Annotated in this window: 60 protein-coding genes and 4 pseudogenes (2 of these 64 cut by a window edge); 33 read left to right on the forward strand and 31 right to left on the reverse strand. The window is 63.5% G+C overall.

The window, feature by feature from the left end; all coding sequences use genetic code 11:
* Positions 1–592: the 5' portion of an FUSC family protein gene (locus A5784_RS29870; protein ID WP_156750853.1), read on the reverse strand. The gene continues 1,154 nt to the left of window position 1, outside the view; the window shows 592 of its 1,746 coding nt (coding positions 1–592); it begins with the start codon at positions 590–592; its stop codon lies off the left edge, out of view.
* A gap of 223 nt (positions 593–815) precedes the next feature.
* Between A5784_RS29870 and A5784_RS38585 the strand changes: the two genes are divergently transcribed.
* Positions 816–977 (forward strand): hypothetical protein, encoded by a 162-nt coding sequence (locus A5784_RS38585; RefSeq protein WP_156750854.1) that lies wholly within the window; start codon positions 816–818, stop codon positions 975–977.
* Between the two features lie 324 nt (positions 978–1,301).
* On the opposite strand, the gene A5784_RS29875 is transcribed toward A5784_RS38585, so the two are convergent.
* Positions 1,302–1,637 (reverse strand): antibiotic biosynthesis monooxygenase family protein, encoded by a 336-nt coding sequence (locus A5784_RS29875; protein ID WP_064948601.1) that lies wholly within the window; start codon positions 1,635–1,637, stop codon positions 1,302–1,304.
* A gap of 307 nt (positions 1,638–1,944) precedes the next feature.
* Between A5784_RS29875 and A5784_RS29880 the strand changes: the two genes are divergently transcribed.
* On the forward strand, positions 1,945–2,670 hold the full coding sequence (locus A5784_RS29880; protein WP_286159446.1) for a carboxymuconolactone decarboxylase family protein: 726 nt from the start codon (positions 1,945–1,947) through the stop codon (positions 2,668–2,670).
* Between the two features lie 110 nt (positions 2,671–2,780).
* On the opposite strand, the gene A5784_RS29885 is transcribed toward A5784_RS29880, so the two are convergent.
* Positions 2,781–3,911: a beta-keto acid cleavage family enzyme gene (locus A5784_RS29885; RefSeq protein ID WP_064948475.1), complete on the reverse strand. Its 1,131-nt coding sequence runs from the start codon at positions 3,909–3,911 to the stop codon at positions 2,781–2,783.
* Between the two features lie 499 nt (positions 3,912–4,410).
* On the opposite strand from A5784_RS29885, the gene A5784_RS29890 reads away from it, so the two are divergent.
* The 7 genes from A5784_RS29890 to A5784_RS29920 all read left to right on the forward strand — a co-directional run bounded on the left by A5784_RS29890 (position 4,411) and on the right by A5784_RS29920 (position 9,167).
* Entirely contained in the window at positions 4,411–4,803 is a 393-nt protein-coding gene (locus A5784_RS29890) for a cytochrome P450 family protein (protein WP_064948476.1), read from the forward strand.
* Positions 4,758–4,943: a hypothetical protein gene (locus A5784_RS38895; RefSeq protein ID WP_197514919.1), complete on the forward strand. Its 186-nt coding sequence runs from the start codon at positions 4,758–4,760 to the stop codon at positions 4,941–4,943. The genes A5784_RS29890 and A5784_RS38895 overlap by 46 nt, the downstream gene beginning before the upstream one ends.
* Positions 4,944–5,465: 522 nt before the next feature.
* Positions 5,466–5,777 (forward strand): hypothetical protein, encoded by a 312-nt coding sequence (locus A5784_RS39430; protein ID WP_064948478.1) that lies wholly within the window; start codon positions 5,466–5,468, stop codon positions 5,775–5,777.
* 118 nt (positions 5,778–5,895) lie between these two features.
* Complete coding sequence (locus A5784_RS29905; protein WP_064948479.1) at positions 5,896–6,648, forward strand: SDR family oxidoreductase; 753 nt, start codon at positions 5,896–5,898, stop codon at positions 6,646–6,648.
* Between the two features lie 101 nt (positions 6,649–6,749).
* On the forward strand, positions 6,750–7,616 hold the full coding sequence (locus A5784_RS29910) for an ABC transporter substrate-binding protein (protein WP_064948480.1): 867 nt from the start codon (positions 6,750–6,752) through the stop codon (positions 7,614–7,616).
* A 273-nt stretch (positions 7,617–7,889) separates the two neighbouring features.
* Positions 7,890–8,441 (forward strand): YaeQ family protein, encoded by a 552-nt coding sequence (locus A5784_RS29915; RefSeq protein ID WP_064948481.1) that lies wholly within the window; start codon positions 7,890–7,892, stop codon positions 8,439–8,441.
* Between the two features lie 156 nt (positions 8,442–8,597).
* A complete protein-coding gene (locus A5784_RS29920; protein WP_064948482.1) occupies positions 8,598–9,167 on the forward strand; it encodes a DapH/DapD/GlmU-related protein in 570 nt (189 codons plus the stop codon).
* A gap of 123 nt (positions 9,168–9,290) precedes the next feature.
* On the opposite strand, the gene A5784_RS29925 is transcribed toward A5784_RS29920, so the two are convergent.
* A complete protein-coding gene (locus tag A5784_RS29925; RefSeq protein WP_232006298.1) occupies positions 9,291–9,497 on the reverse strand; it encodes a hypothetical protein in 207 nt (68 codons plus the stop codon).
* Between the two features lie 471 nt (positions 9,498–9,968).
* On the opposite strand from A5784_RS29925, the gene A5784_RS29930 reads away from it, so the two are divergent.
* The 3 genes and pseudogenes from A5784_RS29930 to A5784_RS39735 form a co-directional block, all read left to right on the forward strand.
* The gene (locus tag A5784_RS29930; RefSeq protein ID WP_064948484.1) at positions 9,969–10,640 is read left to right on the forward strand and encodes a VC0807 family protein; all 672 of its coding nucleotides are present in this window, start codon (positions 9,969–9,971) and stop codon (positions 10,638–10,640) included.
* Between the two features lie 764 nt (positions 10,641–11,404).
* Complete coding sequence (locus tag A5784_RS29935) at positions 11,405–12,985, forward strand: TIR domain-containing protein (RefSeq protein ID WP_064948485.1); 1,581 nt, start codon at positions 11,405–11,407, stop codon at positions 12,983–12,985.
* A 199-nt stretch (positions 12,986–13,184) separates the two neighbouring features.
* Positions 13,185–13,310: pseudogene (locus tag A5784_RS39735) on the forward strand (YaeQ family protein); the annotation flags it as partial.
* Between the two features lie 102 nt (positions 13,311–13,412).
* Here A5784_RS39735 and A5784_RS29940 read toward each other — a convergent pair.
* The gene (locus A5784_RS29940) at positions 13,413–13,796 is read right to left on the reverse strand and encodes a MerR family transcriptional regulator (RefSeq protein WP_064948486.1); all 384 of its coding nucleotides are present in this window, start codon (positions 13,794–13,796) and stop codon (positions 13,413–13,415) included.
* A gap of 62 nt (positions 13,797–13,858) precedes the next feature.
* Between A5784_RS29940 and A5784_RS29945 the strand changes: the two genes are divergently transcribed.
* Together A5784_RS29945 and A5784_RS29950 are read left to right on the forward strand one after the other, a co-directional pair.
* Entirely contained in the window at positions 13,859–14,716 is an 858-nt protein-coding gene (locus tag A5784_RS29945; protein WP_082945164.1) for a polysaccharide deacetylase family protein, read from the forward strand.
* A 282-nt stretch (positions 14,717–14,998) separates the two neighbouring features.
* Entirely contained in the window at positions 14,999–15,835 is an 837-nt protein-coding gene (locus A5784_RS29950) for a MerR family transcriptional regulator (protein WP_156750856.1), read from the forward strand.
* Here A5784_RS29950 and A5784_RS29955 read toward each other — a convergent pair.
* From A5784_RS29955 to A5784_RS29990, 8 genes are all read right to left on the reverse strand, one after another.
* Positions 15,825–16,664, reverse strand: a complete 840-nt coding sequence (locus A5784_RS29955) for an SDR family NAD(P)-dependent oxidoreductase (protein ID WP_064948488.1) — start codon at positions 16,662–16,664, stop codon at positions 15,825–15,827. The genes A5784_RS29950 and A5784_RS29955 overlap by 11 nt on opposite strands.
* On the reverse strand, positions 16,661–17,023 hold the full coding sequence (locus tag A5784_RS29960) for a nuclear transport factor 2 family protein (RefSeq protein ID WP_064948489.1): 363 nt from the start codon (positions 17,021–17,023) through the stop codon (positions 16,661–16,663). The genes A5784_RS29955 and A5784_RS29960 overlap by 4 nt, the downstream gene beginning before the upstream one ends.
* A gap of 80 nt (positions 17,024–17,103) precedes the next feature.
* On the reverse strand, positions 17,104–18,006 hold the full coding sequence (locus A5784_RS29965; RefSeq protein WP_064948603.1) for an aminoglycoside phosphotransferase family protein: 903 nt from the start codon (positions 18,004–18,006) through the stop codon (positions 17,104–17,106).
* A gap of 140 nt (positions 18,007–18,146) precedes the next feature.
* The gene (locus tag A5784_RS29970) at positions 18,147–18,548 is read right to left on the reverse strand and encodes a nuclear transport factor 2 family protein (RefSeq protein WP_064948490.1); all 402 of its coding nucleotides are present in this window, start codon (positions 18,546–18,548) and stop codon (positions 18,147–18,149) included.
* Positions 18,549–18,595: 47 nt separating this feature from the next.
* Positions 18,596–19,603 (reverse strand): hypothetical protein, encoded by a 1,008-nt coding sequence (locus A5784_RS29975; RefSeq protein WP_064948491.1) that lies wholly within the window; start codon positions 19,601–19,603, stop codon positions 18,596–18,598.
* 21 nt (positions 19,604–19,624) lie between these two features.
* Positions 19,625–20,959, reverse strand: a complete 1,335-nt coding sequence (locus tag A5784_RS29980) for a Dyp-type peroxidase (RefSeq protein WP_064948492.1) — start codon at positions 20,957–20,959, stop codon at positions 19,625–19,627.
* Positions 20,956–21,360 carry a YybH family protein gene (locus A5784_RS29985; protein WP_064948493.1) on the reverse strand — a complete coding sequence of 135 codons (405 nt, stop codon included), beginning with the start codon at positions 21,358–21,360 and terminating at the stop codon, positions 20,956–20,958. The genes A5784_RS29980 and A5784_RS29985 overlap by 4 nt, the downstream gene beginning before the upstream one ends.
* Complete coding sequence (locus A5784_RS29990; RefSeq protein WP_197514920.1) at positions 21,357–21,914, reverse strand: hypothetical protein; 558 nt, start codon at positions 21,912–21,914, stop codon at positions 21,357–21,359. Before A5784_RS29990 ends, A5784_RS29985 begins: the two co-directional genes overlap by 4 nt.
* A 418-nt stretch (positions 21,915–22,332) precedes the next feature.
* Between A5784_RS29990 and A5784_RS29995 the strand changes: the two genes are divergently transcribed.
* Positions 22,333–23,181 (forward strand): bile acid:sodium symporter family protein, encoded by an 849-nt coding sequence (locus tag A5784_RS29995; protein WP_064948494.1) that lies wholly within the window; start codon positions 22,333–22,335, stop codon positions 23,179–23,181.
* Positions 23,182–23,267: 86 nt separating this feature from the next.
* On the opposite strand, the gene A5784_RS39905 is transcribed toward A5784_RS29995, so the two are convergent.
* Both A5784_RS39905 and A5784_RS30010 read right to left on the reverse strand, forming a co-directional pair.
* The gene (locus tag A5784_RS39905) at positions 23,268–23,558 is read right to left on the reverse strand and encodes a GNAT family N-acetyltransferase (protein ID WP_082945165.1); all 291 of its coding nucleotides are present in this window, start codon (positions 23,556–23,558) and stop codon (positions 23,268–23,270) included.
* A gap of 288 nt (positions 23,559–23,846) precedes the next feature.
* Positions 23,847–24,206 (reverse strand): Rv2640c family ArsR-like transcriptional regulator, encoded by a 360-nt coding sequence (locus A5784_RS30010; protein ID WP_064948497.1) that lies wholly within the window; start codon positions 24,204–24,206, stop codon positions 23,847–23,849.
* Positions 24,207–24,308: 102 nt separating this feature from the next.
* On the opposite strand from A5784_RS30010, the gene A5784_RS30015 reads away from it, so the two are divergent.
* The 4 genes and pseudogenes from A5784_RS30015 to A5784_RS30030 all read left to right on the forward strand — a co-directional run bounded on the left by A5784_RS30015 (position 24,309) and on the right by A5784_RS30030 (position 27,007).
* Positions 24,309–24,794, forward strand: coding sequence for an ArsI/CadI family heavy metal resistance metalloenzyme (locus A5784_RS30015; RefSeq protein ID WP_064948605.1), 486 nt, complete (start codon positions 24,309–24,311; stop codon positions 24,792–24,794).
* 75 nt (positions 24,795–24,869) lie between these two features.
* The gene (locus tag A5784_RS30020) at positions 24,870–25,232 is read left to right on the forward strand and encodes an ArsR/SmtB family transcription factor (protein ID WP_064948498.1); all 363 of its coding nucleotides are present in this window, start codon (positions 24,870–24,872) and stop codon (positions 25,230–25,232) included.
* Positions 25,229–26,299 (forward strand): annotated as a pseudogene (gene arsB, locus A5784_RS30025) (ACR3 family arsenite efflux transporter); the annotation flags it as partial. The gene A5784_RS30020 and the pseudogene arsB, both read left to right, overlap by 4 nt.
* Before the next feature lie 39 nt (positions 26,300–26,338).
* Positions 26,339–27,007, forward strand: a complete 669-nt coding sequence (locus tag A5784_RS30030; RefSeq protein ID WP_064948500.1) for an arsenate reductase ArsC — start codon at positions 26,339–26,341, stop codon at positions 27,005–27,007.
* 517 nt (positions 27,008–27,524) lie between these two features.
* Here A5784_RS30030 and A5784_RS30035 read toward each other — a convergent pair.
* Positions 27,525–29,424 (reverse strand): annotated as a pseudogene (locus tag A5784_RS30035) (ABC transporter ATP-binding protein/permease).
* 116 nt (positions 29,425–29,540) lie between these two features.
* Positions 29,541–30,806, reverse strand: coding sequence for a threonine/serine exporter family protein (locus A5784_RS30040; protein WP_064948501.1), 1,266 nt, complete (start codon positions 30,804–30,806; stop codon positions 29,541–29,543).
* 117 nt (positions 30,807–30,923) lie between these two features.
* Between A5784_RS30040 and A5784_RS30045 the strand changes: the two genes are divergently transcribed.
* On the forward strand, positions 30,924–32,696 hold the full coding sequence (locus tag A5784_RS30045; RefSeq protein WP_064948502.1) for an ABC transporter ATP-binding protein: 1,773 nt from the start codon (positions 30,924–30,926) through the stop codon (positions 32,694–32,696).
* A gap of 203 nt (positions 32,697–32,899) precedes the next feature.
* Positions 32,900–33,649: a hypothetical protein gene (locus tag A5784_RS30050; protein ID WP_064948503.1), complete on the forward strand. Its 750-nt coding sequence runs from the start codon at positions 32,900–32,902 to the stop codon at positions 33,647–33,649.
* 209 nt (positions 33,650–33,858) lie between these two features.
* Here A5784_RS30050 and A5784_RS30055 read toward each other — a convergent pair whose 3' ends face one another.
* Genes A5784_RS30055 through A5784_RS30065 form a run of 3 tightly spaced genes read right to left on the reverse strand, consistent with a single transcriptional unit; the run spans position 33,859 to position 35,585 of the window.
* Positions 33,859–34,353 carry a cupin domain-containing protein gene (locus tag A5784_RS30055; protein WP_064948504.1) on the reverse strand — a complete coding sequence of 165 codons (495 nt, stop codon included), beginning with the start codon at positions 34,351–34,353 and terminating at the stop codon, positions 33,859–33,861.
* 30 nt (positions 34,354–34,383) lie between these two features.
* The gene (locus A5784_RS30060) at positions 34,384–34,986 is read right to left on the reverse strand and encodes a TetR/AcrR family transcriptional regulator (protein ID WP_064948505.1); all 603 of its coding nucleotides are present in this window, start codon (positions 34,984–34,986) and stop codon (positions 34,384–34,386) included.
* On the reverse strand, positions 34,983–35,585 hold the full coding sequence (locus tag A5784_RS30065; RefSeq protein WP_082945166.1) for an NADPH-dependent FMN reductase: 603 nt from the start codon (positions 35,583–35,585) through the stop codon (positions 34,983–34,985). Before A5784_RS30065 ends, A5784_RS30060 begins: the two co-directional genes overlap by 4 nt.
* A 617-nt stretch (positions 35,586–36,202) precedes the next feature.
* Between A5784_RS30065 and A5784_RS30070 the strand changes: the two genes are divergently transcribed.
* Positions 36,203–37,012 carry an LLM class F420-dependent oxidoreductase gene (locus tag A5784_RS30070; protein WP_064948507.1) on the forward strand — a complete coding sequence of 270 codons (810 nt, stop codon included), beginning with the start codon at positions 36,203–36,205 and terminating at the stop codon, positions 37,010–37,012.
* A gap of 541 nt (positions 37,013–37,553) precedes the next feature.
* Here the strand turns inward: A5784_RS30070 and A5784_RS39435 are convergent.
* Positions 37,554–37,718 carry a DUF4304 domain-containing protein gene (locus A5784_RS39435; RefSeq protein ID WP_232006299.1) on the reverse strand — a complete coding sequence of 55 codons (165 nt, stop codon included), beginning with the start codon at positions 37,716–37,718 and terminating at the stop codon, positions 37,554–37,556.
* Between the two features lie 333 nt (positions 37,719–38,051).
* Between A5784_RS39435 and A5784_RS30075 the strand changes: the two genes are divergently transcribed.
* The 6 genes from A5784_RS30075 to A5784_RS30100 all read left to right on the forward strand — a co-directional run bounded on the left by A5784_RS30075 (position 38,052) and on the right by A5784_RS30100 (position 43,613).
* Complete coding sequence (locus A5784_RS30075; RefSeq protein ID WP_082945167.1) at positions 38,052–39,473, forward strand: FNR domain-containing protein; 1,422 nt, start codon at positions 38,052–38,054, stop codon at positions 39,471–39,473.
* Between the two features lie 105 nt (positions 39,474–39,578).
* Complete coding sequence (locus A5784_RS30080; RefSeq protein WP_064948508.1) at positions 39,579–40,052, forward strand: MarR family winged helix-turn-helix transcriptional regulator; 474 nt, start codon at positions 39,579–39,581, stop codon at positions 40,050–40,052.
* Positions 40,052–40,918, forward strand: coding sequence for an isocitrate lyase/PEP mutase family protein (locus A5784_RS30085; RefSeq protein ID WP_064948509.1), 867 nt, complete (start codon positions 40,052–40,054; stop codon positions 40,916–40,918). Before A5784_RS30080 ends, A5784_RS30085 begins: the two co-directional genes overlap by 1 nt.
* The gene (locus A5784_RS30090; protein ID WP_064948510.1) at positions 40,915–42,315 is read left to right on the forward strand and encodes a 3-isopropylmalate dehydratase large subunit; all 1,401 of its coding nucleotides are present in this window, start codon (positions 40,915–40,917) and stop codon (positions 42,313–42,315) included. The genes A5784_RS30085 and A5784_RS30090 overlap by 4 nt, the downstream gene beginning before the upstream one ends.
* Positions 42,316–42,318: 3 nt before the next feature.
* On the forward strand, positions 42,319–42,969 hold the full coding sequence (gene leuD, locus A5784_RS30095) for a 3-isopropylmalate dehydratase small subunit (RefSeq protein ID WP_064948511.1): 651 nt from the start codon (positions 42,319–42,321) through the stop codon (positions 42,967–42,969).
* Positions 42,960–43,613, forward strand: coding sequence for an isochorismatase family protein (locus tag A5784_RS30100; RefSeq protein WP_082945168.1), 654 nt, complete (start codon positions 42,960–42,962; stop codon positions 43,611–43,613). Before leuD ends, A5784_RS30100 begins: the two co-directional genes overlap by 10 nt.
* Before the next feature lie 57 nt (positions 43,614–43,670).
* On the opposite strand, the gene A5784_RS30105 is transcribed toward A5784_RS30100, so the two are convergent.
* From A5784_RS30105 to A5784_RS30120, 4 genes are all read right to left on the reverse strand, one after another.
* Positions 43,671–44,837 carry a 4-hydroxybenzoate 3-monooxygenase gene (locus A5784_RS30105; protein WP_064948512.1) on the reverse strand — a complete coding sequence of 389 codons (1,167 nt, stop codon included), beginning with the start codon at positions 44,835–44,837 and terminating at the stop codon, positions 43,671–43,673.
* A gap of 146 nt (positions 44,838–44,983) precedes the next feature.
* Positions 44,984–45,424: a helix-turn-helix domain-containing protein gene (locus A5784_RS39440; RefSeq protein ID WP_232006300.1), complete on the reverse strand. Its 441-nt coding sequence runs from the start codon at positions 45,422–45,424 to the stop codon at positions 44,984–44,986.
* Positions 45,425–45,796: 372 nt separating this feature from the next.
* Positions 45,797–46,906 (reverse strand): oxygenase MpaB family protein, encoded by a 1,110-nt coding sequence (locus A5784_RS30115; RefSeq protein WP_064948514.1) that lies wholly within the window; start codon positions 46,904–46,906, stop codon positions 45,797–45,799.
* Positions 46,907–47,358: 452 nt separating this feature from the next.
* Positions 47,359–47,922, reverse strand: a complete 564-nt coding sequence (locus A5784_RS30120) for a TetR/AcrR family transcriptional regulator (RefSeq protein ID WP_064948515.1) — start codon at positions 47,920–47,922, stop codon at positions 47,359–47,361.
* A 71-nt stretch (positions 47,923–47,993) separates the two neighbouring features.
* On the opposite strand from A5784_RS30120, the gene A5784_RS30125 reads away from it, so the two are divergent.
* The gene (locus tag A5784_RS30125; RefSeq protein ID WP_064948516.1) at positions 47,994–48,860 is read left to right on the forward strand and encodes an alpha/beta hydrolase; all 867 of its coding nucleotides are present in this window, start codon (positions 47,994–47,996) and stop codon (positions 48,858–48,860) included.
* Here the strand turns inward: A5784_RS30125 and A5784_RS30130 are convergent.
* The 3 genes from A5784_RS30130 to A5784_RS30140 form a co-directional block, all read right to left on the reverse strand.
* Complete coding sequence (locus tag A5784_RS30130) at positions 48,850–49,476, reverse strand: NADPH-dependent F420 reductase (protein ID WP_064948517.1); 627 nt, start codon at positions 49,474–49,476, stop codon at positions 48,850–48,852. The two genes, A5784_RS30125 and A5784_RS30130, sit on opposite strands and share 11 nt — an antisense overlap.
* Entirely contained in the window at positions 49,473–49,964 is a 492-nt protein-coding gene (locus A5784_RS30135) for a nuclear transport factor 2 family protein (RefSeq protein ID WP_082945170.1), read from the reverse strand. The genes A5784_RS30130 and A5784_RS30135 overlap by 4 nt, the downstream gene beginning before the upstream one ends.
* A 105-nt stretch (positions 49,965–50,069) precedes the next feature.
* Entirely contained in the window at positions 50,070–50,804 is a 735-nt protein-coding gene (locus tag A5784_RS30140; protein ID WP_064948607.1) for an SDR family NAD(P)-dependent oxidoreductase, read from the reverse strand.
* A gap of 126 nt (positions 50,805–50,930) precedes the next feature.
* Here A5784_RS30140 and A5784_RS30145 point away from each other — a divergent pair, with 126 nt between their 5' ends.
* Positions 50,931–51,539 carry a TetR/AcrR family transcriptional regulator gene (locus A5784_RS30145; RefSeq protein ID WP_064948608.1) on the forward strand — a complete coding sequence of 203 codons (609 nt, stop codon included), beginning with the start codon at positions 50,931–50,933 and terminating at the stop codon, positions 51,537–51,539.
* Here A5784_RS30145 and A5784_RS30150 read toward each other — a convergent pair.
* Positions 51,517–52,110, reverse strand: coding sequence for a TetR/AcrR family transcriptional regulator (locus A5784_RS30150; protein WP_064948518.1), 594 nt, complete (start codon positions 52,108–52,110; stop codon positions 51,517–51,519). The two genes, A5784_RS30145 and A5784_RS30150, sit on opposite strands and share 23 nt — an antisense overlap.
* On the reverse strand, positions 52,085–52,543 hold the full coding sequence (locus tag A5784_RS30155; RefSeq protein ID WP_156750859.1) for an ester cyclase: 459 nt from the start codon (positions 52,541–52,543) through the stop codon (positions 52,085–52,087). The genes A5784_RS30150 and A5784_RS30155 overlap by 26 nt, the downstream gene beginning before the upstream one ends.
* A gap of 299 nt (positions 52,544–52,842) precedes the next feature.
* Here A5784_RS30155 and A5784_RS39910 point away from each other — a divergent pair.
* Positions 52,843–53,073 (forward strand): annotated as a pseudogene (locus A5784_RS39910) (HNH endonuclease); the annotation flags it as partial.
* 39 nt (positions 53,074–53,112) lie between these two features.
* On the opposite strand, the gene A5784_RS39445 reads toward A5784_RS39910, so the two are convergent.
* Positions 53,113–53,253: a hypothetical protein gene (locus tag A5784_RS39445; RefSeq protein ID WP_232006301.1), complete on the reverse strand. Its 141-nt coding sequence runs from the start codon at positions 53,251–53,253 to the stop codon at positions 53,113–53,115.
* Between the two features lie 201 nt (positions 53,254–53,454).
* Here A5784_RS39445 and A5784_RS39450 point away from each other — a divergent pair, with 201 nt between their 5' ends.
* The gene (locus A5784_RS39450) at positions 53,455–53,862 is read left to right on the forward strand and encodes a hypothetical protein (RefSeq protein ID WP_232006302.1); all 408 of its coding nucleotides are present in this window, start codon (positions 53,455–53,457) and stop codon (positions 53,860–53,862) included.
* Positions 53,863–54,127: 265 nt separating this feature from the next.
* On the forward strand, positions 54,128–55,301 hold the 5' portion of the coding sequence (locus A5784_RS30165; RefSeq protein ID WP_064948520.1) for a hypothetical protein. 1,172 nt of this gene lie beyond the right edge of the window; 1,174 of the gene's 2,346 nt are visible here — the first part of the coding sequence; the start codon lies at positions 54,128–54,130; the stop codon falls past the right edge of the window.

A 55,301-nucleotide genomic window follows, 5' to 3' on the forward strand; every position in this document is an offset into this window, starting at 1 on the left:
CGGTGCCGACCGCAGCGCACAGCTCCGCAGCGCGGGTCAGAACCTCGGCAGCGGCCTCACGCTCGGACTGGTGTCGCCGAAATGGCCAGAGCCCCAAGGTAGTAACGCCGACCGCTAGGGTTCCTGCCAGATACCAGGCACACTGCTGCCACCACGGCAGTGTTGAGCCTCCGAATTGGCCGAATGCCACACCGATGCTGAGCATTACCCCGAACGCCGGTGCGTTCGGGCCCACACCACCGACCAGCCCGGAGACCATGCCGGCGGCGGCAGCTGTTAGAACCAAACTCACCGCCGAGTGCGGCAATAAGGAACCCGCGGCGATGCCGCCCGCGGCGCCCAGGCCCTGAGCCAGCAGAGCGAGCAGTCGGCCGCGGTAGTGCGGTCCTGTGGCGAATGACGCCGCACAGGCGGCACCAAAGTATGCGACACCGATGATCTGAAGCTCACGCAGCAGAACTCCGGTCACCGCGATCATCGCGCTGGCCACCAGGGCATGCAGTGCCGCTGACACTGCCAGCGGGCTCGGGGTCGGCCGCAGCGCAAGGTAGACGCTGCGGGCTAGCGATTGCGAGTGCCAGCGGATGCTCACGGATCTGCAGTATCCCAGTGATCTACATGATTGTGCGCACTCGGCCCATACACGAGTGCCCGCGGCCGCCACCGAGCCGTGACAGGATCTGGCGCACCGTCAGATTCTCGCGCTGGGCCATTTCGATGATCAGATCTGAACGGCTCTGCGAGCCTTGCAGTTTCGGTCGCAAGAATGTCGTCGGGCAGCGGCTTGTCCAGTTCGAACACCGAGGGGTCGGCCGTTGATTGAGATGCTGCTGGCGCACCGGACACTGCCGGCCGCAGCCTTGCAGGCGGCGATGGCCTCAGCAGTGCGGACGGGGCTGGTGGACCCTCAGGTGGTGCTGATTGAGGCCCGCCGCCACGGTGGCGGTGAGGACTCCACCGAGTTCGTAGTTTGTTGACTGGAAGCGAAGGCTAAACCCCGATGAGTACGCGTAGTGACGAAGCTGCCCTCGCATCCACCGGCGCGGCCGCCCGCGGGCTACGGTTGCCTACGCTGCGCAGCGAAGTCGCCCGCCAGGCCGAGATCGCCGGGCGAGACCGCCAGTCATATCTGGTGTTTTTGGCCGAGCTGCTGGCCGCTGAAGTCGCGACCGTGCCGAACGTCGCAGGGCTCACCACATCGCCGACGCGAAATTCCCGAGACTTAAACGACTCTCGGAGTTCAACGTCGATGCCGTCAAAACCATCGAACCAGCCGTTCGGTCGGCAGTGGCACCGATGCGCTACTGCGCGCTGACCTCTATAGCGATCTGATAAACGCCCGGATGCCCGCTCACATCGAGTTCCTCAGCCGCGTGGCGTCCACTCTCGTAGAAGGGCTCACGACCGGTCGCTAGGCGCAGCGCGGCGACACTCTCCCACTCTACGAGGCTGACCAATCCGAACCGCGCGCCCGCCGATACCGCGCGAAGCAGGCGCAACGACCGGAAACCCGGCTGCTGGCGCATGAACTCAGCTCGTTCTTGCCACGCAGCGAGGAAAGACTCCAGCTTCTCGCTCTCGATCTCGAAGACGTTGACAACCGTGATCGCGCTGGTATCCGTTTCGGACTCGGTCATGTCGTCACCCACGCTACGCGACCGCGGGTCCAGCCGCGCGCATTCTGCCAGCGGCCTGGACGGTAATTCGGCGCGACTGGGTCGTCTCATCGTCGTGCCACTGTCTTCACGATCAACATCCGGTCGCGGCCCGCCCCTTGTCCAGGCCGGCAGATCCGCTGCTTGACCTTCGTGCCGCTGGAAGGGTGAGCTACGTGTGTGGGTGCAGTGACGTCGCGATTTCGGTGCTTGGCCGCGATGCGCCGCCAGCTATTCATCCCGGTCACCTATCGATTTGAGGACAGCCATGACTGCTGAAGAGGATTCGATGGATGTTGTTGGACCTTGGGGCCGGGCGCTGGATCAACTACGTGAGTGGGACCCAGAGTGGGTCGCGGCCTGCGCACGGATGAGCACCAACCCGTGGACCAGCGGAGTGTTGGACACCAAGTTCGTCGAGTTGGTCAGCGTCGCGCTGAACGCGTCCTGCACGACGTTGGACGCGGAGGCGACGCGACGTCATATCCGGGCCGCGTTGGCCGCGGGCGCCAGTCGTGCGGAGATCGTCACCGTGTTGAAATGCGCCACGGTGCTGTCGATTCACTCCTGCAGCGTGGCCGCACCGATCTTGCTTGAGGAGGCCCGAGCGGCCGGCCTCGAGCCCGAGATGGCGGCGGAGAGACCGGCGACACCCGCGATTGATGCGATGCGCGCGGCCGGTCAGTGGAACACCGCATGGGATCCGTTCCTGGAACTCGATCCGGGGTGGACCGACGAGGCCATGGCAACTGGGATCGGTATCTACGGTTCGGATGTGCTGTCGGCCAAGGAGATTGAGCTGTTGAGCATCGCGCTGGATGCTTTCTACACGCACATGTATGTTCCCGGGATTCGCCGTCACATCCGCGGCGCTTTACAGGCCGGGGCCACCGTCGCCGAGATCATGGAAGTGCTCAAGCTATGCGTCGCCCAAGGGGTGCAGGCCTGCAACCTGGCAATCCCTATCATCGCGGAGGAACTCGAAACAGCAACCGGCAGCACGCATTCCGACTAACACCACCCTGTCGGCGAGTTTGGCCACGCCTGGATCAACTTTCCGTTCGGCATACTGACGGGCCCGCCTATCTCGGCACGCGGCATCGCAACCCCGGTTGCCGAACCGGTTCAGAGGATGTCGCGAGTGTCCGCAGGCGTCTCGATCTGCGTGTGCGAATGCCCGCCTTTCTCGAAGGAGCGGAAGCCTTCGTAGGTGAGGAATCCGCGCTGCCCCTCCACGCGGTTGGGTGGAAGGCCGAGGTTGAACAGCGTCTCATCTGTTGTGTCGTAGTAGGTTCCGAGTTTGAGGATTTCGCGGGTTTCCTCCGGCGTTGCGATTGGTCGGCCGATTTCCTCGGCGATCCGCACCATTTTGCGGACCATCTCGACGGTGGTGAATCTCTCGCCTTTGACCGGTCCCCAAATGTTGTCTTCGATTCCGGCGCGCACATGCTGGCCGAGCGCGATACACACCGTCGAGATCGGCCACACCATGCGGAAAACCGATTGATAGGTGAACACCGATCCCTGCGGCGCACGCCGGATCAGCTCCATCAGATCGAAGGGATTGGCCCCAGCGGTGCCGCCGCCGACCATGCTGTAGAACCCGTTGACCGGTCCCATGTAAAGACCTTGACGGATGAGACGTTCGACGATTTCCAGCGAGTGAACGTGTCCGAGCGCGAAGTAAGCCTGGATACCGTTTTCCCGTAGCCGTCTGAGATGTTCGATATAGAACTCCGGGGTGGCGTCGGCCACCATTTGGGAGTACCTCCACATCATCGCGGCATCGGCCATGTGGGTGCCCTCCACATCATCGACGGTCAGCATTGAGGTGACGTCGAACAACGATGAACCGATGGCCACGGTGACCTGGTCGGGCTTCGGGTCGATTTCGGCGAGCATGTGCCGGGTGTCGTAGGCCTGCCATCTGGCCACGTCACCGCCTTCGGGGGAAAAAGAGATGGAGCCGCCGACTTGGAGCACCATGTCGGGCACCGCTTCACGCAGTCGTCCGATCTGATCGGCGTACTCCGCGAAGTTCTTCGAAATCTTGCCGGTCTTCGGGTCGCGCACGTGGATGTGCAGAATCCTCGCGCCGGCCTCCCAGCAGTCGATCGCCTTCTGCACCTGCTCATCCCAGGTCACTGGAATGTCCTCGGGAAAGTCCGGGGGCACCCACATCGGCCCGTACGGAGCGGCGGTGATGATCAAGGGTGGCTGATTTTCTGGAAGCAACGAACGATCGGTGAAATACATCCCAACCTCCTCGACAGGGCAACCACCACGGCAGCGATTTCACGTTGCCCGCGACAAAATGCCCGCAGCGTCAATCTACAACGCGCGACAGTGATCGACCTGGCCTTTCCCGGTTGTTCATCTACCCTGCTGTCGCCTCGCTCCCGTCAATGTGACCGCCGCACTGTGCCAGCATCCAGACCAGAACAACCCGAGGCGAAGGAGGGTTTGATTGCCAGGTCTGGCCGAACCCGCACTGAGTACCGCACCGGTCCTTAGAAACGCACTACGACCCGCGCCGGAGTGCTCCAGAGCGTAGCCGGATCAAAACGGCATCCTTTAGGGCAGCGGCTACTGCTGGACACCAGCATTCGCCGTCGGCCAACAGGCTGCAGCCCTTGACGCCGACCCCGAAACCGACTGGCGGGCAGCAACATCCGCCAACGCAGAACAGTTCCTTCAGCGCCGCTCGTGAGCAACAGGCACCGCTCGCCGTCCTACCGGACGCTCCGCGCGCAGAATGCGCGACCTCGGTCCAGTGGTATGGCTGGCGAAGCAACGGGCATATGCGGTGCCGCGTTATGCCGAGTGCAAAACGGTGCTGCGCGACGACAAGACCTTTCTGTCGGGCCACGGTGTGGCACTCAATCCGATCACCAACCGAATGTCGCGAGGCACCACGCTCAACAGCGACGGTGTCGAGCACGAACAACGCCGCAAGCGCGTCGCGCACCGCATGCTGCCGCGCGTTCTGCGGGCCATCAGTGGCACCGTCGACGACACGGCCCGCAGCGTCGTCGACACTACGCTGGCCAAGGGCGATACGACGGTGTCAGCGACCTCGCGGCCGAGCTACCGTTGGCCGTCGTGCCCGATCTCATCGGCTGGCCGCGCGATCAACGTGATCACCTGATTGCCTGGGCTGGAGCAACATTCGATGAACTCGGTCCGCTCAGCTGGCAGGCGATCAAAGCGGTACCCAACACCATGCGCATGTTGCACTTCGCCCGGCGCGTCGTTCGCGAGCGCAACGTCATCGGGGGCTTCTGGTGATTGACTGGGCCCAGCGTGCACCCGGGTTGTTCCTGCTCTGCGCCGTGCTGGCGTTCTCCCGCTCGCTGGCCTTGCTCTGCCTGGGCGCCATCGGCTGGCAGGAGGGCCGGCAAAAATTCAGCTACGCGGCTAGCACGGAGGGTGGCGTACGCTCGACACTCTAGAAACTAAGTCAGTTCCGGAAGTTCCCGGATTGGCGAAGCCCGATGCGGCAGAACTGGCACTCGATGCAGCCGAACGACTGTTCTCCACCGATGGCTTTAGCCGCACGCGCATGGACGGCCTCGCGCAAGAGCTCGGCATGAGCAAGAAGACGATCTACCGGTACTTCCCTGGAAAGCGCAGCCTCCTCGCAGAGGTTCTGGAGCGGCAGTTCGGACGGATCGAGAATGCACTGGCGGAGGCGGCCGAGGCGTCGGTCGGCAAGCCCTTCGAGCACCAGGTGGGAGATTTCCTAATCGCCGCTGGGGGCGAGCTGTCGCGGATCCGCGCCCCCAGCTGCTGTCGGGCCGCGGCGATCCGATGGTCAGGTCGTTTATCGAGCAGCGCGTCGATGAGGTGGTATATCAGCGGATCGGCCACCTCTTCGACGCTGGTTACCGGCAGGGCGCGCTACAAACGCCACCCGAATTGCTCACCGTCATCGTCTGCGCCGCGCTGGAGGCGCTGCTCACCTCTGATCTGCCGCCGCGGCTCGATCGGAGCGCGGCCGATCTGCTGCGCGAAACAGTCGACGTGGTGCTGCGAGGCGCCCTGGCCAGTGGCAACAGCACACATACCGCGGCCCGGTCATCTACGTCGGGCAGTGACACAACTCAAAGGAGGTCCGAATGACGAATAGTCAACAGAGCTGCAGAATCGTTCTGACTACAGACGCGAGCTGGTGGACCGGTGCCGGCCCATCCCAGTCGCTGAGGGCCGGTAGCGCACCCATCGGCGCCGAGGTGAATCGGTGAACCCGAGTGCGCAGGCCGTGGTTGTCGGAGCCACGGGCGAGGTGGGCGCCGCCATCGTTGGGCGGCTACGGAAAGCCGGGGTGCCGGTGGTCGCGGTGGGGCGCGACCGTGAACGCCTCGAGCTATTAAGAGCAACCGACGACGGGATCACTGTCTGCGTTGCCGACATCGGTGATGACTCCGCAGGTGAGGCGATCGCCGCCGCCGTGTCAGGGCCTGTCCGGATGGTGGTCCAGACGGCAGCCGTGCCGCCAGCGGGACCCCTGGCCACGATCAGCCCAGATGCCCTCGGCCGGTCGGTGTCGTTGAAGCTCGGCGGATTGTTGCGTCTGATCCGCGCTGTTGAAGACCGGTTTACCGAGCGTGCCCGGATCGTGGCCATTGGCGGGCTCTTCGGTTCAGAACCCACGCCGGAAACCTGCTCGGCCGGTGTCACCAACGCAGCCCTGGCCAACCTCATTCGCCAGCTCTCCGACATGTACGGACCGAAGGGGGTGACCGTACACATGATCGCCCCGGGTGCCCTGGAAACCGAGCGTCTCCGCCGGCTCGCCGGCACGGCAGCCCAGGCGCGTGGCGTCAGCGTCGAGGTCGTCCTCGGTGAATACCGGGCTCACTCATCACTGGGTCGGCTGACCACCCCCGACCAGATCAGTTGGGCAATAACTCAACTGCTGGCCCCCGAAGCCGACGCGCTACACGGTGCAACGCTCAACTTGGACAGCGGCTCGCGCCGGGGTCTCTTTTAGGCCGTCGCACCGGACCGGCCACGGCCGGGATGGTTCTCGGATTGGACCGGAACCGACGTCACGCGATTCAGGCGTCATGAGATTAGGGAAGGAATTCTGCTGTGCACACCATCGATCTGGCTTATGTCGAGCGCGGCGTCCACGAGGAACTGGTCGCCCAAATCGCCGACCAGGAAGGCTACTACGAAGATGAGGGTGTCCACGTCGCGATCCACAACGGGATTGGCTGGGGCCCGGAACGGCTGCGCCGCGGCGCATCGATCGGTTTGGGCCGGGCTCTGCTGCACCGACTGACGGGGGGCATCGGGTGGAAGGTGCTCAGCGTCAACACCCATCGTCCGCTGTTCTGGTTTGTCGGAAATGCCGATGTGACATCAATGGCTGATCTGCGTGGACGCCGGGTAGCGGTGCACCCCGGCCAAACCGCGCCTGGCTGGTTCACCCGGATCGTTCTTCGCGAATACGGCTTGGACCCCGACAACGACGTGGAATGCGTGCCGCGGCTGCCGGTTAACTACCAGATGGACCTGCGACAGCTTCGAGACGGCTCGATCGACGCCGCATGTGTCGGCACAACGTTCTCCCCCGAACAAGTTGCCGAGGAAGAAGGGTTCCACGTGCTGGCCTGGGTCGGCGACCATATCCAGATTCCTACCGTGGGCATCGCGGTGGACCCCACCCATATCCCGTTGGACAGCCCCGAATTGCAGGCGCTGGTGCGCGCCAATAACCGGGCCCTCCATACGATCGCCGACCAGCCCAGCCTGGCCGTCGACTACCTTGCCTCGTTCCTGGACAGGCTCACCCGTGAGGAAGTGCAACAGTATTTCGAACACTACATCGGCCCATACTTCACCGGAGACGGGCAGGTGGACCTCAATGTCGCGCAACGCGGTATCGACGCGGTCGCGTCCGAACTCGGACTCGCCCCGATAGCCGCTCACGAGATCTATGAGCCGCCCCGGTGAGCCGCGGCACACAACATCGGCACTGGCGTCGCCACCCCGGGACTTCCCGGCGAAAGTCGTGAGCCCCCTGAACGGCGCAGCCCGCAATCACGGCGGCAGCCTGTCCCTGACGCTGCGCGCGCCGACGTCGGCGACCAACCGACCTTAGACATCACGGATGACCACATCGGCGACCGTGCTCCTCCAGACGGTACCGTTCAGGCTCTCCTCGATGCCTGACCACTCAGAGCGGCCCGACCGCTCGGGGGAAACCACCTGGGTAGACACTATGACGTGGCCCTTTCTGCGACAGTATTCAAAGTCGAACTTGGCGTCTCCGATGTCGATCACGGTTACTACGCCGATCACACGCTGACCGTGGCCCGGCATCCCAGTGAGACCGATGAGCGGATGGTGGTGCGGTTGTTGGCGTTTGGCCTGCGCGCACACCGGCTCAGCGACGTCGACGGTGGGTTGGCGTTCGGGGCAGGCCTGTCCACCCCTGGCGTACCGGACTTGCGGCTCGCCGACTACACCGGCCGGATCCTGGAGTGGATCAACGTCGGCCAGCCCGACGAACGCGTCTTGGGCAAGGCGGTCAGCCAGGCGGACCAGGTGCTGCTGTTCCCGTTTTCCGCCGGCGTGGCCACCTGGTGGCGCACCGTCGGCCCCAAAGTGGCGGGGCTGCCGAACCTGTCGGTGGTGCAGATACCGCACGCACCGGTGCAGCAACTGGCCCAGACTGTCGATCGACGGGTCTCGGCGCAGGTGATGGTGATCGAAGGTCAGGTGACGATGACCGTAGGCGGAGTCGACGCCACCTTCACGCCCGAGCCGTTGCAGTGAACGTCTGAGCCCGAGGTGTCCATGGCCGCCGGTCCTCCCGTCGTTTTCGGTTGCCGCGTAGCGCTTTCCGTCCGCTACCACCGAACGTGGTTGCCAAGTTTCGCAGTAAGGTGCGTCGCCATACGAGATGTCCGCGGCCGGTGACAGGATCGAGATATGACGAAGAACGCGGCGCGGCTGATTCCCAGAGGTACCGACGAATCGCGCCATGTGGTTGAGCGGGTCCAGGTTGTCATGGACCTGACGTCGCAGCTGAACGTCCTACGGCACTCGGACCTGGATAGTCGCAACTCGTTGCTGAAAGAAATCCTGGGTCAGTCGCTGCCTGAGACCACCACAATCTACCCGCCGTTTTATTGCGACTACGGGCTAAACCTGCGTCTGGGCGACCGCGTTTTCGTCAACCAGAATTGCTCGTTTTATGACCTTGGGGGCATCACAAACGGCGACCGCACAATGATCGGGCCAGGCGTCACGCTGTGTACCGCCGGCCATCCCGTAGAACCGGCGGCGCGGTTCGACGGCATCACTGTCTCCCCGATCAACGTTGGTACGAATGTGTGGATCGGGGCCACCGCGACTATCGCTCCTGGTGTCACCATCGGTTCAGGATCGGTCGTTGCCGCGGGCGCGGTCGTCGCAACGGATGTTCCGCCGAACTCACTCGTTAGCAGCGCTGGTCAAATACACCGACGAGATCTTGGCGATGCCACCCAAAACGTGTGAGGGCCAGACCCTCAGCATGGGGCGAAGGGGCTTTCCAGCAATTTTTGTCTAAGCGACCGTGGCGAACTCAGGGAGCCACACCGGTGACTGACGTTCCCGACAGCGAATCGGATTCGATACCCGCTACCAGGTGGTGCCATCAAGACCGGGAATCACGCACCGCCCGTCCGCGGCCACGCGCCCGATCACCATGCTGTCGTAGCCAGTGCAGGACGAGTTGAGCGGCTCGCAGGTATTGATGGACGTGATCACCTTGCCGGCGCCGCACGGGGTCCCCGGAGCTGGAGGGTCGGCTGCGGCGAGGGCACTGCTGAAGCTGAACGCAAGCATCGCTGCAGACGTTACGACGAGGGAGCGGGTCAAGTAAGACATCATCGGTACCTCTTCTGTTGATGGCCCCGACGTGCCTTGATGCTACGCCCGAGGCGGACGACTGCAGCTGTGCTGAACCGGAGGTGGAGTTGACCAATCCGACGGGACCGAAACTTCCCCCGGCGAACTTGCTCCGGTGAAGGCCTTTAGCGTTGCTCGTAGTGGATGGGTAAGAGAGCCCACCATGTCCAACGAATCCAGACGCACCTGAGCGCGGAGGATGGTCTCACACCAATGTGATTGGATCCCAAGAACCTCGGCAAAATCAGTTCCGTCTCCGATCTGAACTGCTTGGCTGTCCCCCAATCGGTGGACAGAGATGTCCTCCAGCGCATCCGCTGGTCGCCGGATACACACGGCCCTGACCGTGCGGGACGCTGTACTCATCACAGGCTACGACGCATCGACCCGGCTCGAAAGGACATCACAGTGACCGCCAGCCCCATCGACGTCATCGAGTCCTCGAAGTCAACCGACCGCACGAACGTCGGTCTATCCGCGGCCAAAGGGCGCGCCATCGTCCGCACGGTTCTCGAGGTGGCGGCACCATTGATTGCGTTCTACGGTCTTCGCGCCACCGGACATTCGGAGTACTTCGCGCTGCTGGCCGCCACGATCGTCGCCGGTATCCCGGTGGTGTACAGCCTCGCCAGATCACGCCGACTCGATCCCTACTGCGGCTACCTCATGTTGATGTTCGGGCTGACTCTGACGGTCGCGCTGGTCACTACCAATCCCCAGCTAATCCTCGCCGGACAGACCCTAGTCGGGGCCGCCGCGGCCGTGATCTTCCTGGCCAGCTGCGCGCTCGGCAAGCCAATGACACAGTTCATCGCCGCGAGGTTCATGCCGATGACCGCGACCTCCGGAGACCGTATGCCGGCGGCGCTGCAGTCGCTGCACATCCGGCTGACCGTGATTGTCGGTGTCGGGCTACTGATCCAGGTGGCCGTCCTCCTGGTCATCATCTTCACGCTGCCCTTCGACGTCGCCAACGGCTTGGTGAACCTCATTGGTTACCTCGCCGTCCTCGTCATCGGCGCGCCCGTGGCCCTCATGATCCGCCGGTACAAGAAGGAACAAATCCAACCGCCCGCATGAACACTGGTGCCATACCTGTTGAGAGCCCATCCAATTCGCTTCAGGATCTGGTGCACGCTGACGAGTCGGCGACGTCCCATCAGGTTTCCGGCGTCGGCCACCGCGGCAGCGGGCTCGGAGACCGACGGGAACCCGCGCTGGTGATCTCACCGGCGCAGTGTCAGCCCATTCCACAGCCTGCAGAAGTGGCCGATCGGGAGCCGGCGGCACGGCTTCTGGATCCGAGTAGCTCACCACGCGTCGCCACTTTTGACGCCAGCGGTCACCAATGATGTGGGTGAGGTTGCCTTCGGCGGGGTCGAAGTCGAGGAAAGGCAGTGCCAGGACAAGATCGTGCTCCAACGAACTGACTACAGCTGAGATCGCGGCCACGAGGTGATGGAAGGCGTTCATCGCCATGACGACCTTCCCCGGCCGGAACGACGACCACGAGCCGAACTCGTTCATCTCGCTCTCTGAAACGTCATCAACCACTTCGGGGTTGGTGGCCCGCCCGCGGACCAGCCTTGCCCCTTGATCGCACGAGAGCACGAGTAGTTTGGTACTCGAATCCGCTAAGCCCAGCCTGTGTCTGACGGGTACACGCACGAGGCAATGGGCGGAAGTGCCGATCTAGCCCAGCGTGTCACTGAGGATGCGGCAATATGAAAACCACTTATTGATGCTGAGATCTATTGCCTCTAACGGCCTTCAGCGAGCGTTCACCCCATACACCCACGGTGAGGGCATTACGCGAGGATGTCAGCGATCGAGGGCGGACTTGCATGAGCGGGATCGTTATCAGCTACCGGCGGGAGGACACGGAGGGATCGGCGGGCCGACTGTACGACCGCCTGGTCGAGCGGTATGGCCGAGAGTTGGTCTTCATGGACTTCTATTCCATCGGGTCCGGGGAAGATTGGGGGGCCGAGATCGACCGCGTCATAGCCCGCAGTTCAGTCCTGCTTGCACTCATCGGCCCGCGATGGGCATCAGCGACCGACCAGAATGGACGCCGTTGGCTCGAAGTCGAGGGCGACTACGTTAGACGCGAGATCCGAACCGCCCTGCAACAGGGCATCCACGTCGTGCCCGTTCTTGTGCAGAGCGCGCGCATGATTGAATCCTCGGCTTTGCCGGCGGATCTCGCGGGTTTGGGTGCCATGCAGGCCATTGTCCTTGACTCATGGCACTACGACCGCGACGTGGAGCGCCTGTCGCGGTTGCTCGACGCGGCTATGGATGTCGGGGGCGAGATACCCGGCCTGGATCCTCGGAGGACGGCGGTCGCCGCTTTCGTCGGGTGTGCAGAGAGGGGCCCCATCGGCCAACCGTGGCGGGTCACGCAGTGGGCCGAGTACCTGCACGAGTTCGGACGCAATGGCAGATCGTTCCTCCCCCGCTCGGTATACGCGTGGTTCTGTAACGGAGGAGGGGCCTGCTACATCGTGCGGGTGGGCGACGACACCGCACCTCCGGCTCCCGAGGTGCTCCGAAAGCGGATCAGCGGCGCCCTGTTGGACCTTCTGTCGTTCGGGGAGGTCACCATCCTGGCCGCCCCGGACGTGTTGTGGCTCTACGAGGCCAATCTGTGCGACCTCGAATTCGTAAGAGACTGCCAGATCGCAATGATTGCCCACTGCGGACGCATGCTCAATCGGGTGTCCCTGCTCGACGGCCCGCGGGGGCTTTCTCCGCAACAGTTCGCCGAATTTCGCGAGAGATTACTCCCGGACGACGCGAAGTTCGCGACTCTCTATTACCCATGGATCGTAGATAGTTTTGGGCAGTACAACCCTCCCAGCGGTGTCGTCGCGGGTATGTGGGCCGGTAGCGATGCCGCCGCGGGTGTGTGGGCGCCACCGGCAAACAGGCCACTCCAGGGCGTTAACAATTTGGAGGTTGTGGTCGGCCGCCACGACTGGGATCTGCTGCAGGCCAAGGGCATCAATGTCCTGCTGCAGGTTCCGGGGCGGGGCATCGTGGCCTCGGGGGCGCGGACGCTCGGCGACAAACACGATTCCCACTCTCGCGACTTGGCGACCGTTCGTCTCGCTGGGGCTCTTGGGGAGCTCGTCCGTCGGGCCACCTCGTGGGCCGCCTTCGAGCGGAGCAATAAGGCCACGTGGCGGCGGCTGACCGAGACGCTCGAGGCCATTTTGCAGACGCTATGGCAGCAGGGTGCCTTCGCAGGTGAACGTCCATCCGACGCGTTCTTCGTCAAGTGCGACGACGAAGTAAATGTGGCCGAGGTGATCGATTCGGGCGTCATCCAGGCGGAATTCGGATTCGCGCCGAAGATCCCCGGCTACTTTGTAAAGATGCAAATCGAGCAGCCCTCCGGGGACGTGACGCACTTCGCCTAAATAAAGCAGGGGTCGTTACCGCTCCCCTTCGGCAAACTCGCACTAGTTGAACAGGCAAGACGCGACCTCGAAGAACGCTTGAGGAATCACGGCGTGGCAAGGGCACGTGCACAACGCGAATCGGTAACTTCAGTTGCCGCCGCCTGCGCACCCACGCTGGCTCAGGTTCGGCAGCCCCGCCACTTTGGGGGCGACGGTACCGGTGCAGCAACTGGCCCAGACTGTCGATCGACGGGTCTCGGCGCAGGTGATCGTGATCGAAGGTCAGGTGATGATTACCGTAGGCGGAGTCGACGCCACCTTCACGCCCGAGCCGTTGCAGTGAACGTCTGAGCCCGAGGTGTCCGCCACACCTGGGTCATCAGCAACGAAGGCCGTCAGCTCCGCGCATGGTCAGGGTTGAGGTTCTTTTCGACGTGTCTGTATCTCATCGATTCGGCATCGACTCATCGGCGGCGTCCGACGCTGCGGCGATCACCTCGTCGAGCACGTCGCGCGAATTCGCCAATTCCCGCATGGCACGGTCCAATCGGTCCCGCTCGGCCCGCAATTCGGCCAGCAGTCTCGGAGTGGCCTCTCGGGCGGGTCCGCCGTCCGTGTCGCGCATGCACGGCAGCAGACCGGCGATGGTGTTGCTGCGCAGTCCCGCAGCGAACAGCTCCTGGATGTGTATCACCCGGTCCACTGCCGTCTCGGCGTACTCGCGCTGCCCGCTGGGCGTCCTCGCGGCTGCCAGCAGCCCTTGCTGCTCGTAATAGCGCAACGACCGCTCGCTTACCCCAGTACGTCGAGACAGCTCGCCAATCCGCATGGTGCCATTTATACCGTCGAGGATTGACTCTGACATCGGTGTCAGCTCCTACCGTGCCGGACATGACGACACTCCCCTTCACGTACAGCCCCATCACCGAACGCCCACCATTGGCCTGGCCGAACGGCGGCCGTGTGGCGGTGTACATCGGCCTCAACATCGAGTACTTCCATCCCGACTTCCCATCAACCAGCATCTGGCCGGGCACCGCCGACCTGAAGCCGGATGCGCTCAATCACGGCTGGCGCGACTACGGCACCCGGGTAGGCATCTGGCGCATCATCGATGCCCTGGACCGGTACGGCGTGCGTGCCTCCGCCCTGCTCAATTCCGATGTCGCCGAGCATTTTCCGCAGATCGTGGCGGCCGGTAAGGAGCGCGACTGGGCCTGGCTTGCGCACGGACGGACCAATTCGGTACTACATACCGGATACACGCTGGACGAGGAACGCCGCCTCCTCGAGGAGATCACCCACACGATCGCCGCGGCTACTGGACGGGCACCGCACGGCTGGATGGGGCCGGGGCTGACCGAGACGCATCACACCCCGGCACTGTTGGCAGACCTCGGCTATCACTACATGTTGGACTGGACCAACGACGATCAGCCTTATCCGCTGACCGTGCCGGGCATGCTCAGCGTCCCTTACTCCGTCGAGCTCAACGACCTGCTGATCTTCGGAAAAGGTTTCACCGGAGCCGAATTCGTGCAGATGGTGATCGACCAGTACGAGCAACTGCATCGGGACGCCGCAACAGGTGGACGGGTCCTAGCACTGGCGCTGCATCCGTTCGTCATCGGGCAGGCATTCCGGCACCGGTACTTCGAGCAGGTCTTGGAATTCCTGGCCACCGCGCCGGATGCGTGGCTGACCACCAGCGATGACATCGCGGCGCACTATATGTCGAGCGGCGCTTAACGTTTGAGACCGCCCCGCGGAACCCAATCAAGTTGACATATTCAACTTCTCGGCGACGCCTCAGTACTGGCGGATATCGAGCCGCGGATCTCACTGAGGGAAAGACGGGCCGAATCCTGGATGCGCCAAGACCCCGGCTGACGCCATGCGTGCAGTCGTCCCCTCTCCCCTCGCTACATCACGGGCGCATGCACTCAGCTCCTTTGCCGAAACCTGATTGAATGAACATTCGAGATCATGTCTTCTCCCCTCGCGGGGGGTCAAACGCGGAAGGCAGCGCTTGTGCGATCGGGCCTGACCATCGGCGAGTTCGCCACGCTGACGCGGCTGAGCGTGCGGACTCTGCGGCGCTACCACTCGACCGGGCTCCTTGAGCCGGACACAGTGGACTCCTCGACCGGCTACCGGTATTACACAGCGGAGCAGATTCCCACCGCGCAGGTCATCCACCAGCTGCGTCAGCTCGACGTGCCGCTGGCGGAGGTCCAGTCGATTCTCGCCACCAAAGACCCACAGGAGCGTGCGGAGGTGGCCGCACGGCATCTTCGCCGACTTGAGGGCGAGCTGGAACGGACGCGCGCTTCCCTGGTCTCGCTGCGCCGCCTGCTGCGCCCAGATCGGGCTGCGCTCGACGTCGAGTTGCGATCGGTGCCGGCCCGCGCTGTCGTCGGAATCAAAGGACGAATCAGACTTGATGAGTCACTGCAGTGGTACGACGCTGCGATGGCGTTACTGGACGCCGAATTTCCAGAGGGGGAACGCACCGGGCCACCGGGCGGCCAATATTCCAACGACTTGTTCACCCACGGCGCCGGGTCCCTGGCCGTCTATCGCCCAGTGCGTGATCCCCGGCCGGCCGGCCGGATCGAGGTCATCGAGTTGCCCGCCGTCGAACTCGCGGTCACGGTCCACCCCGGGCCGCATGACGACATCGATGTCACCTACGGCTGCCTCGGCTCGTGGGTCGTCGACCATGCGTTGGCCGTTGACGGACCCATCTACGAGATCTACACCGTTGGGCCGCGTGACACCGATGACCCGGCGAGCTGGCGCACCGACATCGGTTGGCCGGTATTCCATCTCGCCGGGGCCGCCGGTAGCGCTTCCGCTAGTTGTTGAAATCCGCTCCGCGCGAAAGCGTCTCGTTCACGCGGACATCGGCAAGAGCCTGCTGCAAGGTTGCGACAACGGTGTCGTAACCGTCGCTACCGAGCACGAGTCTTCGAGGCGGCGGATTCTGAGCCATGGCGGCGATCACAGCGCGGGCACCGCGTCGCGGATCGCCGGGCTGAGCACCATCCTGGTCGATCATCGCCCAGCGAACCTGCTCGAGCATGTCGTGATACTCCGGGACTGACTCCTCGACGGGCTGGTCCGCGAAGCCTGCGTAGGCCCGGGTTCGGAAGGCCCCAGGTTCGACCGCCATGACGTGAATGCCCTGTGCCACAACCTCATTCCGCAGCGCTTCGGTGACAGCCTCGACGGCGAACTTGGCCGCGCTGTAGTAACCGAAGCCGGTCACCGCGCTCAGCCCGGCCACCGAGGACATGTTGATGACCCAGCCGCCGCCGCGGGCGCGCATCCCCGGAAGCACCGCACGTGTCACCTGAACCACGGCGAAGAAGTTCAGTTCGAACATTGCTCGGACCGCAGCCTCGTTCATGCCCTCGATCGATCCGTACCGCCCCCGGCCGGCGTTGTTGACCAGCACGTCGATGCCACCCAGGAACTCCTCGGATGTGCCTACCGCGTCCCGGACCTGTACCGGATCGGTGACATCCAGTTTCACGACGTGCACACGTTCGCCGTACTCGGCTGCCCATGCGCCAAGTTCCTCGGGGCGGCGGGCGGTGAGCACGACCCGGTCCCCTGCTTCGAGCGCCGCATCGGCGTAGGCCATGCCGAATCCGCCCGGGGTGCCGCCGGTGATGAACCATCGCCTGGTCATGGCTCGATCACCAGCCGGCTGATCAGGTCGCCGTCAAGGCCGAACCGGTAGTAAAGATCGGTGACTCCGCCGGGGAAATTGCCCTCGAGGTGCTGCACGACCTCGACCCTGTCGGCACCGATGGTTGTGGCGCCCACGAATTTCGTCGTGTAGGTGTACTCGCTGGCAGAACCGGTCAGCCAGGCACGGATCTCATCGTGCCCGACGTAGTTGCGGTGCTCGTCGGTCACGACGGCATCGGTGGTGAATGTTGAGAGCACCTCGCCGGTGTCGCGGGCATCGTGGGCAATCAGGTACCTCTTGATTGTGGTGGGCAGGGATTCCCACTCCGTCGGTGTGTGGTGTTCGTGAAGTGTCATGACCCCAAGGTGGCGGCTCCCGTAGGGAGAGAGTCAAGGACCGGCCACCGAAGTCGGCATTGGCTGCTGCCGCCATCGACTTAGACACCGTCGATGTCAGTTTGGATGCGTTCAAGGGTGCGGCGGCAATTGGTGCTCATGATGGGGTTGCTGTCGATGTAGTACCAGACAGCGCCCATGGCCTGTAGGAACGCCCACCCGCGTCCCCGTTGCCACTCCGCGTCGTCGCACCCGAGGTCATTTCTCAGCAGTTGACGACGGGGCGCGTCGAGCAAGTGCCACGCGCTCACCAGGTCCAATGCGGGATCTGCGGCCTTGAAGCCGCTGACGTCGAGAACCCCCGAGAGGCAACCCCCGGTGGTGAGGATGTTGGGCGGGATCAGGTCGCCATGGCTCATGACGTCTGGTGTATCTCCACGAGGGAGAGCTCGGACCTCGTCCCAAATCCGGCGCATGCGAGGTACGTCAAGCAACCCCTCGCTGTTGGCCAAACACAGTTCGATCCACTCGTCGTAGGACCCCAGGTACCCGCCGCGCCCCTTGCCGTCATAGGCGCGGCCGCGGGTGTCGATGGCGCGCACGGCCTGGATGAATGCCACCAAATCGGTTGCGAAGAAATCGGATTGAGAACAACTGTCGGCGGTAGCCGGATCCCCTGGCAGCCAGGTGTAGACCGACCACGGCAACGGATAGCCCGCTCCGGGTTGTCCGATCCCGAGCGGCGTGGGGGTGACAACGGGAGTGCGCCCACTTAGTTCTTCGGCGGCCGCCGCCTCCAGCTCAAGGTCTTGGCGCACCGACTCGATGTCGTCGCTGGGTTCGAGGGGAAATCGCGCTACGACGTGCGCTCCAACCCGGAATATGGCGTTGACAGTGCCAGCTCCCGGCACCGACTGGATGGGCAGACCCGCCCACTGAGGGAACTGCTCGGCGATGAGTCTGGCGACCGACAGCGGCGAGACCGACAGCTGACCGGGATGCATCTCCACCGCGGCAGCGTGTCACCACTCCCCGGTCGGATACAACCAGATATCGGATGAGGGCAGCGGTGCTGTCGGACCGTGTTGTTACTTGGTCCGTTTCTAGATGTGTTCGTCCTGAGCTGCCGCTCCGGTGGTGCGTTCTAGCCGATGGCGAAGTCGCCTTTCCTCCAGGACCACGCGGTGAGCTTCCACGCCTCGTCGATTTTGCGCAGGGAGAACGTCCACCACGCGGTTTGGTTGACGTGCTTGCCGGGGAGGTTGTACTCAAATGTGACGGGTAGCGCGAAGTCACCGGCGACGTCGACGTGCCGCGGTTCGCCGGTGCCGATGTGCAGATCCGTCACGCTCAGATGCCCGGCCTCGATGAGGGCGTCGGCGTACCAGTCCTGCGCGGCGGTCGGGCCCTGCCATACATGCGGCGCCAACCCGTCGAGGATCTGCATCGGGTCGGCACACGCAGCCGCCATCGCCTGCACGTCGCCGTTATTGAAGCCGTTCACGTAGGCGTGCACTGTGGTCATCGGGTCGTCGGGGTCGGACATGGGAGAGGTGCTCCCTTCGCGCGGCTTGCGGGAAGTGCGTAGGACTGTCAGGCCATGGTGACCAGGTTGCGCCAGAAGTTCTGAAGGCTGTCGGTCCCGCCGAACAGGGTGGTGAAGTTGGTGGAATCGCAAAGCACGATGTCGCCAGACCGCTGCCCCGTCGGCGGCATCCAGATCAGCGTGTTGAACTCCGTGTTGCCTTCATCGATGAACGGGTGTGGTCGGGTGATATCTACCGGCTGCCGGCCGAGCACCCGCAGATCGTCGCTCTCCGGTTCGGTGAGCTTGTAGTGCGGAAGATGCGGATGGAAGTTGAACGTGGTGACGTCGGCGAGCAGATCCGCGCCATCCAAATCCCGAGCCTGGTTAAGCGGCGCGATCTGTGTGGTTCCCTCGACCACGGCCGGCCGCAGTCCCCAGGTGTTGTGTACCGGGACGTTCAATCCAGTCATCAGCGAGCGGGTGTACTGCCCGAATCGCTGCTGACGGGGCACCAGTTGGTCACCGTGGTGCAGGTACTCGACTTGGCGCTGGTTGAAGTCGTCGGTGAAGCCGACGTCGTGGTGCGGGGCGAGCATGAGGCAGGTGCCCTCCCGCTGTAACCAACGCCCGATCGCCTCTAGTTCCTCGGGCGCGGCCTCCTGTTCGGAGAGCAGGTGATCGAGGCCGAACACGAGCAGGGTGTCGGTGTCGTCGAGGATGCGCTCGTCGATCGGGAGCTTGTAGCCGGCCTGGTCAATGCGCTGGAACACCGCCACCGGGTGCCCGGTGATCTGTCCGGCGAGTTCCTGGAAGGCCAGGGTGGAGCGGTGGAACAGCTCCAGGGTGCCGGCGATGCCCTGAAGGAATTGCGCGGCGTCGTATTCCGGGGTCTCATAGGCTGGCCACAGCACGTTGCGGACCTCGGTCATGGTCGAGAACCGGTTGTACATTTCCGCCGGATCGCGTTGGGCTTCCCAGGGATAGCTCCAGGTCCAGTAGATGCTGACGCGCCTCCCGCCGGTGTGCGGGCGGGTGATGTGGTTCTGGTTGTAGGTGCGTGCCGGTGTGCTCATGATGAGCCCCCTTCGCAGTGGTTAGGTATTCAGCGTGGCCAGATAACGCAACCCGTTCATGCCGGGCAGGAAGAAATAGGCGCCACCGCGCAGCCGGGTGAAGGCGGGAATTCCCTTGTGCACCTTGCGGATCGGCCGCTTGGGCACGGTGAAGTCCAGCGTGCCGTCCTGGGTGCCGCAGATCGGGTCGTGCTCGTTGCCCAACTCGTGGAAGGCTTTGTCGTTGATCCACACGTTCTGCGCGAACTCGAACTGACGCACCAGGTCGGCGCAGATGATGAACGCCGCGATACCCCGGTCCACCCCGTCGTCGGGTGCGCCGTCAGGCAGTGCCGGACCGTAGGTGGCGCCGCGGCGGATCATCCGTCGCCGGTTCATATTGTGGGCGGTGTCGCGCGGATTGAGCCGGCGGGCATGGGCGCCCAGCGGGCAGGCGTAACCGAACGGATCCGCCTCCTTGTAGTTGAAGTCGTTGTTGCGCATGGGGTCTGCGCCCAACTCGGGATTATCGTGGTTCGGGGCGAGTACGAGTGGGGCACCGCTGCGCCAGCGGCCCATGAACTTCGCCGCCAACAGATCCTGGCCCTCGGGGGTGTCGGCGTTCTGGCTCAGATACTCGCGGAACACCGCGACGTGCTCCTCAAGCCGCCGGTAGGCCATATAACTGCCGTTGCGGGACAACACGTCCGGCTGTGGCAGGTTGCTGACCGGTCCGTTCTCGTCCGGGTAGCCCAGGATGAACTCGCCGGGTTCGAGCGGGTCTCCGGATCCGGGGGTCGGTTCTTCGCCGGAGCCCTTTATCACCGGTTGGGAGAGCCGGTCCCGGAATCCGAAATGGTCATGCGCGTAGTTGAACGGCGGTGTCGCGTTGAGATCGAGGTGCGACAGACTGCGCACACCGTCGGTCCGCGCGAGCAGATCGTCATGCGCTGCGACGGACGTGCGGCACTGCTCATCGGTGCGGGAGAACAGGATCGCGATCGCGTGCAGATCCTCGCCCGCGAGCCCGCCGACCCAGTGCCGCGGTGCAGCGTCGCCGGTGTCACCGAGAATGTCGGCCCGCGCCGCCATGCCCTGACGGAAGGCGTCGGGGAAACTGGCCAGCGCGTCCCCGGGCACGCCCAGGGCGCGCAGCCCGGTCCAGGTGAACGCCAGGGTCACCCAGCGGTCGGACTCGTCCATCGTCGACACCGCGTCTGCCGCCGACTGGACCTTGTCCAGCAGCTCTGTGAGCCACGCCCGCCCGCCCGCGGGGGTGTCGAACGTGAGGAACTCGTAGCGGCCGGTGATCGCCGGCGTGCGGGTCAGCAGGATGTGCTGTATATCGTCGAACTGCAGAGTCGACGCGCACGTCATATCGCGCGCTGACCCTTGGCCCACGCCCAGGCTGCGACCCGCCACCCGTCGTCGAGCTTGCGCAGGGCCACGGTGAATTTCGCTCCGGTCTGGACGATCTGGGTGCCGTTCAGGTCGAACGTCATGAAGGCCGGCGCGACGACATAGGCGGCGTCGCCGGTGGTGTCGTTGTGCTCGGGTTCACCGATGCTGACCTGGTATCCGGAGGCGCCCAGGTGTGCGCCTTCGGTCAGCACGTCGCGGTACCAGTCCGCGGCTGCGGTGGGCCCTAGCCATAGGTGCGGGGCCATGCCGTCGAGGATCGACCCATCGGGGGCGAATGCGGCTGACATCGCGGCCGGGTCACCGGCGTTGAACGCGGCCAGGTAGGTCTGGACAGCTTCCACTGGTGTCGCGTTCATTGCATCTGGTCCAGCATGTCGGAGAACGAGGCCTTCAGCCGCAGCGCCTTCTTGATCTCGTCGGCTGTCACGTACGGGTACTCGCCGTACTCGACAAAGCTCGGCACATGATGCTCGCGGACATATTGGACGAACGAGGCTGGATTCTCTTTCCAGTCCGCCGGGAAATCCACCAGATTGGTGAACACCGTGTCGATGCCGGTCTTGCTGAACAAGGCCACTGCATCTTCGGTGTACTTGTCGAAGTCGGTGTCGAAGATGCCTTGGTACTGGAAGTACAGATCTTCACCGACCGGGATGAGTTGCCATTTCAGGTAGTGCAGTTTCAAGACTTCCAGCACCGTGGGATCGGCCGTTACCGCTGCCTCCAGTGTTCGGCCGTGCTCGCGGATGGCCTCTTCACGGCCGGGTATGACCTTGGCGAAGATCGTGAACCCGTAACACGCGGGGGTTCGGGGGAAGATGGGGCCGTATCGGCCGCGCTGCTCCTCGAAGTAGCCCTCCTTGGGGATGGCCATCATCGCGGGTTTGGTCCAATCCTGATTGCTGGGCATCACTAGCTCCTCGTGGCTACTCGACCCCGATGAGCCGTGACAGTAGCACCGCCGCGGCGGCTGCATGGGGCAACAGCGCGTAAATTGTCCAACCCGTCACCGAGCCGACCATCGACCCGTCCAGCGATGCCAGGCTGGGCCGTCCGGTCTCCCCTCGTCGCCGGTGCCGCGGCAGCAGTATCGATCGGGATGTTCTTGCGACGTCAAGCATTTCGCACCGTCACGACGATCGCTTCTCGCACCCGCGACTGCGTAAAGACACGAGCAGATACCACCGGTCTGCGTACAGTACGACTACGGCGGCAGACCCGAGTCCCTCGCAGCTGCAGCCCGAACATCAAGGCGTCCCGGGACGGTTGGCAGCAACACCTACCCGACGGCCCGGCACCGAATCCGCAAGAGAAGCGAGGTCAGCGCCATGATGGAAGTGCTGCAGCACGCCGTCCCGATCGCCACCCTGATCTTTGTAGTGTCGAGCATGGTCGCGATGGGGCTGGGGCTCAAGATCAGTGAGGTCACCGCCCCGCTGCGCAATCTGCGTTTGGTCGCCATGTCGATGCTGGCCAATTTCGTGCTGATGCCCGCAGCGGCAGTGCTATTGGCGAAGGCGCTTCGCCTGGATGAACCCTTCGGTGTCGGCTTGTTGCTGCTGGGTGTCGCGGCTGGTGCGCCGTTCCTCCCGAAGTTGGCTCAGATCGCCAAGGGAGACCTGGCGTTCGCGGTGGCGTTGATGGTCGTGCTCATGGTCATCACGGTCGCTTACCTGCCGCTCGTGCTGCCCCTGCTCTTGCCGGGGGTTTCGGTCAACCCGGGTCAGATCGCCCGTTCCCTGGTGGTGCTGATGCTGGTCCCGCTGGCCATCGCACTGGCGGTCAACGCCAAGCTGCCCTCTGTCGCCAAGGCCGTGAAGCCTTGGTGCGACCGGCTGTCCAGCCTCGGACTGGTCGCTGTGGTGGTGCTGCTGGTGGTGGTCAACTTCCGCAACGTGTTGTCAGTATTCGGAACTCGCGCGATCCTGGCTGGACTGCTGTTCATCGCCATCGGCTACGGGCTGGGTTGGGCCCTCGGCGGCCCCGCTTCAGGCACTCGGCCCGTGCTCGGTCTCGGCACCGCTCAGCGCAACATCGCCGCCGCGCTCGTGGTGGGCGGCCAGAGCTTCACCGATCCCAGCGTGGTGGTCATGGTCGTCGTCGTGGCCATCGTCAGCCTGCTCGTTCTGTTGCCGCTGTCGAGGCGGCTGGCTCGCAACGCCGCCGGAGCGCAGTGACCGAACCCCAGGCCATTCCCATATCTCGTTGAGATCCCTTGAGTACCAGCATGATTCAGTATGCGATTTAGACATACCCCAACTCATCAAGCACAAGCAGATCCAATCGCGTGGAACCCAGCTTTGGTCGCAACCCAACACGACGCCACGTTCGCCACCGAATGCGCCAACCCAATCCGGCGGAAGCCGATGTCGTTAAACGCCAACTGCCACAACGTAATTACGGCCTGCGAGCAGAAACCGCGTCCCCGCCACGCGGGAACCATCCAGTACGCCACCCCCGCCGACCCGTCGTGGAGATCCACGCCCTTGAGCGACACACGGCCCATCAAGGAGTCACTGGCGCGCCTCATCCGCGGAATCGCAACGCCGCACATGCCAGCGTTGGATCTCGGGATCCACGAAAGCCTCCACGACAGCCTCGGCGTCAGACAGTTGCCATGGCCGCAGCACGGCTGTCGTTGCTATGGGCACCGACGGTTGAGGCGACTGGCGCAGTGGCCCGGCCGCGATCGCCGGCGGAATCAAACTCGGTACACCCAGCATCATTGCGCGCAGAGCCGCCCGAGACCACCAACACGCAGCACATTGACCTCGCCGCCGCAATGCTGTCTCGAATCTCTCCGGACCCGCGGCGCCCACGGATCGGGCACCCGGCCGGTTGGCTATCGACAGCAGTTCGGGTCAAGGACCACGCACAAGGCTTGCAAGGCTTCAGGTTTCACCCGGTGAAAGACGTTCATACCGCGCCGGTCGGAGATCACCAACCCGGCCTTGCGCAGCTGGCCCAAGTGATGACTGACCGTCGATTCGGCCAGATCCAGCACCGCGGCCAGATCCCCGCTGGTCTCCTCCCCAGCGCGCGAACTGAACAGCAACGACATGATCTTCACCCGCATCGGATCGGCCAGCGCCTTCAGCCGCATCGCCACCTCCAAGGCATCGGCATCGCTGAGCGGCCCGGCAGCCACTGGGGCGCAGCACACCGGGGCGGACATGTCGATCACGGGCAATGCCTTGGGCATGGCACCATCCTGCCACAATCCTTGACATATATCGAAAAGGTGGCAGGCTGAGCCTCGACGCATCAGTTCGACATATGTCCAAATCGTATCTGGAGGATGATCATGTCCCGTGTTCAATTAGCGCTCAACGTCGACGATCTCGACGAGGCGATCACGTTCTACACCAAATTGTTTGGCGTTTCCCCGGCCAAGGTGAAGCCCGGCTACGCCAACTTCGCAGTGGTCGAGCCGCCGCTGAAGCTGGTGCTGCTGGAAAACCCTGGTAAAGGCGGCACGATCAACCACCTTGGGGTCGAGGTCGAATCCAGCGACAAGGTGCACGCCGAGATCGCTCGACTGACCGGTGAGGGCTTGTTCACCGATGAGGAGATCAGCACCACCTGCTGCTTCGCCACCCAGGACAAGGTCTGGGTCACCGGCCCGGCCGGGGAGAAATGGGAGGTCTACACCGTGCTGGCCGACTCCGAGACCTTCGGCACCAGCCCCCAGCTCCTCGCCGACGGCGAGAACGCTGAGGGTGGGGTGTGCTGCGGCGGCACCGCCGCCGACACTGAACCTCAGGAGGCGAAGTCGGCGTCCTGCTGCTGACATCAGATCGGCAGCTGTAGCGCTTTCACCACGGGTTCACTTGACCACAGATTCGATATCCATCAATATCGATGCATGTCGAAATCATCGGATCGGGTCGACGACGCGTGTTGCCCACCCGGAGCGCTGCTGCGTGAACCGCTGTCGGCTGCCGAGGCCGCGGATATGGCGGTCAAGCTCAAAGCGTTGGCTGATCCGGTGCGCCTGCAGCTGTTTTCGGCGATCGCCAGCCACGCCGGCGGCGAAGCCTGCGTCTGCGATATCTCCGCCGGGGTCGAGGTCTCCCAACCAACCGTGAGCCATCACCTGAAGGTGTTGCGCGACGCCGGTCTACTGACCTCGCAGCGCCGGGCGTCGTGGGTGTATTACGCGGTGGTGCCCGATGCCCTGGCCAGCCTGGCCATCCTGCTCGGCACCACGGCAGGAGTTCCGTCATGACCGACACCACCACCGCGCCACCGGTCGTCGGCAAGCTGTCCACCCTCGACCGGTTCCTGCCGGTCTGGATCGGCGCGGCGATGGTCGCCGGACTGCTGCTGGGCCGCTGGATCCCCGGGTTGAACACCGCGCTGGAACGTGTTCAGATCGACGGGATTTCGCTGCCCATCGCGCTGGGCTTGTTGATCATGATGTATCCGGTGTTGGCGAAGGTCCGCTACGACCGCCTCGACACCGTCACCGGTGACCGCAAGCTGATGGTCGCCTCGCTGCTGCTCAACTGGGTGCTCGGCCCCGCGTTGATGTTCACTCTGGCGTGGCTACTGCTGCCGGATCTGCCGGAGTATCGGACCGGGCTGATCATCGTCGGCCTGGCCCGCTGCATCGCCATGGTCATCATCTGGAACGACCTGGCCTGTGGTGACCGCGAAGCCGCAGCCGTCCTCGTCGCACTGAACTCGATCTTCCAGGTCATCATGTTCGCCGTGCTGGGATGGTTCTACCTCTCGGTCCTTCCCGGCTGGTTACACCTGCCACAGACCACCATCACCACCTCGCCGTGGCAGATCGCCAAATCCGTGCTTATCTTCCTGGGCATCCCTCTGGCCGCCGGCTACCTGTCCCGCCGCATCGGCGAAAAGACGAAGGGTCGTACCTGGTACGAGTCGCGGTTCCTGCCCATGGTCGGGCCGTGGGCGCTCTACGGGCTGTTGTTCACCATCGTGATTCTCTTTGCCCTGCAAGGCGATCAGATCACCAACCGCCCGCTGGATGTGGCCCGCATCGCACTACCGTTGCTCGCGTATTTCGCCATCATGTGGGGCGGTGGCTACCTGCTCGGCACCGTGTTGGATCTGGGTTATGAGCGGACCACCACGCTGGCGTTCACCGCCGCGGGCAACAACTTCGAGCTGGCCATCGCCGTGGCGATCGCGACCTACGGCGCCACCAGCGGCCAAGCCTTGGCCGGGGTGGTCGGACCGCTGATCGAAGTCCCCGTGCTGGTGGCCCTGGTCTACGTCTCCCTCGCGCTACGGAAACGGTTCCACCATCACACCTCCCAACACCTCCCGACCGGCTCGACGACACGAACGGAATGATCGACGATGACTGAAAGCCCCGTGACCCACCAGCTGCGCGACGACCTGTCCATCGACCAGAAACTCGCCCTGAGAACCGCGGCGACCCGGCTGGAAACCGAGTTCGCCGACACCTTCGGCACTGAAACCGTTGAACGGTTCCTGCACACCTCCTACGACCAATTCGCCGGGCGCGCCAGCATTCCCAACTTCCTACCCTTGCTGGCTGAGCGGTTTGCCCGCCAACGGCTGCACGCCCTCGCGAAGGTCGAAGGCAAGATCAGTGACGGCAAACCCACGGTGCTGTTCCTCTGCACCCACAATGCCGGCCGCTCGCAGATGGCACTCGGATACTTCACCCACTACGCCGGCGCCAACGCCGTCGCCTGGTCCGGCGGGTCCGAACCCGGCAACGAAATCAACCCAGCTGCCATCGAAGCTATGCGTGAGGTCGGGATCGACATCACCGCCGAATACCCGAAACCCTGGACCGATGAGATCGTGCAAGCCGCTGACGTCGTCATCACCATGGGATGCGGGGATGCCTGCCCGATCTTCCCCGGAAAACGCTATGAGAACTGGGAACTGCCGGATCCGGCCGGCCAAGGCCTCGATGCCGTGCGCCCGATCCGCGACCAGATCGACCAACGCATCCATCACCTGCTGACCGAGCTCAACGTCCCCGTCGACCGATAACCTACGAAAACCCCGGGGACACAACCATCACGGCTGACACGTCCGTGCTGTTCGTCTGCGTCAGCAACGCCGGGAAATCGGTCATGGCCGCCTGACTCATGCGCCAGGCCGCCGCCACCGTCCACGATAAAGCGACCGTTGCACGCGTTTATTTGTTGCGTAGCGCGCGGCACCGAGGGGGCCGGTATCGCCCATGGGTGCACTACGCACATGTGACAAGGAGTCGGCATGGGCACTATCGACGAACTCGGCGCGGGCTGTATCGGATTCTCGGCGCACGCCCAGGGACTGCCCACCGACAGATTCGCTCGCAGCGATGCGCCTGGAGGTAGGGCGAACACCGCCGGCACCTTCAGCCGTGATTTCCGGTCCGAACAGAACCTGGCGAACGTCCGAGGTTTGGCAGCCATTGCCGCCGGACGACGAATTCGCGGCAACCGCCAAGTTCGCACAAGAAGGCGGCATCGATCTGTGGCGTGAGACGTCCACCGAGTGACCAACGGATACTCAACTCGGCCTACGCTTGTGCTCCGATCGCGCTCAGCTGCCACGCGCCGCCACCCAGGAGCTCCAGCCGCCGTTGGTGTTGTGTTTCCAGCGCGCGATGATGGCTGACGCTGACCACGACGGCGTCGGGCAATTCGGTTCGCAGTTGCTCATACAGCCCGAACGCCAGGCCCTCGTCGAGAGCGGACGTGGCTTCGTCGAAGAACACGGCGACCGGGCGCGCCAACAGCACCCTGGCGAACGCGATGCGCTGTTGCTCGCCTGGCGACAGGAGCTTCACCCAGTCGCGCTCCTCATCGAGCCGATCACGCAAGTGCGCCAACGAAACCCGGGCGAGAGCGTCCCTCAGCGACTCGTCCGGGACGTCGCCGGATTCGGCCGGATACGATACTGCCGTCCGCAGATCGCCGAGTGGTAGATACGGCATCTGTGAAAGAAACATCGTGGCCCCGTTGTCCGCCGGTCGAACCCACTCACCGGTGGCCGCAGGCCAAAGTCCGGCGAGACTGCGCAGCAGCGTCGTCTTCCCGCTGCCCGACGGACCGGTGACGACCAGTGATTCACCTGGTTCCAAACGCAGATCGAGGGCATCGATCAACAGGCGCCCTCCCGGCGTACACACCGTGACCCCAGCCAGGGCAACTGCGCCGCCAGTGCTTGGCAGTGCCGCCAGGACCGGCAGTTGGCGGGCCCGCTCGTTGGCTTCAACCAACCCATGGAGCCGGATGATCGCGGCTTCGTAGCTTGCGAACTGGCTGTAGGCGTTGCGGAAGAACGACAAACCCGACTCGATCTTGCCGAAGGCGCCGGCGGACTGGGTGACGTCGCCGAGCTTGATCGTTCCGGCGAACAATCGCGGTGCCTGCAACACGTAGGGCAACGGCAGGATGGTCTCGGTTACCGAGTAATTCCATCCGATCAGCCCGAGCGTCCTGCGGACGTAGTGACGATAGTTCGAGATGACGACGGAGAATCTGCTCTCCAGGAGTTTGCCCTCCGCGCGTTCGCCACGATAGAAGCCGACCGACTCGGCGGCGTCGCGCAAGCGGACCAACGAATAGCGGAACGCTGCATTCGTCTGCTCGTTGCGGAAGCTCAGCCGGATGAGCGGATGTCCGATCCGGAACGCGATTACCGATGCGATGAGCACGTACGCGATGGACGACCCAGAACAACGCTTTCGGAAGCGCGACGCCGAAAACATTGAGAGGGCCTGAAAGTCGCCAAAGGATCAGCGCGAACGACGCCACCGACACCACCGAGTTGATCGAGCCGAACAGCAGCATGCTCTGCGAGTAGTACGTCGGAACATTCGGACTCGTACCCACCCCGGTGGTGAACACATCGATGTCCTGCTGGATGCGCTGATCCGGGTTGTCGACGGTGGGCTCCACGAACCGGCCTCGGTAATACGCCTGACCCGCCAGCCAGTCGCCGGTGACCCGACGGGTGAGCCACACCCGCCAGCGGATGATGAAACGCTGCGTCAGGTAGGTGTCGAACACGATCCGCACGATGTGGATCGTCGCCAAGATGCAGAAGGTGACGATGGCCATCCAGAAGCCGTGGATGCCGGAGTCGCGTTCCGCCGCGTTGTGCGCACCCGTCGCGTGGAACGCGACCTGCAGCGCCGAGAACAGGTCGTTGTTGTAGTAACTGAGCAGCACGGCGAGACGCACTTCCAGGATCACTGACAGCAGCAGCACCGCGAGCATGCCCCAGGCGGGCCAACTCCCCCGACCGGTGAAATACGAACCGGTGACGCGCCAGAACCGCTTCGCCCAGGTGAGGTATCGGATCAGCAGAACACCAAGGGCGAGAACGCATATCGCGCTGATCAGCCAGGCGTGGACGATCCACACCGCCGATTCAGCAGGCTGGTTGCCCCAGTTGATCGACGGGGTGAACATGGGCCCGGGAACCGGTGGTCAGTGGCCGGGGCACGTGAAAGTGGTCAGTGAGCCGGCCGACGCCGTCCTGCGAGAAATGCCCATGACAGGGAAGCTAGGGCACGGCCGATGGCCGGTCAAGTGCTGTGTGCCCTCCGCCGGATCGCGGAAAAGCCCATCAAGAAAAGGTATTTCGGACCGCACAGACCGAGTGCCATGGCGGCAACGGTCAGCACAACGGTGTTGAGGTCAGCGGCCGTCGCAACGAGAAGCGCGGCCGACGGCTCATTGCTGAACTGAACGAATCCGCTCAGCGCCCGGAAGGCGAAGACACCTGGCACCAGCGCGACGACGGAAGCGAAGCCGATGGCCGCAAACGGAATACGCAGCCGCGTCGCAGCCGGCGACAACAACGCCCCTACCAGCAGACACGACACGAATGCGGCCACCGCCAGGTTTGCGCCCCGATTTACCGCCCACCAGTGCAGCGCGTGAGCGGCCATCCCGACCAGCACCGGCCACGCGGTCATCCGCCACGGCATCGACCAATAGACGGCATATGACGCGGCGGCCACGCCGGCGGCAACAAGGTCGAGATACCAATTCGCAGAGTTCGACGGTGCGGTGACCGCGATGGTCTGACCGAAGGCCGCCAGCCCGAGCAGAAGGCCGCCTGCGATGCCGGTGAGCAGCAGGGCCGAGAATCCGAGCCGGGCGGTGCCCAGTGTCATGCGTAGATTCAGCAGGTCCAGGGTGCCGTTGAGAATATGCGGTCCGGGCACCAAAACCATTGCCGGACACAGGACGACGAGCCCAGCTCCAGCTCCCATCCCCAGGTTCGCAGCGACACCCCCGACTGCCCCCGCGATTGCAGCGGCGACGAATGCCTGTACCAGCGGCCCGACCCCACGCGCGCCGAGCCAGCGTCGCGCGAAGCCACCCGCAGCTGCAGTACAGGCGATCAACAGGACCGCGAGTGCGCTGGTCACGCCAAAGATCACGCTCAACGCACACGCGCCGGTGGCACAGGCGGCGGCGAAGATGACGGTCGCGGAAGCGGGAAGAGCGCTCGCCGTCTTAATTGCGGACTTGACCTCCGCCACCTCGAGCGGACCGTCCTCCCCCTGGTCGACCACCGTCATGAGCGAGGCCACTCGGCACATGTTCACGGCATCGGGCTTCACGGAGACCGCACGCATCACATCGCGCGAGTCCGCGGCGGTCAGCGTCAACGCTGACCACGTCAGGTCGATGGCCGCCTCGACACCAAGCCCCCGATTGAGTCGCTGCACCGCGGTCGCAACCATCTCGGTGGACTGGCCGTTCTCGAATAGCAATGCCGCCGAGGCCAATACGACGTCATAGCGGTCGTGCCGGTCGGTCACGGGATCGGATTCGGTCACCGGACGATTCTCACCCCGATGCGCGCGCCGACCTTAACGTTTGTCGAACATCAATATGGCCAGGGCCCGGCGCTGCTACCGTTCCGCCATCGCACCGCAAACAGGAGACGACCTGCCGTGCCCCCTCTACTTCGCGAACTCTTACTGGCCCACCGTCGGCTGATCGCCGTCATCCTGGGAGCCACCCTGGTCTCGATGCTCATGAGTCTGGCCCTGCCATGGCCTCTGAAGGTAGTGCTGGACAACGTCGTGGCCGGCGACCCGCCGCCGGCGTGGATCGCGTGGCTGGTGCCCATGATGGGCGGCCACGAGAAGGCACACATCGCCGCTGCGGCGGGCGTGGCCACGGTGGTGATCGCCCTCGTCAGCGGGGCCTCCTTCTATGTCGCAAGCTATACAACCGAACGACTGGGCCAGTGCATTGGAAACGATCTCCGCGTTCGGCTGTACCACCACCTGCAGGAATTATCCCTGGCGTACTACGACGCCAATCGGGTCGGCACCATCCTGAGCACCCTGACCACCGACGTTCAGACGATCCAGAATTTCGCATCGACTTCTACGCTCAACATACTGACGGACACGCTCACCCTCGTCGCGATGGCCGTCGTGATGGTGATTCTGCGCTGGGATTTCGCGCTCATTGCACTCGCCATCACCCCGGTGCTGGTCATCTTTCTGGTCCGCGTCAACAGGGCCATCAAGGTGGCGGTCTCTGAGGTACGGACGCGGCAGTCTGATCTCCTGGCCACACTGCAAGAGGGACTCCAGTCCATCGAGGTGGTGCAGGCGTACTCCCGCGAGGACTACACCGATCGGAAGGTCCAGACCGTCAGCCAGGAGACCGTCTCCGCGTGGCTCAAAACCCGGCGGGTGTCAGCGCTGCTCACTCCGGTCGTCGGCGTGGTCATTGCCGCATGCACCGGGCTGGTGCTTTGGCGCGGCGCTCTTCTCGTGTTACACGGAGGTATGACGGCGGGGGCACTCACCGTCTTTCTCGCCTACCTCGCACGGTTCTTTCAACCGGTACGGACGCTGTCGCAGATGACGAACACCATTGCCCAGGTATCGGTGGGCTTCCAGCGTGTCACCGCGGTCTGCGATGCCGACGTGACCATCCCGGAGCGGCCCTCGCCCATCGATCCGCCACCGTTCAAGGGTGCGATCACCTTCGAGCATGTCTCGTTCAGCTACGACACCAAGGCTCCTGTACTGCAAGATATTTCGTTCTCGGTCGAAGCCGGGCAGATGGTCGGCATCGTCGGCCCGACCGGTGGCGGGAAGTCCACTCTGGTAAGCCTTATCCCCCGGTTCCGCAACATTTCCGGCGGCCGGATCACCATCGACGGTGTCGACATTTCTGACTACACCCTGCACGGGTTGCGCACCCAGATAGCGTTCGTCCTGCAGAACACCGTGCTATTGCGTGGCAGCATCCGCGACAACATCGCATTTGGCTGCCCGGACGCCAGCGAGCAGCAGATCGTCGAGGCCGCGAAGCTGGCCAATGCCGACGAGTTCATCGATCGCATGCCTGACGGCTATGGCACCTTGGTCGGCGACCGTGGCTCGACGCTCTCCGGTGGCCAACGCCAACGCATCGGGATCGCCCGCGCACTGGTTCGCAACAATCCGATCCTCATTCTCGACGAGCCAACGGCGGCATTGGATGCAGAGTCAGAGCATCTCGTCGTCGAGGCCCTGGAACGACTCATGGCCGGTCGCACGGTCATCACCATCGCGCACCGCCTCAGCACGTTGCGCGACGCGGACAAGATCGTCGTCATCAAGAACGGCGTCGTGGCCGAGGACGGACCGCCCGAAGAGCTCTTGCGCCGCAACGGCGTCTACGCCGAGCTGCACCGGCTGCAGTTCGAACAATCGAACTGAAGCTGTCAGTTCACTGAGAGTCGTCTTCGCACAGCGGGATTGGGCTGCGACCAAACTCCAGATGAACGGCAGGTAGCAAACAGGGATGGCTGCCCAGTTCTTGACAAACCAGCCATGCGACGCCCGCCGTTGTTTAGCATCGGCATTATCCACCGGTCTGGTTGGAAATCTCTTCGACAATCACATACTTAAGGAGCTTCGCGATGCTGGTCATGCGGGATCATGATGTTGAGGATTACAAGGCGTTGCGCGATATGGACGCCACCGACGTCGGAGAGTTACACGCCGACGATCGCGCCTGCCTAGAAGAGCTGGGCCAGTACCTGGTGACCACCGATGCCTGGCAGCGGTTCGGAATCTGGTTGCTGCACAAACACTTTCTTCCTGAACCGGGCGAGGTGTTCGTCGAGCAGACCGTGCGTTCACCGCGTGGGACCAAGACCTCGCCCATCGACCGGTCGGCGTTCGGGCAGCTGAGTGCGACAGCCGTCCGTTTCTACGATCAGGCCGACGGCCTAGGCATGGTCGGCATGGAGTTCGCGGAGCCTGACGATTTCGGCGACACCGAACCCCTGAGCGACGACGACGCCATCGTCCTGGCCGGCATCGCCGAGCGACTGCAGGCCTACGACAAGACCGAGCGCTTCGGCGTGCGGTTGATCCGAAACCCGTTGGGGCTCACGGACGAGGAAATGCTGCACGAAACCACCGACTCCGGAGACCGGACGATGAACTGCACGGTCGGCGACCGCGCCGAGGTGCTGGTCCAGCAGAACGTCACCCAAACTGCGTGGAAATGGCGGGTGGTGCACGGCGGACCCGAAACCATCGTGATGCAGGACTGCACCGCCGGCTGCGTCAGAGTCGGTGAAGGTCACGACACCGCGCACACCGCGTCGGGGACCGACGACTTCGACAACCCGACCACCGGTGAGCCTGACACCGCGTTCTGAGGCCATCACAGAGGCCCCTCACCCAGAGCTCTGGGTGAGGGGCTCCCTCGCGACAAGTCGTTGCGGGCGTGGGACTTCGACGCCAATGCCCACGTCGACGCCGCCGCGGTGCACACCTTGGCCAAGTGCGAATGGGTCGTTTCATACCAGCGGCCGCCGAAGTGTGCACCCCCGCCACACCGCTGGTCGTGAGCGCCAATCGTCGTTGGCTACAGCGTGATGCCGTAGCGCTGGTTCTCCGCAGGCGAGGCCAGCCAGTATCCGTAACGTTCGGCGGTCTGTTGCATGCGGGCAGCGCCGTCAGCGAACGACCACTCCACTGGCGCATCGTCGGGGGTGGCGGCGTCGCGCAGGAACCGGGCCAGCCGAGGTGTGCCCCCGATCAACTGAACGGCGTCTGTGGTTCCGGGGTTGTGCAGGGCGTGCGGCACGTTGTTGGGGATGTGGACGTAATCGCCAGGCTGGGCGGTGACCCACTGATGGTTGTCATCGGCGTCGATTCGCAGGACCTGCAGGCTGCCGCTTTCCAGCAAGAACGATTCGGTCTCGTCGTGGGCGTGCAGCGGAATGTAGCCGCCGGCGGGGATGCGGCCACGCATGGTGGCGAAGTCCTGGTCGTCGTCGTCGAGTGGGGTGAGGAACTCGATGGCAAATCCGAGCAGGTCGACTGTTCGTCCGGTGGTGGGGTTCTTCTCAACGAGCATGGTGCGCCTTTTCGATTGGAGGGGTCTGGGTCAGCGGGCAGCAGGCAGGGCCGCGGTGAGGGCTGCGATGGTGCAGGCGATCGCAACGGAGATGACGGGATCGCGGGGTTCGGCGCGGCCGGCCAGCACCGCCCGGTCGACCGCCGTGGTGATCCCGGCGACGGCGAACCCGGCCGCCACGTCGGCGGTGAGGACGTCCACGAGGGCACCGGTGTCGAGGAGTAGTTGACGAAGATCGGCGATCAGGACGTTGTCGGAAGCCGCTTCCCGGCTGGCCGGTGCCCATCCGTAAAACAGAGCATCGTGCAGAGCCAGCTCGTCGAGGTAGCCGTTGACCACGGCGATCGTCCACGACGCCAGCGCGGCTTCTAAGTCGGTGGCATGGGCGCATGCTGACCGCGCCTTATCCCGGATCGAAGTGGCGAAGCGCTGTTCGACGGCAGCAACGAGGTCGTCCTTGGAGGCGAAGTGGTGATAGACCGCTCCCTTGGATACCCCCGCGCGGTCGGCGACATCGTCGATGCTGGTGCCGGCGACGCCGTGTTCGACGAACAATTTCGATGCCGCATCGAGCAGGCCCGCTCGGCGCTCGGCCGGGGGCAGCCTGCGTCTGACCGGTCCGGCCGGCGTCATGGCACCGGCACCGGGAGATGACGACGGGTCCACAGCTCGAACCGCTCGAGGTAGACGCCCAGCAGCTCCTGCACCGACTCCGATGCGAGCATCCCGTCGTCGTCGAACATCTCATAGCTGCCGCCGAGGTAGGCCTCGGGTTGTTGCATCGTCGGCACGTCGAGAAACACCAACGATTGGCGTAGGTGGTGATTTGCGCCGAAGGCCCCCAGCCGTCCCGGTGAGAGACTGATGATGCCCGCCGGGCGGCCGGCGAAGACGTTGGCGCCATGGGGCGCCGACCCGACGTCGATCGCATTCTTCAACGGCGCAGGGACCGACCTGTTGTACTCCGGGGTGACGAACAACAGCGCGTCAACCGCACGCACCTGGTCCCGAAAACGACTCCACGCCAACGGTGCTGGACCGTCATCGAGGTCCTCGTCATACAGCGGCAGATCTCCGATCTCCACAACCTCGAAGCGCAGGGAGGCCGGTGCCAGCCGCATCACGTTGTGCACCAGCTTGCGGCACATCGACTCCCGGCGCAGGCTGCCCACCACTACCCCCACCCGCATCGGGGGTGGCGCTGCGTTCGCCGACTGATGCTCTGAGCCCATGCCGCCACGCTAACATACCGACGGTCGGTCGGTAACCGCCATTTAACGGGGTTAGCCCGCGAATGATCCGCCCCACCGACGGATTCGTGGTCAAAGCAAGCTGTTTGAGGCGAGTAATGACTCCTGAGTTCGTGCTCAAACGACTCCGGAATCCCCAGTCAAGGTCAACTGATGCACTGCCGCACACGGACATACGCGCAGCGTTGTCGCGAGTGGCAACTCTGAGGACAACGGCGGTCACCGACCCGGCCGTGACAGCGATGCGGCGGATCAGCTTCACGAATCCAGCGTGGCATATCGAAGCGTCCGCGAACCATCGCATGACATGCGATCTTTAACTGCTCGCAACCTCTGATACTGCAGCCGTAGATCGGGTTCGGTGGTTTTCGCGGCGCTCGTAGTGGGATTGCCGTGCTCGTTGTTGGTGTCGTCGGCGCGACCGTGACCAGGCCAGCAGGGATGTGACGGTGTTCCCGGTGACCTGGCGCGTCGGAGAATCGGCGAAACTCGTTGATCAGCCGCAACCCGCACCAACTTGTCGCCGTGGCGTTTCGGAATAAATTCGCACCCAGTCAACTTGGCTCGAGAGTCGCCCTTTCCCCGACTCAGGAGCATCCATGACCCGTCCCGTCCGCGTCGCCGTGCAGGTCCAGCCCGGCGGTACACCCGACTACCGCACGTGGCGCGACGCCGTCCTGGCCGCCGACGACCTCGGTGCCGACGTGATCTTTGGTTACGACCACTTCCACCGCCCGGCGATGGACGCCATCGTCGATGGCAAGCCCGTCCTGTTCGACGAGCAGCCCGACGTTGCCAACTTCGAGGGCTGGACCGCGCTCGCATCGTGGGGTGAGATCACCTCCCACGCCGAGATCGGGCTCCTCGTCACCGGCGTCGGTTACCGCAACCCGGACCTGCTCGCCGACATGGCGCGCACCGTCGACCACATCAGCGGCGGCCGGCTCATCCTCGGCCTCGGCGCCGGATGGTACGAAAAGGACTACACCACTTACGGTTACGAGTTCGGCACCTTCAGCTCCCGCTTCGATCTGTTCGACGAGAGCCTGCTCCGCATCGAGAAGCGGCTGGCTGCACTGATACCGCCGCCCGTGCGCAAGCTGCCGATCCTGATCGGCGGCACGGGGCCCAAGCGCTCGCTGCCCGCGGTTGCCCGGCACGCCGACATCTGGCACGCGTTCCAAGACCTCGACGGGTTCCGCAAGTCCAGCGACCGCGTCGACGAGCTGGCGGCGACGTTCGGCCGCAACGGCGCCGACATCCTACGCTCGACGCTGTGGCAGAACGCCGACAGTGCCGATGCCTTCCGCGAAGCCGGCGTCACGTTGTTCCAGACCGAACTCACCGCTGACAACGGTTACGACCTCACATCTCTCAAGCAGGTGCTCACCTGGCGGGATAACGGGTGATCACAATCAAGCCGGTGCAGCGACAGACTGCCACCGGCTCGGCCGCTCGTCCTGAAGCTCACACAGGACCCGTCACTCAGTGCTCGAATATGCGGGGTCAACACGGAATGCGTTGTTTTACAACGCATTCCGTGTTCAACCACGCAAACCCTTCAGCGAGATTTTCACTGTCGCCCACTGCTCTTGGAGACACCACTGGAAGTAGCCGGTGCAAGCACTCCCCGCTCCCGCAGCACCCGCGCCCAGCGCCGCCCAACGGCCGTGCTGATGTCACGGCTGAAGATCGACCAACGGTCTTGATGCCCGAAGCAATCGTGCAACCTTGTGACGTATTCGCGGCAACGAACTGCCGCATGTCGGTGCAATGGTCGAACCGCACCTCGTACGGAAGCTCGGGTACCAAATGTTCCCAACGATGTTGCAGTAGTGATCCTTTGAGGGGATGCCTCACTCGCTCGTATCCGGGGCACGCGCTGTCCACCTCAGCCGATCCGATGCCCACGTTGACGAAGAATCCATGCCACGACATGGTGCCGTTGTTCTAGTCGGCCTGAAAGTTGATCATGTCGTAGAGCGGTCCGCGTTCCCGCTGGAAGCTCGAGCCGGATACGTCGAAGCCGCGCGCTTGCAGGAATGGGCCGACATCGGCAGAAACCATCGTTTCGTAGGCCCGTTGCAATGAACCGTCAGTTGTCCCCTCGCCCATGATCCAAGGCTAGGTCGCCGACACAGCCCTTTCGCGCACCAATTTTGGGATAACGACGGAGCACGCGCCCCAAGCCACCACGGGACCGTTTTCGTGTGTCGCCTAACGCTTTCCGCTCGCTGCCGCGGAGCAACGCCGCACCGCCGAGTTGGCTGCGCTGTCGGCGGCTGAGTCGCGAGAGGGTCCGCGTGTGGCAGGCCCGCGCTCCTACACCGTTTGCACCATAGGCGCCCATCAAGACGCATCTTTCGCCCGACGCCCGGGTGTTCATGGGAGCCATACCTTTCGAGGTGAGCCGGTCACCGGCCCGGCAAGGCACCTGAAAGGCACCTAGTGACCACTGCACTGTTGACCAGGCCCGACGCCCGCCTTACCGATGTCCCCGCGGCCGCTGTGCCGCAGCCCAGCCTCCCCCACACAGCCACTGCCGTGGCCGAGGGTTGCGCGCCCCGCTTGCCGTTGATGCGGCGATTGCTCAAGCACCCGCGCGTGATGCATTACAACCGACTCATCGTTTTTGTGATGATCGTCAACCTCGGATGGGCGCTGTACGGGGCCACCGGCGGGAACTGGTGGACATCGCAGCACACCGACTTGTCGGCCATCGCCTTCATGGCGCAAACCAATCTGGCAGCCGCTGTGCTGTTTCGACAGCAGTACATCCTCAATGCGGCGGCGTGGCTGGCCACCCGGGCACCGACGTCGTGGCCACTGCAGGTGCGCTGGGCGCTGGGCAAGTATTACCACCTGGGCGGTCTGCACGTGGGCACCGCGGTGGCCGGGACGTTGTGGTACCTGGCACTGGCGACCTCGATGATCCGCGACGCCGTCGCCGGTGTGGATCATGCGTCGGGCGTCAACACGATCTTCGTCGCCACCCTGGCCACCACGTTCTCGGTCATGGTGGTGATGGCGCTTCCCCGGCTACGCGCCGCCCAGCACGACCGCTTCGAAATCACCCACCGCTTCTGCGGCTGGACGGCGCTGATCCTGATGTGGATCAACACCCTGTTCGTCATCAATGGTGACCGCGGCGACCGGTCGTTCGGCGCGGCCATGCTGACCGCCCCGGCGTTCTGGTTGGTCGTGGCCAGCGCGGGGCTGGCCATCTGGCCGTGGCTGCTGCTGCGTCGCGTTCCGGTCAGCTGCGCGCGCCCGTCGTCACACGCGATGATCGTGAGCCTCGATCACCGCGGGATTCCCCCCGTCGGCACCACCCGGGCGATCAGCCGCCACCCCCTGGTGGGCTGGCACCACTTCGCCAATGTGCCTGCCGCCCCGGGCACGGCCGGCTACCGGATGCTGATTTCCCGTGCCGGCGACTGGACTTCGGAGTTCGTCGACAAGCCGCCCACCCATGTGTGGGTGCGCGGCATCCCAGCCGTCGGCGTGGCCAATGTGCGCCGGTTGTTCAGCAAGGTGGTCATCGTGGCCACCGGCAGCGGCATCGGTCCCCTGCTCGGCCACCTGTTGGACACCTCGGTTCCCGCGCAGCTGGTCTGGGTGACCAAGAACCCGCGCCTGACCTACGGCGAGGGGTTCGTCGAAGAAATCGAAGCCGCCCAGCCCGATGCAATCATTTGGGACACCGATGCCCTCGGCAAGCCCGATGTGCTGCAACTGGCCTATCAGGCCTACGTCGAGTCCGGTGCCGAGGCCGTCATCTGCGTCGCCAACCGCACCGTCACCGAAGAGGTTGTGCACGGGTTCGAGCAACGCGGAATACCGGCGTTCGGTCCGATCTGGGACTCCTAGGCGATATACCCCCTACCGCGTTCGCCAGTCTGGTAGCGACGGCACCTCAAACCAGCGCACCGAGCCACAATTGACAGGTAATACTGCGCAGTTTAATCTGCCTATATGCCGCAGCGTTCCCAGTCGCAATCACGAACCGCCGTCCGGTCCGCCTACAACCTCCGGCTACTGGTCAGCCGTCTCCGCCGCCGGCTCAAGGAGGTCTACGACAACCAGGACCTGACTCCATCCCAGATATCGGTGATTAGCCGCCTCTCACACGGCGGTCCGGCATCAACCAGCGACCTGGCCGTTGCCGAGGGTGTGCGTCGGCAATCTATGGCCGCCGTAGTGAACGCCCTTGAGGAGCGCGGAGTGGTGCATCGCCAATCCGATCCGCAGGACGCAAGGCGACAGTTAATTGTCTTGTCACCCAGCGCCGTCGAGGCACTGGAGGGCACTCGCCAGCTGCGCGATCAATGGCTTGCCGATGTTCTGCAGCAGACCTACAGCGACGATGAACTCGCGGTCATCGACCATGCCCTGGTTCTGCTCGATCGAATGTTCACCACACCAACCGAATCGGAGAGGGCACGTTGATGGGTTCTGCCACGGCACTGAACGAGATGATCCACGCCTCCGAAATTGTCGTGATGCCAGGAGTTTTCGACCCATTCAGCGCCAAGCTGGCCGAACAGGCGGGTTTCGCCGCCGTGCAATGCAGCGGGGCAGCCATTTCCGGGGTGCACTTCGGCCGGCCGGACTACTCGCTGATCTCGTTGGACGACATGCTCGCCTGTACGGCGCGCATCGTGCGTGCTGTGCGTATCCCGGTGATGGCTGACGGAGACAACGGATTCGGCAATGCCGTCAACACCCACTACACGGTGCAGGCCTTCGAAGATGCCGGAGCCGCGGGCGTGAATCTAGAGGATCAGGTCACTCCAAAACGTTGCGGACACCTCGACGGTAAGCACATCCTCGATCTGCACGAAGCCACCATCAAGATCCGGGCTGCCGCCGAGGCCCGCAGTGACCCCGATTTTGTCATCAACGCGCGCACGGACGCGCTCGCCGTGGAAGGCATCGAAGGCGTAATCCAGCGGGGCAACGCGTATCTCGACGCAGGGGCCACCATGATCTTCGTCGAAGGTGTGACCTCGCGCGAGGAAATCCGTCAGGCCGTCGCCAACATCGACGGGCCGGTCGCAGTGAATGTCATCGAGGGTGGAAAGTCGCCCCACCACCTGACGTTCCATGAGTTGCAGGACCTGGGAGTGGCACGGGTGAGCCTGCCAGGGGCACTGCTGATGGCGGCACTGGGCGGCATACGGCATGCACTTGAGCGCATCCAGGCCGACGGCAGCACCGCCAATCTCGATGACCTGTTCGTGCCCTTCCGCGAAGCACACGATCTCATCGGCATGCGCGACATCGAAGAGCTCGAAAAGCGGTATCTCGCATGATGACCCAACCTCGCACCATCATCGACAAGATCTGGGACCAGCACGTCGTCGAGGAGCTCGAAGATGGCGCCTCACTGCTGTACATCGACCGCATTCTGCTGCACGATCGCAGCGGCGGCCTGGCACTGCGATCGCTTCGAGATGAAGGGCGCGAAATATTCGACCGAAGCCTTGTTTTCGGAACCATGGATCACGTGATCGACACCCTGCCAGGGCGAAACTCCTCCACTCCGGTACCCGGCGGGGCCATGTTCATCGAGGCATTCCGAGCCGAAGCGCATCGGCAGGACATCACCCTGTTCGATATCGACGATATACGCCAGGGTATCTCGCATGTCGTCTTTCCCGAACAAGGGATCGCGCTGCCGGGCACCACCATGATCTGCGCCGACTCGCACACCCCCACGCTCGGGGCCGTCGGCGCACTGGCGTGGGGAGTCGGCGTCACCGAATGTGAACACGCCCTGGCCACACAGACCCTGGCGATGCACCGCCCAGCGACCCTGCAAGTCCAATTCCACGGGGCTGCAGGCAGGCACGTATACGCCAAAGACCTTGTCCTGGCGTTGATTGCCACCATCGGGGCTGCAGGGGCCACCGGGTATGCCGTTGAGTTCGCCGGCGAGGGCGTCGAGCAACTCGACGTCGAAGCACGGCTGACCTTGTGCAACATGGCAACAGAGGCCGGGGCACGCACCGGACTCGTCGCACCCGACGCCACGCTGCTGTCCTATCTGGTCGGCCGCCCCTTCTGCCCCACCGGCGATAGCTGGGAACTGGCCACGCGGACCTGGCTGGACCTGCGCACCGATCCGGGCGCCGTCTTCGATCGCGTCGTACAACTCGACGCCGGGTCGTTGTCGCCGCAGGTGACCTGGGGAACCAGTCCACAGCACGCCTGCGGAATCGACTCTCCCGTACCGGATCCGGTAGACACCTGCGATCCGGCCGCCGCGCAGCGGGCGCTGGACTATATGGGGCTGCATCCCGGCGTATCACTGACCGGCTTGGCGGTCGACGCTGCTTTCATCGGCTCGTGCACCAATGCACGACTGAGCGACCTGCGCATCGCCGCCGGAGTGCTGCGCGGCCACACAGTCGCCGACGGCGTGACCGCGATCTGCACCCCGGGATCGACCGCTGTGCGCCGAGCAGCCGAGGCCGAAGGCCTCCATCGGGTGTTCATCGATGCCGGGTTCCAGTGGCGCGAATCAGGCTGCGGATTGTGCTTTTACGCCGGCGGAGACCGCTTCGCCCCCGGCAGCCGCGTCATCAGCTCCACCAACCGCAACTTCGAGAACCGGCAAGGCCCCGGGGTGCGAACGCATCTGGCCAGCCCGGCCACCGTAGCCGCCTCCGCCATCGCCGGATGCATCACCGATCCAAGGCAGGCATGACCGGTGGAACCCTTCACCCGTGTTACTGGTATCGCCGCACCGCTGCTGCGCGCCAACGTCGACACCGACGCCATCAGCCCATCTCATTTCAAACCCGCCGAGCTGTCCAAACACGGATTCCGCGACGCACTGTTCCTGGACTGGCGGCACAGCACCGACAGAACCGCCGAGCCCGGCTTCGTCCTCAACCAAGACCCATACCGCCAGGCCACGATTTTGGTGGCTGGCCCGAACTTCGGCTGCGGCAGCTCGCGGGAAACCGCTGTTTGGGCGTTACGGGATGCCGGCTTTCGCGCTGTCATCGCCCCGAGCTTCGCAATGATCTTCGAAACGAACTGCATCCGCAATGGCCTTCTACCCCTAGCCCTTCCACAGGACCTCCACCGACAACTGACCGAGGAGACCTTTGTGCCCCACAGCCAACCTCGCATCGAAATCGACCTGGTCAACTGCCAAGTCGGCGCCGTGGCAGGCCCACGCCACAACTTCACCGTCGATCCCCGCGCCCGCGACCAACTGCTCAGCGGCCTCGATGCCATCGGGCAGACCCTGCAGTACCGCACTGACATCGAACGATTCCGCCACAAAGACCGGCAACATCGTCCCTGGATCTACCCAACACCGTCTCCTGAAGCACCCATCACATGGCCCTGATCTCCCTTGACCCCAACGCCGCACTGGTCCTTGTCGATCTGCAGAAGGCGATCGCCCAAGCAGCACCCGCGCAGCCTGTCATCGCGCACGCAGCACAGCTGGCCAAGGCCTTTCGCAACCACGGGCTCACCGTTGTGCTCGTGCAGCTGGCATCGCGTCACGGCTCGACCGCGCCCGGGCGTACCGACATGCCCCCACCCCAAGCCCAAACCTGCACATCACCATCGGACTGGCATCACATCGTCGACGAGCTGGCCGGTCATCCCGACGACATCATCGTCACCAAACGGAACTGGGGAGCCTTCTATGGCACCGACCTCGACCTACACCTGCGCCGCCGCCACATCAGCCAGATCGTTCTCGGCGGCGTAGCCACCAGCATCGGAGTCGAATCCACGGCACGCTCAGCCCACGAACACGGCTACCACCTCGCACTGGTCACCGATGCCATGGCCGACCTAGACCCCGCCTCGCACCAGCACAGCATCGAAAAGATCTTCCCTCGCCTCGGCCAAACCACCACGAGCGCAGAAATCCTCACACTCCTGGCCGAGCGAGAGACATCCCATCCCCTTCCCGCGCAGCCGTTCGTCCCGCCGGCCCAGCCAGGTGAACCCGGGCGTCGAAAATGCCCACACCCCTAGGTTAGCGATGTCAACGACGTCGGGATTCCGCTGGCACACAGCGTACGAGTGCTGGCTCTAGTCACCAGGAGAATCCACCGGCGACATCATGCGTTCTAACTCGGCGCGCGCCAGCCGCTTACGGAATTCACCCGCATAGGAGGGGTCCCCGGCATCGTGCATGACATTCGTAATCCACACTGCGTGCACCTGCGTATCCCAGATGTAACGCAGGCAGGTCTGCGAGTAATTCTCGAGCGGGACCGAATCAGCCTGTTGCACATAGTGTGTGACCGCGCGTGCGAACACTTCGGCGTCGTAGAGCGCCAGGCTCATCCCCCTGGCGCTCATCGGCGAAACCAAATGGGCCGCATCGCCCAGGAGATACAGCGCCCTGTACTGCATCGGGCTGTGTACGACGTTGCGCAGCGGCACGATTTGCTTGCCCGTGATTGGCCCGGTTGCCCCTTGCGGCCCGCCGAATCGGGCGCCGACTTCGCTCCAAATCCGCTCGTCCGGCCACTGCTCGAGGCCATCGGTCAGGGGGCATTGGAGATAGAAGCGGCTCAGATTCGGCCCGCGGGTAATTTGTGCGGCAAAACCTCTGGAGTGCACAGCCATCACCGCGGGTGGATCCGCTCGAACCGCGGAAAGAAAAGCGAGCCATGCGTATCCGTGCTCGTACGAGTAACTCGTGAGAATACCGGCGGGGATAGATTGACGACTGATTCCACGGTAGCCATCGCAGCCAGCTACGAAATCACAGTTGATCACCTCGTCGGTGCCCGCTGCATCCAGATAACGGACGGTCGGCCGCGGCGACTCCAGTCCGTGCAGGGCGACGTCGACTTCGAAACGCAGATCGCCGCCGTCGCGCAGGAACACCTCAATCAGATTGCCGACCAAAATCTGCTGGGGACAAAAGATTCCGGGCTCGTCGTCAAGGACATCCAGGGCTCTCCATATCCGTTCCTGTCCGTCGACACGCAGCGGCATACCCTCTGAATCGAAGTCATCATGGGCAGCCTGAGCTTCGATGACTTCAGCCAAGCCCCATTCCCGGAACATGCGGACGCCACGACCGTCCAGTGACCCGGCCCGCTGACGCTGCTCGACGTGCTCGCGGCTGCGCTTTTCCAACACGACGCAATCAATACCGTTGCGAAGAAGGAAGTTACCGAGGGTAAGTCCAGCCACGCCGGCGCCGATGATGACTACGACAGTGTCTTGTTCGCTGCGGCTCACGTGTGTTCAACGCTCCTGATGTGTCATCGGGCACCCCGGGCGGGCGCACTGCTCGTCATCACTTTGGCGTCTTTTTTGATTGCTTCCCACCGATAACTGGACCAGCGATGCTGAAAAGTCGCCAACCGCGGATTCGTATCGCGCGGTCAGATGCCGCGGGGATCCAGCGTGGCTTGGTATCGGCCGGGAGTTTGACCGACGATGGCAGTGAACGCGTCGATAAAGCTTGTCGGGTTCGACCATCCGCACTCGATCGCGGTGTCGGTTACGGACCGGCCGCTGGTGAGATGGGCCAGAGCGTGGTGTATGCGCAGAATGGTTCGCCAGCGTATGAAGCTCGTACCGAGCTCATCGTGAAACAGGCGGCTCAGAGTGCGTGCACTGGCGCCGGTGGTGCGCCCTAGTTCGGCCAAGGTTGCCGACCGCCCCGGGTCGAGGCGCAACAGTTCTGTGACGGCTCGCAACCGGTCATCGCGCGGTTCGGGCAGATGCAGCGACTGGTCCGGGGCCTCGATCAGCTCATCGATCACAACGGCGCGGAGCCGGTCGACCGCTTGAGCGCTGCGCGACTTTTGCTGATCAGTCATCGCTAGAAGTGCCTCGCGCAGAAGAGGACTCACCATGAAGACGCCGGGATATCCGATCAGAGCCGCGCATGATTCGGCGGGGATCACGACCAGACGCACATCGGTCAAACCGTAGAAACGGTGGGAGTGCTCAAACCCCGGCGGAGTCCACGTCACCCTGGTAGCTGGGGCCACCCACGTGCCCTGCGCTGTGGCCGTAGCCACGACACCAGATGCGGCATACACCAGCTGGCCGTCAGTGTGGGAGTGGGCCTGCATCTGGAAGCCGTGCGCAAGCCAGCCAGCCCCATGGAACGCCTCCATAGGGGCCGCCAGCATTGCTTGGCCACTGTTTTCCATCACCGGCGACCCTATCTGCACCCAGCCGGCTAATTAACCGGAAGCCGGCACCTCATTCGCCTCATCTATTGACGCACTCTCGCGCGGGGCGCGGCGGGCGCGGCTGTCCTGGAGTGCTTGCTGTGCGGATTCGAGGGTGATTTTACGTGGATCGATACCCTCCCGCTCGAAGCCTCTCACCGCGATTGGTAGGTACAAGTACTTCAGCGGGAGGAGACGCTCGGCGACGGCGTAGAACCGCCGATACATACGCATAAAGCGGCGAGAAATATCCTCATCCTCGGGGGTCCACTCAAGATTGAACAGCTCCTGCACGTGGGGCGGATAGCTATTGACGACGACTTGCCGCCGCCCTGCCCACCATGGCCACACAAATTTCTTCATGGCTGGGGGCCACCACCACGGCGCCAGGCGGCGCTCCATAAATTGTTCCAGCATGACCTGCGTGACCTGAGATTTCACCAACCGATTACGTTCGATGTCGTCGAGGTACCGCTCGAAATCGTCGTATGTGTCGGGCTGAGAACTATCATCCACCCCCAACAGGCTGTACCACTCCTTGGATTCCTCAAATATCTGCTCTTTTATCGCCCGCGGCATGGATCCGTCGAAATACAGCTGCTCAATGATTACTATCAATAGATAATGGAAGAAGGTGACATGCGCAAAGTAGAAGGTTTCGGAATTCAAGGCGTGATACGTACCGTCATGCAGAGTGCCCTTGACGGGCTTGTGCATATTCCGAGTCTTCAGTCCGTATTTCTTCGCTTCTTCCGGAGCGTCGTACACCGTGCCATAGATGTACTCCCGAGATCTCCGGGTTCGTTCCTTATATATTTTGGCGCGGGCGCTGAACGAACTGTCACCAGTGAAAAGAACAGAACCCGAGGTTGCTTGCGCCATCTGGGGCCACGCCCCCGCAATTGGGCCCATGACTGGGCCGCCGAAAAATACCACATCGAGACGCCCCCAATACTTCCATATCAGAGAACCAGGAGGAATCGGATGCTGACAAAGATCTTTCCGAGACAAACTGTCGTCGCCGGTACGTTCTGTCACCTTGACTTCGTCCGGAATCACCAGCTCCGGATCGAACGTTGTCTGCATGATTTTCTTGAGCGCCTTTAGCCCCCGGGCCGCCATGTCAAACTCCTTGCGTTGCCGAACCCCATTACTTGGTGAACCTCAGTCTTCGGCCGTTCATACTCCCCGTCGCCGGTAGCTGATCGACTGTGCTCTCAGCATAGGCACCGCAATGTCGGACTGCGTCCTATTGCACATCAGAATTGATGCTCCCCGCGCCGGCCAGGGTGTCCACGCGGTGATCCAGTCACGCGGTTTGTCGATGGCGGAAATTTTGCCAGTAGCGGTTATGTTTTCATGAGATGAATCACGTCCAGCTTGCTTCCGGCCTCAATGAAAGTGCCGATCATCGCAATATGTCGGCCGGGCGACCCGATAACGGATGCATTCTCGTTCACTGCGGCGGTCGATAGCGTCTGGGCAGCCTTTGCTGAAAATGCTGCGTCTGAACGGGTTCGGGGGGGTCGAGTAGCGGCAGACGCGACCACTCTTTCGCGAAGCCCCGGCGTGCATCAGCGCTTGCTCATGCGCAAGATCAAGGCGACCGCGTCCTCCGAATGGGCTGTTGGATTCAGAACTTCTCGCAAGAGCAGGCCACGAAGCGCGGCAACGACGACGGTGGCCATGCCCAGCGCTTCCTTGGTGTCGTGCCCTTCGCGTTCCGCGAGCGAGGCGAGCACCGTGGTCAGGTCGTCCAGCGAATCGATGAACTCACGAAAGTGCCCTGGGTTGTAGGCGGCAAGTCCTACGACGTGAAAGAAGCCGCGGATACGTGCAACCTGCTCCGGGCGGGTGTAGGTCCGCCAGATCGCCGTGACGAGGTCATCGAAGGTGCCCTGCTCGGCGGTCTTGAGAAGCACCTCGTTGTCACGAGATCGCTGCGCGGTGAGCATCGCCGCCAAAACGCCCGAGAGCGACCCGAAGTGGTACCGCAGGAGGGCGTGGCTGGTGCCGGCACGGGCAGCGACCTCGCGCAACGACACGTCCGGCGAAGGCGGGCCGCCCTCGAAGGCGTCGAGAAGCCGGGCCAGCAGACGCTCGCGTGCATCACTGTGTTCAGCATTTGACAAGACCACTCCTGCAGTTTATCCATTGGATAAGACTATTCCAATGGATAAACCGATGACCGAGTTGTGGAGGACCTTCGATGAGCTCCATGTGGCAAGGCTGTCTGGCCGACACCGACTATTTCGAGATGCGTTCCAGCGGTGGGCATGACTACGGCATCTGGGTTACCACGCCACCCGGCTACAACCCCGCCACGACGAAAGCGCCTGTCGTGTATGTCCTCGACGGGAACTGGGCCGTCGGCCAGACAGCTCCCCTCATCGTCACGCAGATGGACCCCATGCAACGGATCCAGCCCTACATCCAAGTCAGCGTCGGCTACGCGGGCGAGGAAGCACAGGACTGGGATCGGCTGCGCAACAGGGATTTTGTCCCACCCGGTGAGCCGATCGCCAAGGAGCTCATCGATGCCGTGGAGATGGGGCTGCGAGCGGGCGCTCGGACACGCGAGGAAGCCGACGCCTACCTCGCCGCATTGCGCGATACCCACGCCGATGTCTTCCTGAGCTTCCTCACCGCGGAACTGCACCCGCGGATCAAACTCGACTTCGGCGCCGCCACAAGTGGTCACGGCCTTTTCGGCTACTCATATGGCGGGCTTTTCAGTCTCTACGCCTGGCTCAGCGGCAGCCCGCTCTTCGAGAGCATCGGGGCGGGCAGCCCCGGCGTCGTCGCCGACGACAGTCGGATCTTCGCCCAGCTCGGCGACTTGGGCGACAGCCCGCGTGCCGCCAAGCTTCACCTGACCTTCAACGATCGAGAGATTCTCGGAGACCTGGCCGTCTACCAGAGCCTTGCGAAGAACACCGCGACCGTCCTTCACCGCCTCATTGCACGCAACGAAGCAGTCACCAGCGAGATTCTTCACGAAACACATGTCACTGGTCTGCAGGCTTCATTCCTCAGCTACCTGCGGACCTGCCGTCGCGTACGCCTCAGCCGGTGAATTCGACGGCGCCCAAAGCTACGTCAAAGTTGCGCACCCCGTGGCGGGCGAGCCCCATGATTATCAGCCCGGTTCCCTCCAGCCAGTGCGCCATGTGTAAGCCGCCGACATCCAACGGTCGCAGCCGGAGGCTCTCGATGAATCTCGACACATGCGACTTGGCCTGCGCATCGTCGCCGGCAATGAACACATCTGGCCTCTGACCCTTCTCCAGGACGTGCCCGAAGACGGTGTTGAATGCCTTGACGACGCTGACGTCAGCCGGAGCAGCCTTTGCGACTTCCTGGGCGATCGAGGTGTCATCGGGGATGGCGAGCCCGTCTGCCGCGGCATTGAAAGGGTTGCTGATATCGACGATCACTTTGTCGGCCAACGCATTTCCGTACTGGGTAACGACCGGAACCACGTCGGCGTACCCCACGGCCACGATGACGATCTTTCCGGCTGGGACGGCGCCGACTTTTCCGGTCGTGGCATGGCTGCCAAGAGCTGCGACGAGATCGGATGCTTTGTCTTGATCGCGGCCGATTACCTCGACGAAGTTACCGCCCGCTACCGCCAACGCGCCGATGGTGCGGGCCATGTTGCCGGTGCCGATTATGCTGATCGTGTTCATGAGTTGTCCTGTTCTGTAGTGCATTTCGTCCAGTGACCGGGACCCTCAGACCTCGACGAGGTCACTGGTGGTGGTGTGGTCAATTCCCAGAGCTGCGTGCCTAGGAGAGCCGCAAGGCGCCTCTGCATCTGGACGCCGGCTGGTAGTGGTCGCCACCAAATGGTCAGCTCGGCGATTTTTCCGTCCGCATCGACCAGGATGTGGTCCATCCCGTTGACGACGGTGTCTTCGATTCGCAGCCGGAAGAGCACCGCATGGTGCCTCTGGCCGCTGAGCACTTCCCCATAGGTGAGGTCGTTCGCCACCGTGCCGACTGCCCGGATAGCTTCGAGAACTGCCGCGCGGCCGGTGGTTGGCTCATCACCGAGCGGGCTGTACATGATTACGTCATCGGCGAAGATTCCGGCAAGAGCGTTCTCGTCGGCGCCGCCGTGCATGCAGTCGACGAAGGTCCTCACGGTGTCACGGTGTGCGGCGAACGCGCTCATGGTTGCTCCTCGCGACATTGGTTGGCTGGGTGGAAGATTGACTTAGTGACCACGGCGGCGGGAGCAGGCGCAAGATGTTTCCCCGTCGCTGCCGTCGTCGCTCACTCAAATCGCGGTGGTGCCGCCGTCGACGACCAATTCCATACCGTTGACGTAGCTTGAGTCGTCGGAGGCTAGGAACAACGCGGCCGACGCGATCTCGCCGGGCCGGCCCGACCGTCGCCGTGGGATCACCGACTCGAACTGCGCCATCATCGCCTCGTCCATCACCTGCTCGAGCGCCGGCGTGGCGACCTGGCCGGGGGTAAGCACGTTCACCCTGATATTGCGGTCCCTCAACTCGGACACCCATACCCGTGCATAGGCGGGAAGTACCGCCTTGCTTCCCGCATACACGCTCCAATTCGGGTAACCGCGCAGCGATGCATTCGATCCGGTCATGAAGATCGAGCCACCGTCGTTGAACAACGGCAGCGCCTTCTGGACCGTGAACAACGTCCCGCGGGCGTTCAGCCAGAAGGCGTCGTGGAAATCCTCCTCGGTGATTTCACCGAGCTTGTTCTGCTTGCCCACTCCGGCGCTTGCCCACAACACGTCGATCGAGCCCTTTTCCTGCTTGACCGTGTCGAACAATCGATCCAGATCATCGAGGTCGGCCGAGTCACCCTGCACGCCAGTCACATTCCGCCCAATCTGTTCGACGGCCTGATCCAACCCATCCTTGCGTCGGCCCGTGATGAAGACGTGAGCTCCTTCGTCAACGAACAACATGGCTCCGGCCAGCGCCATCCCGCTTGTCGCACCGGTGATTACCGCGACCTTGCCCTCAAGCTTCCCCATGATCACTCCGTCCGGTTCGTTAGTGCCAATGTTATGTACACCGATCTGAGTACTTACGCTAGCGGCCGGTTAGCCGGGTTGCGAGCTATGTACACCGATCAGTACCAACTGAGCTACGCTGGATATATGGCGGACTTGGAGAAGGGCCCGCGCGGTCTGCGCCGCGGCAGGGGGGCACGTGAGCGCATCCTCGGCGCGGCGCGACAACTGTTCCGCGATCAAGGCATCAACAACACCGGCCTGGACCAACTCTGCACAGTGGCGCAGGTGTCCAAACGGACGTTCTACCAACACTTCACCGGCAAAGACGAGCTGATCGCCGAACACCTCCGCCGATTCGATCCCGACGTCCTGCCCGATGTGTTTGACCGTGCCGAGCTCACACCCCGCGAGCGACTCTTGGCTTGCTTCGACATTCGCGCGCCGCTGTGCCCGTTCATCGCCGCGTCCGTCGAGATACCGGATCCGGATCACCTGGCACGCCAGCAGGCCCGCGACTACAAGTTGGCCTTTGCCGCTCGGCTCACCGAAACTGCGCGAGAGGCCGGCGCCGCCGACCCCGAACAGCTCGGCGAACAACTGGCGCTGCTCTTGGATGGCGCTTCGGCGCGCAGTCGAGTACTTGACACCGATGCCTTCGCAACTGCCGCCGCCATCGCAGTCGTCCTCGTCGACAACGCGATTCCCGCAGCAGCGGTGCCCGAGGCGGAACCTACTGCGTCGGGTTGCCGGTGACGACCAGCGATGTAACCAGGTCTCCCGCGATCTGGCGCAGCTCCTCCGCCGTATAGCCGGCACGTTCCATCACCGCAAGGCCCCTTGTGGTTGTCACGACGAGCCTGGCTGCTGCTCGCGGGTCGACGCGCAGCGAACCCAAGCCGCTGTCGAGTCTTTCCAAAGCGGCGCAAACGATCTGGCCGAGATCGTCCAGCATCGTTCGGACGGCACCGGCGACCCGCGACGAGTCGGCCGCCGCTTCGATCGCCGTACGGGTGGATAGACATCCCTGTACGCCAGCGCGGGTGATGGCGTCGATGCAGTATTCGAAGAACGACCCCAACGCCGACGCCGGATCTGCCTCGTCGAGCGCTCGCGCGGCGCCGTCGAGAAACCGCGTCGCATAGGCGCCGAACACCCGCAGGAAGATCTCGTCCTTCGCCCCGTATGCGTTGTACAACGACCCCCGCTGTACGCCGGTCGCGCTGGCCAGGTCCCCCATCGTGGCCGAGCGGTAGCCGAGCTCGGCGAACACCGCGAGCGCCTGGTCCAAGACGACCTGTTCATCGAAGCGCCGCACACCGACCATGACTGCCCTCCATCGCCGACTTCAGCGGTCGGCGGTCAACTCCTGATACAGCTCCCAGGATGCCCTCAACGTGGTTGCACAGCAATCTGCCCCCTACCGGGTCGACCTCCCACACCGCGGTGCCTGTGAAGGAGAACGGCCGACCGTCCGGCACCGTCCCGAGGACACCGTTGTTGCGTCCGTGGACCCGCCAGCGTGACGCCACCCGGGTGCCATCGACATTCTGGAACGACTCGACCACCTCCAACCGCAAGTCATGGACCTGCGTCAGGAACTGAGCGATCCACGCCTTGAACGCCTCCCGCCCGACGATCGGCACTCCGGCGTTGACGATGACGAAGTCCTCGTTCACGAATCGGTCCACAGCTGCGGGATCGTGCGCATTCCACACGTCGTTCCAGAACGACTCGACCAGTTGCACGGACGACGACATACGGCATCTCCAAAAACTATTCTTGACAGTAGTGTCAAAGATAGCAGGCAGTCTTCGGGTGGGTCGACTTCCCGACATCGGAGACCCGCCCCACTCGGGCGAGAATGGCTGCGACACTTGTGGTTTCGCGTCAACGCGACTTCATGCGGTCCTGAACGTATGCTGCGGCGCAGGTCGACGAACCATGCGACTCAGTCGACCGCCGGCAGAGATCTGGTCAGTTACTTCGCGGCACTACGTGTCAGGCCGTTCGTGGATACTGGCCACCAGGTAATGGCGGAGACCCGAAGGTTGTCGGTATGGAAGGTCCTGGTAGATCGAACCCGGCGCAGGCGTGGGGCCGCGACCACCCACGTACGCGGCTGGTCGTCCTTCATCTCTGGGACGGAAGGTGTGGGCATTGCGGCACATCGTTATTGTCCTCGGAGGAAGTGCCCGGCATCACCGAAGCGCCGTACGAAGTTGATCACGCTGTGCCCGCATCGGTCGGCGGCGCTGACGACGTCAGCAACTACATCGCTGCATGCAGGTCGTGCAACAACTATCGGCGCGCAAAGCCCATCGCGGACCTACGCGTCCTCGCCGACCTCGACGCGGTGCTCGAGTTCGTCATCCACGACGAATTCGATGTCTTCGTCCAGCGAGTGTGCCAAGTAGACACCGTGATCCGCGACCACGCTTACTTCTCGACGGTCCTGTGTTTCGAACATGGCTGGCACATCAACGATTCCCCATTTCAGCGTCGGTGTTTCGCTCGGTGCCAACGACGATTCCCGGGCCCGCTCAACCCTGAATGGTGGAGCCGGTTCGGAATGTTGTCACATCACGTCCGGCTCGTCGTGGGCGAGAACCTCTACATCCGGAGAATGGTGCGCGGGTATGACTGGTGGAGCCAGCCACAAGGTTGGGATATGACGCTGCCCCGCTACTGCCACTCCCCGTTCGACATCAGCCAGGTGCTATGTTCGGTCGACAAGATCGGCGCACGACCGACGACAGAACCCGCACCCGAATATCTCTTCGGCGCCAGTCATCAACTCAGCCCGACTAACCAGCGCAGGGCGCTCCGCCAGTCGGAGCGACTGGGTGTGGCCAACATGCTGGCGATCGCCGACTTCGTCGAAAACGGTATAACGTCGCCGGCACTTCTGAGCTTGTGGTCAAGCAAGCACTGGCCGACCGATCTGCTGTTCTCACATCTCAACGCGATCAAGAGAATTCAGACTCAGGGTCAGCTCCGGGCGCATCTGAAGGCCTTGCGTCGTCTACGAACTCGTTTCGAAGCCGAGACGTACCTTCGAGAACTCGAAGGCATGTGACAGTCCGCCGCTACTGCTGCGCCTCGCTCCACCCCGCGCGATCCAGCTCTTCGCCGTCTAGATCCGCCGGTTGAGCTTCGGATTGCCCGATCGGGCAATCATGACCGCCCGAAGTGAAGAATCTCCTTGCGGGAAGACTCGCGCCACGTGGAGGTTGTTAGCGTCGGTCATGCGTGACCATGCGGCCGCTCACTTTGACGGGGAATCGCGTCGTCCGCGCCGCGTCGAATCGCTTCCCTGCGCCCCTCGAATCACTGATCCCGTCGTGAACCCCCAGCTGTCCAAGACCACTCGCTCAATGGTGATTGATCTCCAAAGTGCGGCGGGAAATCGCGCCGTCTGGGAGATGATCCGCGACCGTACTCCGACGGTTCAGCGCAACGACGAGGGCGGAATGTCGTCGAGTTCCGGCTCTTCGACGACCGGCAGCCCAGGGCCTGTCAGCAGCCAGCCGACGCCCGCGCAGACGGCGGGTAGAACGGCAATTACCGAAGCGCTCGAACATTTCTCGCAAGCTGCCTTCCGCGATATTCCCGACTGGTCGCTGGCCGCCGAACCGGAGCGGATCACCCTGATCGACAAGGCGACGGATCTCAGCCTCTTCTGGGTTGGGCCGCGCGACGAAGCGGCGCTCGAAAGATGTTGGGCAAGTTTTGGCGCCGGATTCCAGGCCGCCGTCGAAGCCAACCCGCATCTATGGGCGCGCAGTATCTTTCGCGGTGTCGACCCTGACAACGTCCCGCAAACCAAGGGACGGTATCCGACCTTGAAGAGCGACATCCTCGGCGTGGTCAAAACCAACGTGAACGCCAACGAAGACAAGGTTGCCGCCGAGTTTGCGCAGTTTGGCATGCTTCCACCGGCGAACCTACTCCGCGCCGACAGCCCGGCCCGGAAGACGCTCGACGCACCCGCGTTCGCGGTCCAAGGCCCCAGTCCGACCGACAGGCTGCGGGAACAATCCCGGCTCGCCAAGGTGGTACTCGACTATCAACGATGGCTGACGGACCTCAGCCAGGTCCACGTTGGCCGCGACGCCCGTGCCTTCGACCCGGGTAACCCTACCCAACCGCACGAAGACCTTGTCCTCTTCGAGGGCATGACCTCGTGGGAGCTGGTCAACCGCACCTGGCAGCACGTCAGCGGGGAAGTCGCGCTCATCCTCAACGCATGGCCCGTGCTGTACGCCGCCAGCATGCGCGGTGGCCTTCAGGCGATCTCCGAACAGTCCTACAGCAAGGCGCCCACCGACAACGGGCTGGGCGCGGACCCGCTCGGTGCCAGCGAACAAGTAAACGCGGGTCAGGAGCAGGTCCGTGAGCTGCTGACGAACGTGCTCCAGAATATCGGCAAGATGCGGGACCAGCTGGACAGTGGGTCCGCGGACGCGCTTGATTTCACTCCGGTCCATCGAGCGCTCTGGAGTGGAAAGCCAGGGC

This window comes from Mycobacterium sp. 852013-50091_SCH5140682, assembly GCF_001665685.1.
Classification (GTDB): Bacteria; Actinomycetota; Actinomycetes; order Mycobacteriales; family Mycobacteriaceae; genus Mycobacterium.

Bases quoted from the DNA above. Each gene is read 5' to 3' on its own strand.
- A5784_RS29875 (WP_064948601.1), bottom strand. From the start codon at position 1,637: ATGACCGAGTCCGAAACGGATACCAGCGCGATCACGGTTGTCAACGTC.
- A5784_RS29880 (WP_286159446.1), top strand. From the start codon at position 1,945: ATGGATGTTGTTGGACCTTGGGGCCGGGCGCTGGATCAACTACGTGAG.
- A5784_RS29885 (WP_064948475.1), bottom strand. From the start codon at position 3,911: ATGTATTTCACCGATCGTTCGTTGCTTCCAGAAAATCAGCCACCCTTG.
- A5784_RS29890 (WP_064948476.1), top strand. From the start codon at position 4,411: ATGCGCGACCTCGGTCCAGTGGTATGGCTGGCGAAGCAACGGGCATAT.
- A5784_RS39430 (WP_064948478.1), top strand. From the start codon at position 5,466: ATGGTCAGGTCGTTTATCGAGCAGCGCGTCGATGAGGTGGTATATCAG.
- A5784_RS29920 (WP_064948482.1), top strand. From the start codon at position 8,598: ATGACGAAGAACGCGGCGCGGCTGATTCCCAGAGGTACCGACGAATCG.
- A5784_RS29925 (WP_232006298.1), bottom strand. From the start codon at position 9,497: ATGCTTGCGTTCAGCTTCAGCAGTGCCCTCGCCGCAGCCGACCCTCCA.
- A5784_RS29935 (WP_064948485.1), top strand. From the start codon at position 11,405: ATGAGCGGGATCGTTATCAGCTACCGGCGGGAGGACACGGAGGGATCG.
- A5784_RS29940 (WP_064948486.1), bottom strand. From the start codon at position 13,796: ATGCGGATTGGCGAGCTGTCTCGACGTACTGGGGTAAGCGAGCGGTCG.
- A5784_RS29945 (WP_082945164.1), top strand. From the start codon at position 13,859: ATGACGACACTCCCCTTCACGTACAGCCCCATCACCGAACGCCCACCA.
- A5784_RS29955 (WP_064948488.1), bottom strand. From the start codon at position 16,664: ATGACCAGGCGATGGTTCATCACCGGCGGCACCCCGGGCGGATTCGGC.
- A5784_RS29960 (WP_064948489.1), bottom strand. From the start codon at position 17,023: ATGACACTTCACGAACACCACACACCGACGGAGTGGGAATCCCTGCCC.
- A5784_RS29965 (WP_064948603.1), bottom strand. From the start codon at position 18,006: ATGCATCCCGGTCAGCTGTCGGTCTCGCCGCTGTCGGTCGCCAGACTC.
- A5784_RS29970 (WP_064948490.1), bottom strand. From the start codon at position 18,548: ATGTCCGACCCCGACGACCCGATGACCACAGTGCACGCCTACGTGAAC.
- A5784_RS29975 (WP_064948491.1), bottom strand. From the start codon at position 19,603: ATGAGCACACCGGCACGCACCTACAACCAGAACCACATCACCCGCCCG.
- A5784_RS29980 (WP_064948492.1), bottom strand. From the start codon at position 20,959: ATGACGTGCGCGTCGACTCTGCAGTTCGACGATATACAGCACATCCTG.
- A5784_RS29985 (WP_064948493.1), bottom strand. From the start codon at position 21,360: ATGAACGCGACACCAGTGGAAGCTGTCCAGACCTACCTGGCCGCGTTC.
- A5784_RS29990 (WP_197514920.1), bottom strand. From the start codon at position 21,914: ATGCCCAGCAATCAGGATTGGACCAAACCCGCGATGATGGCCATCCCC.
- A5784_RS29995 (WP_064948494.1), top strand. From the start codon at position 22,333: ATGATGGAAGTGCTGCAGCACGCCGTCCCGATCGCCACCCTGATCTTT.
- A5784_RS39905 (WP_082945165.1), bottom strand. From the start codon at position 23,558: ATGTGCGGCGTTGCGATTCCGCGGATGAGGCGCGCCAGTGACTCCTTG.
- A5784_RS30010 (WP_064948497.1), bottom strand. From the start codon at position 24,206: ATGCCCAAGGCATTGCCCGTGATCGACATGTCCGCCCCGGTGTGCTGC.
- A5784_RS30015 (WP_064948605.1), top strand. From the start codon at position 24,309: ATGTCCCGTGTTCAATTAGCGCTCAACGTCGACGATCTCGACGAGGCG.
- A5784_RS30020 (WP_064948498.1), top strand. From the start codon at position 24,870: ATGTCGAAATCATCGGATCGGGTCGACGACGCGTGTTGCCCACCCGGA.
- A5784_RS30030 (WP_064948500.1), top strand. From the start codon at position 26,339: ATGACTGAAAGCCCCGTGACCCACCAGCTGCGCGACGACCTGTCCATC.
- A5784_RS30050 (WP_064948503.1), top strand. From the start codon at position 32,900: ATGCTGGTCATGCGGGATCATGATGTTGAGGATTACAAGGCGTTGCGC.
- A5784_RS30055 (WP_064948504.1), bottom strand. From the start codon at position 34,353: ATGCTCGTTGAGAAGAACCCCACCACCGGACGAACAGTCGACCTGCTC.
- A5784_RS30060 (WP_064948505.1), bottom strand. From the start codon at position 34,986: ATGACGCCGGCCGGACCGGTCAGACGCAGGCTGCCCCCGGCCGAGCGC.
- A5784_RS30065 (WP_082945166.1), bottom strand. From the start codon at position 35,585: ATGGGCTCAGAGCATCAGTCGGCGAACGCAGCGCCACCCCCGATGCGG.
- A5784_RS30070 (WP_064948507.1), top strand. From the start codon at position 36,203: ATGACCCGTCCCGTCCGCGTCGCCGTGCAGGTCCAGCCCGGCGGTACA.
- A5784_RS39435 (WP_232006299.1), bottom strand. From the start codon at position 37,718: ATGGGCGAGGGGACAACTGACGGTTCATTGCAACGGGCCTACGAAACG.
- A5784_RS30080 (WP_064948508.1), top strand. From the start codon at position 39,579: ATGCCGCAGCGTTCCCAGTCGCAATCACGAACCGCCGTCCGGTCCGCC.
- A5784_RS30085 (WP_064948509.1), top strand. From the start codon at position 40,052: ATGGGTTCTGCCACGGCACTGAACGAGATGATCCACGCCTCCGAAATT.
- A5784_RS30090 (WP_064948510.1), top strand. From the start codon at position 40,915: ATGATGACCCAACCTCGCACCATCATCGACAAGATCTGGGACCAGCAC.
- A5784_RS30100 (WP_082945168.1), top strand. From the start codon at position 42,960: ATGGCCCTGATCTCCCTTGACCCCAACGCCGCACTGGTCCTTGTCGAT.
- A5784_RS39440 (WP_232006300.1), bottom strand. From the start codon at position 45,424: ATGACTGATCAGCAAAAGTCGCGCAGCGCTCAAGCGGTCGACCGGCTC.
- A5784_RS30115 (WP_064948514.1), bottom strand. From the start codon at position 46,906: ATGGCGGCCCGGGGGCTAAAGGCGCTCAAGAAAATCATGCAGACAACG.
- A5784_RS30125 (WP_064948516.1), top strand. From the start codon at position 47,994: ATGAGCTCCATGTGGCAAGGCTGTCTGGCCGACACCGACTATTTCGAG.
- A5784_RS30130 (WP_064948517.1), bottom strand. From the start codon at position 49,476: ATGAACACGATCAGCATAATCGGCACCGGCAACATGGCCCGCACCATC.
- A5784_RS30135 (WP_082945170.1), bottom strand. From the start codon at position 49,964: ATGAGCGCGTTCGCCGCACACCGTGACACCGTGAGGACCTTCGTCGAC.
- A5784_RS30140 (WP_064948607.1), bottom strand. From the start codon at position 50,804: ATGGGGAAGCTTGAGGGCAAGGTCGCGGTAATCACCGGTGCGACAAGC.
- A5784_RS30145 (WP_064948608.1), top strand. From the start codon at position 50,931: ATGGCGGACTTGGAGAAGGGCCCGCGCGGTCTGCGCCGCGGCAGGGGG.
- A5784_RS30150 (WP_064948518.1), bottom strand. From the start codon at position 52,110: ATGGTCGGTGTGCGGCGCTTCGATGAACAGGTCGTCTTGGACCAGGCG.
- A5784_RS30155 (WP_156750859.1), bottom strand. From the start codon at position 52,543: ATGTCGTCGTCCGTGCAACTGGTCGAGTCGTTCTGGAACGACGTGTGG.
- A5784_RS39445 (WP_232006301.1), bottom strand. From the start codon at position 53,253: ATGTTCGAAACACAGGACCGTCGAGAAGTAAGCGTGGTCGCGGATCAC.
- A5784_RS39450 (WP_232006302.1), top strand. From the start codon at position 53,455: ATGACGCTGCCCCGCTACTGCCACTCCCCGTTCGACATCAGCCAGGTG.